Below are 57,671 nucleotides of genomic sequence, written 5' to 3' on the forward strand. Positions count from 1 at the left end.
ACAGCGATTGGCCCATAAGGACCATTGATAATTTCTATTTTTGTTTCAAAAATATCTGTCAAAATTTTTGGGTCCATAACCTCTTCTACTGTTCCAAAAGCAGCAATTTGTCCATCTTTCATAGCACAAATTTTGTCAGAGTATTTAGCAGCAAAATTTATGTCATGCATAACAGTCAAAATTGTTCTTCCGAATTCATTAGCTGCACGTCTCAAATGCTCCATCATTTGAACAGAACGAGCAACATCAAGGTTGTTCAGAGGCTCGTCCAAAAGTACATATTCAGTCTCTTGGCACAATACCATCGCTACATATGCTCTTTGCCTTTGACCACCAGAAAGCTCATCTAAATATCTATTCTCTAAATTAGTTAAATCCAAGAAATCGATATATTTAGAAATAATAGATTCATCCTCTTTAGTTAACCTTCCCTTTGAATAAGGAAAGCGCCCAAATCCAACTAGTTGTCTAACAGTAAGCCTCGTTACAAAATGATTTTCTTGTCGCAATATAGTCAAAACTTTTGCTAAGTCTTTTGATTTGGATTCAGAAACATCCATATTCGCTACCTGAATTTGACCTTCATCCATATCTAAGAGTCTTCCAATCATCAAAAGTGTCGTTGACTTTCCAGCTCCATTTGGTCCAATTAAAGAAGTAAAGCCCGCTTTTGGTATTTCAATATCTAAAGGTCCTATTTTTACCTTATCAGTATAGAACTTTTTAACGTTATCAATTTTTATCATAAAGCCCTCTTCCTTAAAACTATAGTTAAGAATATTATTCCACCAAATAATTCGATAATAACTGAAACTACACCTTGAGCATGGAATACATGATACATTAAAAAGTATGCACTCGTCATTATCAAAAATCCTATAGCAAAAGCCATTGGAAAAATATATCTATGATCATAAGTTGACGCCGCCTGATAACTCAAAGTTGCTACTAAAAAGCCGTAGAAAGTAAGTGGCCCAATTAGAGCTGTTGAGATGGACATTAAAATAGCTACTAATACAAGCGTATAAATTACACTAGGTTGATATTTAACCCCAAAAGAAGTAGCAACATCCTTTCCTAGTGACAAAACATTCAAATTCTTAGAATGAGCCAAAATTAATACTGCTACAATTATGACCATAGGAATTACAATAGGAAAATATGCAGGATCTGCATGATTAACAGAACCAAATAACCTTGCTTGTAAAATATCAAACTCTGAAGGCGCAAGTAGTTTTCTCATGAAAGTTGACACAGAATTTAGCCCGGTACCAATAATAATTCCAACTAAAAGCATAAGTTGTAAATTCCCGTATTTACCGGAAAGTAACCATCCATAAAGTATCAAACTCATGAAGACCATAACAACAACTTGAAATAAAAATGATCCAATTCCACTAAAATTTATCAATGCACTAGCACCAAAGAAGAATATTGTACTCGTTTGAATTGCTGAATAAAGTGATTCGAAACCTAAAAGCGAAGGAGTAATAATTTTATTATTCGTAATAGATTGGAAAGCAACTGTCGACAAACTATGACAAACTGCAGCAATAATCATAGCAACAATAGCTACTATCCTTCTCTTAACAACTGGGATAAAAGAAGGTGAATCTATCGGAACTGGATTGTTATAAACTAAAAGTCCATATGAAGAAAGGAGGCCTAAAGCAATCAATGTTATCAGTAAAATCCAATAACGTCTTGCTTCCTTCTTAGAACGAAAAGCACTAGCTGATCTACTTTCATTATGAAGGCTAGAATCGATTTCGACATTTTCTTTATTTCTATATTCTAATGTGATCATCGTAGCCTCCTTGGTTTTCTTTGTCTCAATAAAATAGTAATAAACACGACTGCTCCCACTGTTGCAAGTATTAAAGAAACAGGTACTTCAAACGGCTTTATAATTGTTCGAGAAATGATGTCACAGGCAGTTATTGTCCCCATTCCGATCACACATACCCAAGGTAAATTACTCCTAAGATCATCACCTCTAAACATTGAAACAATATTTGGCACAATTAATCCCAAGAAAGGTAAGTTTCCAATAACAGCTGCAACAATTCCAACAGCAACAGAGATAAGACCAGTCCCAAAAAGAACAATTCTATTGTAATTAACTCCAAGGCTTGTTGCGACATCTTCTCCTAGTCCAGCTAAAGTCAATCTATTAGCATACATAAAAATAAGCAAAGTAATGATAACAATCAGCCATAAATATTCATATCTTCCCACCTGAATGTTAGCAAATGAACCTACAAACCAAGTTTCAATACTTTGCGTCATTTGAAAAAGGAGTCCCAAAAAAGTAGACACTGCAGAAATAACTGCTCCAAGCATCAATCCGATAATCGGGACAATTAAAGACGAACGAAGTTTAACTCTTCTTAAAAATAGAAAGAAAATCATAGTTCCTATAAAAGAAAAAATGATTGCACCAGTCATTCTTTGAACTAAAGTCGGGGCAGGAAATAATAAATATACAAAAAGCAGGCCTAAGCCTGACCATTCAATAGTCCCCGTTGTAGTAGGTTCAACAAAGCGATTCTGTGTAATGAGTTGCATTACGAGCCCTGCCATCGCCATTGCAGCTCCAGTAAGCATTAATGCTACTGTTCTCGGAACACGAGTTATGAAAAACATCTCCATTCCGTCCTCTTGTCCACGTATATCATAAACTCCAGTAAACAGTGATATAATCCCCAAAATTATAACAATCATAATCGCTATTATAAAAGGTTTTGTCCATATTTTATTGTGATTATAAAACTGGGGTTGAGAAATATTCTCAACCCTAGAAATCATATTTTTTGACACTGTTTCGTACTCCTTTACACTACTTAGCTAAAATTTTCGCAATATTTCCAAACAACTCTATATAAGTCTCAATTGATTCATTTGTGTAAGTATCTGCTGGTGCATAAACAATTTGTTTTTTAGAAACAGCAGTTGTGTTTTGAAGAGCAGGTGATTTAGAAATAACATCCTGAGCAGGAGCTGAAGTAGCAGCATCAGATGTTGCAGCATCACGATCTAATACGAAAAGCCAATCAGGATTTGTTTGTGCAATAGCTTCAACAGAAACGTCATCACCTTTATGACCTGCAGTAGAATTAGACACTTCTAGTGCTGGAGTCCAACCGAAAATCTCATACATTGGTCCCCAAACGCGACCAGAGTGAGGAGCAGCAAAACCAATATTCCCACCAGTAACGATAACACTCATAACTTTATCTTTTCCATTATAAGCAGATTTTACATTTTCAATAGATTTATCAAAATCAGCTACTAATTTTTTAGCTTCTTTATCTTTATCAAAGATTTTTCCTAAAGAAATTGTAGAATCTTTAAGTCCTTTTACTAAGTTTTCTCCAGGCTTAGTAGCTTTCTCAGAAACATCAACATTAAGATCAATAACAGCTGCATTTGGCACTAATTTTTTGATCTCTTCGTAATGGCCAGCAAATCTTTGACCAACGATTACAAGTTCAGGGTTTGCTGCTGCAATAATTTCAAGATTTGGTTCGCGGTGATTTCCAATATTTTGAACTTTACTATCCTTTACATATGCTGAATCTGCAGGCATTACATCCTTTGGAGCAGCCGCTAATTTAATTCCCCAATCAGCTAAAGTTTCAAAAGTTCTATTATCCAAAGCAACTACATTTTTTGGATTTACAGGGACTTTAACAGTTCCATGTGCATCAGTGATTTCAACTGTTTTTGGCTTATCACTACTATCACCTTTATTAGCTTTCGAAGTTTCCTTACTTGAATCTGAGCAAGCTACTAACATTAAAGTGAAAATTGCTAAAATACTTACTAATTTTAAAAGCATAGTTTTTTTCATACGTATACTCCTTATAATGTAATTTAGTTCGAAAATGATAACGTCCATAGATTAAATTAGATAGTAACCTTTATGCATCTAAATTGCTATTGATAATCATTTTCATTTGAATATCCTGTTAATAAGTATAGTCATTAATTATGTGAAAATCTTGTGAATGGTGTGAGTTAATAAAACTAAACATAAATTAGATACAGTCTCATCTAATGCGCACCAGAGTCATCCCCCACACGTACTAATCAATAGATTGGGCACCTTATAAACCATGATTTCTACTGCAAAAAAATGCCCATTAATAGCTAATTTTTCATAATCCATTGCCTGGTAGCAATCTTCTTTTTATAGTTTCCGTCTTTTAATATTTCACAGAAACTATTTGATTATCAGGTTTAATAGAAAAAACGAGTAAAACTGTATGAAATAGTTTTACTCGTTTTTTCTATTATGACAAACTGTACTTTACCTATTATCTTATTTTTATCATTCAACCATTGAATAGCCTCTGCCATGTATCGTTTGAATATATCTCTCTTTCTTCTCGCACTTTAACTTTTTTCTTACATACCCAATATATAAGTCTACTACATTTGGATTGACTACTACGTTATATCCCCAAACCTGATTCAAAAGCATTTCACGGCTCAATATTGTATTTTTATTCTTAATTAAAAATACAAGTAAATCGTACTCGCGCTTCGTAAGCGAGAGATTTTTACCACCTTTTTTCACAATATGGCTAGATGCATCAACAAAGAGATCTTTAAACTGAAAAAAGTTTGTCTCATTTTGCTGGATACAGTCACTTCTCCTTAAAATAGCTTGAACCCTGGCTACTAATTCTTCTTTCGCAAATGGTTTTCTTATATAATCATCTGCTCCTGCTTGTAACCCTGCTACGCAATCCTTGCTAGAAATATTGTCGGTCACAATAATTATCGGTGTCGTTTTAACTAATCGTATTTGTCTACAAATTTCTGGTCCCGATATACTTAATGAATCCCAATCCAATACGATAATATCCCAATCTTGTTCATATATTATATTTAAACCTTGGTTTTCATTGTGAAGTTTTAAAATGAAATAGCCTTCTTGCGTTAGACCGCTTACGATTTTCTTTGCTAAAGACCGTTCATTCTTAATTACCAACACCTGCTTCACCGATGGTTCACCTCTACTTCAATATAACTTAGTTAGATAAAAATTATTCCGAAAAAATAATTTAAGATTTATAAATTTTAAATTCCTAAAAAATCCACTATAACAGCTTATTAGGAGAACTCTATATAATCTTACAATAGATATGGATGAAAACACAAAACATATGAAGATTTAAATAAAGCGAAATATTCATATAAGCTCCCCGCCGGGCTTTGACGGGATAAAATTGTAACCATTAAGGGAGAACACACACAAGATGCATTGAGGATGGAATTGAAAGAATCGAAGAATTAGATACATTCTATTTTTAGAAGCGTAACTTTGCCGTAAACAAAAAGAACCATAACCCTGCCAATCCGGTAAAATTACGGTTCATATCATACAAAATGTGACTTTACCCATAAAGTTGCCGCTAAAGGAAGCATATCCTTGCCGGAAATTACATGTTTTTGAGGAGATTTAGTTGATTGTTCGAGGGAAAAGGAAGCATATCTTTGCCGTGGATAAATTATTAACCCATAAGCTTGCCGTGAATGCTGTTGGTTTGTAATAAAGTTTGATCAAAAGCATGCTACAAAAATTGATTTTTCAACAGAAGAAACCCAAACATTTTGAAAAAAGTTTGATCAAAATGCTTGGGTTATTTGTTGCTAGTGAATAATTTTTTATAAAAAGTTTAATCATTTTTCTACCTGTGTTTACTCCACAATCGCGCCCGATTGTGGAAGATCTTAATTTATTAAATTCAACATAAAATAGCTCATTATTTCATTTGTGAATACTACTTTCTTTCTAATAAAGATACCTTTTTGGTAATAATTAGCCATAATACGAATAAATAATAAATGATAATTGTTGCTATTCCAATATAATAAAACATCGAAATTGAAGTTGGTCCCCATACTCTAATATACTCCCAATACATATTGAGTATTTTAGGAGCCACCATCACAAGTATTAAAATCACAGCTACAAACAGTGAATGGAACACAAATAGAAAAATTCTCTTCCCTTTCAACAATGCCCAAGCTCGTTGTTTTCTTTTAAACTTCCATAAGTTTCTTAGCAATAAAATACTAAAAATTATCCCTAGACAGCCAATAATAATACAGAGAATCGTTAAGACTTTATCCCCCTTTTGATATCCGTCAGTATGATTCAAGTTAACATTATTTCCTTCCCATAAATCCATCACGCTTTTACCTATTGCTGTTGTAAAGGTTGTATCCATATTGGATAAAATGGCTACCCCTATTTGTTCATCAGGTTGCATGATGAAATAAGAAGAAAACGTTGGATTTGCCCCATCGTGCCATATGTATCGTTTGTCATTCTTTTCCTCAACTCTCCACCCACTTGCATAATAGGTGTCTTGAAGGATAGGCTCTACGGATTGATCAGGGATGTGCGATTGTTCGATCGTTTGTTTACTGATCGTATCGTTTTGGATGGCTCCTAACTGTATGTTTAACCATTTTGCGATATCGTTTGTATTGCTGACAATATAACCAGCAGGTATATTTCCTCGATAAATAGGCGGTGTATATTCTTGCTCTCTCATGAATCCTATTTTATAACCAGTTGCCAACTCATCAGACTGAACTTGATGTAAGCCAACATAGGAATCCTTCATTCCGATTTGTTCTAATAATTGTTCTTTTATATTCAAGTCATATGGCTGCTTTGAAACATTCTCAATGACTAGCCCCAAAACGTCATAATTGATGGTAGCGTATTCAAATGAGCTACCTGGTTTACGATTCAAAGGCTGATCAAGCAGGGTTCTTACTGTTAATTCAAGTGCGTTCTCGGCGTTACTTTCAGGAATATGTACAATGGTGTTCGAAGCAATCCCGCTGGTTTGATGAAGCAATTGATTTATTGTAATGGTCTGTGGTTCTCCTTCATATTCTAACTCCAGCCATGGGATGTATTTTCGTACATCATCAGTTCGTTTTAATAATCCTTCTTTTTCTAATTGTAAAATGGCTAGACCTGTAAATGCTTTTGATGTTGATGCTAGTTCAAATAATGTTTGGGAAGTAACAGGGATTTTCTCCTTTACATCTGCGTACCCGAAACCTTTTTGATAAACTGTTTTTCCCTTCTCTACAATAACTACCGATATCCCAGGAATTTGACTAATTTCCATTTGTTCTTCAACAAATTGTTCAATCTTATGAATTTTATCATTTGAGTCTGCATGAGCTATTGGAATCAAAGTATTTAGTCCTAGAATTATAGCGACCATTAGAATTATTTTTCCCATCTTTTTCTCCACTCCTTTCTATAGGTGAAATTGATCGAGATATTCCCACAATAAACCTATAATAACATAATTATCCTACGCTGGAATTAATATCTCGTTAAGATTGTTAAAATGCCCAATGGGATAAAGACCGCTCTTTTACAATTCAATTAAACTGGCCGTTTAAGTGCAAAACTTTACAATCACTTCTGTATTTATAAGATAAATATCCAATTTTCTTATATATGATGTTCAACAATCTGGCCCTTTAGTGGAGTAACTTTATTGCCGCCCAACAGTTCCTTAATCCGCCTTTCAGTTCAGATTTTCTTTTCACTATAAAAACATCCCTTTAGATAAACAGATCCAAAGGGACAAAACATCGCATCTTTTTTATAAGCACCGTGACTTTATTTAAAAGCGACATTAAAAATATTCTTCAAATCCTGGAAGCATAAGTTTGCCGCAAACAAAAAGAACCATAAGCTTGCCGGAGCGGCAAACTTATGGTTCATATCACACAAAATAAAAAAACCACCAAATATGTATTGGTGGAGACGGTGGGAGTCGAACCCACGTCCAAAAATATCGGCACTTAAGCTTCTACGAGTGTAGTCGATATATTAGCATTTCGCGAACTCTTCGGCCTATCGACAGGCTTCCAAGTTGCTAGTCTGATTGTTCTCTTCCTTCGCCCTCAGACGGCGAACTCCGGCGTAGTCCACTTAGTTTGAGTCCCTTACCCTACCACATGGACGATGGAGGGAGGAACCTTTAGTGCAATTAAGCAGCTAAAGAAAGATTGTTTTGTTTGCCAATTATAGGCTTTGACGTTTTAACGAGGCCGATCCCCTCGACTCGCAACCTAAGCTCGAACTATCCCTGTCGAATCCGTAACGTCCCCATGATAAAAATGGAGCATACGAAGAAATATCGTGATAGCTACTAAGAGCTGTTTTTCAATGTGCAACAATCTTACATAAGTTATTATAACATACGCGTGCCGTTTTACAAATGTAAATATCTGTATTACATCTTTTGACGATCACGGAACACGCGTGCAATTTCACGTTTAGCTTCTTTCTCTTTTAAATCGTGACGTTTATCATATTGCTTCTTACCTTTTGCTAAACCAAGTGCCATTTTTGCAAATCCATTTTTCAAATAGATTCTAAGTGGAACTAATGCGTAACCCGTTTCTTTTGCATAACCTGCTAGCTTATCAATTTCTTTTTTATGAAGAAGTAATTTTCTCGTACGAAGCGGATCATGGTTAAAACGATTCCCTTGCTCGTACGTATTAATATGCATATTATGAACCCATACTTCACCGTTATGTATACGTGCAAACGCATCTTTCAAGTTCACGCGACCAGCGCGAATCGACTTAATTTCCGTTCCTTGAAGGACAAGCCCTGCTTCGTATGTTTCTTCGATGAAATAATCATGAAATGCTTTTTTATTTTGCGCAATAACCTTACCTGTACCTTTTGGCATATAACGTCCCTCCTCTATTTTTACCATTGTAACAAATGTTATTAAAAAGCGAAAGTGGCTCGCTCAGAATGTGAGGTGGATGGAGCCTCTGACCTTGAGGCGCTCTTTGCCTCCTGGGAAGAAGCGAAGCCGCCAAACATTCTAGCCACTGTAGCTGGATTCAACAAAAAGCGAAAGTGGCTCGCTCAGAATGTAAGGCGAAGCCACTCTTTTCTTACTTGCGCTTTTTCTTTTTCTTCTTGAATCCTGGTACATTTTCAAAGAATCCTTTTTTCTTCTTACCATTACTATTACTATTACTATTACCATCTTTTTTCCCTGGCTGACTAGCGGATGTGGATGCAGATGCTTTTCCTTTTCCTTGTCCACCACGATCAAACTTTCTTCCTGTGCCGCGTTCACCACCGCGCTCATTACTACGTTCGCTACGTCCACCGCGTTTCTTTCTGCCTGTTCTTGGCTGTTCAATCACAACTGGACGATCTTTGAACTTACGACGAGGTGTGCCTTTCATGCCAACGATTTCAAAGTCGATTGCGCGCTCGTCTTTATTTACGTTAATAACACGAATTGTAATTTCGTCACCGATGCGGAATACGTTACCTGTACGTTCTCCAATCATCGCAAAATGTTTTTCGTCATAACGGTAGTAATCATCTGTTAAATAGCTAACGTGTACAAGACCTTCAATTGTATTTGGAAGCTCTACGAATAAACCGAAGTTTGTTACAGAGCTAATCATACCGTCATACTCTTCACCGATCTTATCAACCATATACTCTGCTTTTTTCATTTCGTCTGTTTCACGCTCTGCTTCAACAGCGCGGCGTTCCATATTAGAAGAGTGCTCTGCAATCTCAGGTAAGTTTTCACGCCATTTCGCTTGCGTTTCGTTGTCTACTTTACCATTAATGATGTATTCACGAATCAATCTATGAACAATCGTATCTGGGTAACGACGAATTGGCGATGTGAAATGCGTGTAGAACTCAGTTGATAAACCAAAATGTCCTAAGCTGTTCGAATCGTAACGTGCTTGCTTCATAGAACGAAGCATAACTGTTGAAATGACTATTTCTTCCGGCTGACCTTGAACCATTTCAAGAATTTGTTGCAATGCACGAGGGTGTATTTCATTCGCACGTCCCTTTACTGCATATCCGAAGTTTGTTACAAACTCGAAGAAACGCTCAAGCTTATCTTCTTTCGGATCTTCATGGACACGGTACATAAACGGTACGTTCATCCAGTGGAAATGCTCCGCTACTGTTTCGTTCGCAACAAGCATAAACTCTTCAATTAACTTCTCTGATACAGAACGATCACGCATTACAACATCAGTCGGTTTTCCTTCTTCATCTACTAGTACTTTCGCTTCTTTAAAGTCAAAGTCAATCGCACCACGGCGCATACGTTTTTCACGTAAAATTTGTGCTAACTGCCCCATTTCTTTAAACATTGGCACTAGCGGCTCGTAGCGTTCAATTAGCGCTTCGTCTTCATCTTCTAAAATGCTTCTTACGTCAGCATACGTCATACGCTCTGTCGTTTTAATTACACTTTGGAAAATCTCGTGTTTTACAACATCACCTAGATTGTTGATTTCCATTTCACAAGATAGTGTCAGACGGTCTACTTTCGGATTTAATGAACAAATACCGTTTGATAAACGATGCGGAATCATCGGAATTACACGGTCTACAAGATATACACTCGTTGCTCTCTCTGCTGCTTCAACATCAATTGGAGAACCTTCTTGAACGTAATGACTTACATCCGCAATATGAACGCCAAGCTTATAGTTACCGTTCTCAAGCTTCGTTACTGTAACAGCGTCATCTAAGTCTTTCGCATCCGCACCATCAATTGTAACAATCATTTGATCACGTAAATCACGGCGATCTTTTATATCTTCTTCTGAAATCGTTTCTGGTACACTGTTTGCATGCTCCATCACTTCTTCAGGGAATGCTAAAGGTAAATGATGTTTATGAATGACAGATAAAATATCTACTCCTGGGTCATTTTTATGACCTAGAATTTGAATAACTTCACCTTCTGCGCTTAAACGGTTCTCTGGGTAGCCCGTAATTTTCACAACTACTTTATGGCCTTCTACAGCGCCCATAGATGCACTTTTCAAGATAAAAATGTCACTTGTCCAGCGTTTATTATCAGGTATAACAAATCCAAAGTTCTTTGACTCTGTATATGTACCAACTAGTTCCTTCGTTCCACGCTCTAAAATACGAACAATCGCGCCTTCTTGGCGTGATCCACTTGATTGTGCGCTAACACGTGCTAATACTGTATCACCATGAAGTGCACCATTTAATTCTGTCGGCGGGATGAAAAGATCATCATCTCCTGTTTTCTTCTCTTCTGGAACGACGAACGCAAAACCACGTGCGTGCCCAATTAATTTACCGCGTACTAAATTCATTTTTTCTGGAAGACCGTAGCGGTTACTACGTGTGCGGATAACAAGCCCCTTCTCTTCCATCATTACAAGTGCCTTTACGAAATCTTTAAAGCCCTCAGAGCCTTCGATTCCAAATGCCGATTCTAATTCTTGTATCGTTAACGGTTTATACGCTTCTTCCCTCATAAATAATAACAACTTATCAATATGTTCTTGCATGATTTCTTCCAAGCAGAAATACCTCCTTTAAACCCTTATATTATTTAGTGTATCCGAAAGATGGGGGATGTATAAAGTGAAACTTTAATCATCTCCCAATGATTTTTTACAGCTTTCATAAAGTGTAACTTTAACCAGTGGTTTTTTGTCCGTTCCCACTGATTATTAGCCCACAAATAGCGGGATAAAAATTCCCTTATGAAAAAAAGAGGCAACTAGACCTTACCAATCTAGTTGCTCCAAGAAGTTATATACATCCTCATGTAGCACATCACGTTCTTTATCAAGTGTAATGACATGCGTAGAGTCTTCATACCATTTAATGTCTTTTAACGTAGATTCTACACCGTTATAAATAATGTTAGCACTATCTGTATTAATCATCTCATCATGACGTGCTTGTACAACGAATGTTGGAGCATAAATCATATCAACATTATTGCGTACGTCACGAATCAACTCCTGTAATGCTTTTAATGTATTCATTGGTGTCTGTTTAAATTCAAACATTTCCTGCTCAATTCGTTCTGGTGATTTTTGCTCACGCTTTTTATATTCGCGGGCATATGCCAATATACCTTGGTACATAATTTCTTCACTTTTAATGTACATCGGTGCACACATTGGTACAACACCTAAAATCGGTAATGTATAAGCAAGTTTTAATGAGAATACTCCGCCTAATGATAATCCAACCGCAGCTATTTTCTCGTAACCTTGATCTTTTAAATGCTGGTAGGCATTCATTACATCTTTCCACCAGTCTTCAGGGCCTGTATGAACAAGCTCTTCTGGTGGTACGCCGTGTCCTTTATAAATTGGTGCATGACAAGTATAGCCTTTCTTCTCTAAGAAACGCCCTAGCATGCGTACGTCAGCTGAGTTCCCTGTGAATCCATGTAATAATAAAACAGCGCGGTCTCCACCTTCAAATGTAAATGGTTTCGGAGATGCTAATTTCATCATGTACTTCTCCTCTTTCTCTTCTGTAATCTAGTCGTATTCTTTCTATTCTTAGTGTACCATATTTATAATTCTATAATCTAATTAGAAACTTTTTTTGAATAACAAATTAAAAAAGAAGAACCATTAGCACAAATCAGCTAACGCTTCTTCTTTTTAACTCTATAAATTTAAGTACGTAACACCAATTGTTAGTACGAAGAATAATACAGCTAAAACAACTGTAATACGGTTTAATACCGCTTCAATTCCACGTGCCTTTTGCTTACCAAACAATTGCTCTGCACCACCTGAAATAGCGCCTGAAAGGCCTGAGCTATTACTAGACTGCATAAGTACCATAACAATCATTAAAATCGATACAATAATAAGTAAAACTGATAATAACGTATGCACTTGGCGTACCTCCTACAAAGATTCAGTTAGTTTAAATGTTAGCATAAATCCTATAGAAAAGCGAGAGCCTATAGTGTCGCTCTCGCTTTTCTTCTATTACATAAACACCATTGCGAATAACGGTCCGAGCAAACATGTCAAAATTGCTGTTAATGTCATTGTTACCGATCCAATAACACCTTCATGCTCATTATTTTTCATCGCTCTCATAACACCCATAATATGAGAAGCACATCCAAAGCCAATACCTTTACCAACTGAGTTTGTAACACGGCTCCATTTTAATAAAATTGGTCCTGTAATTGTTCCAGTAATACCTGCGATAACGACGAAGGCTGCTGTTAAGGACGGGACACCACCAACTTGTTCAGATACACTCATCGCAACTGGCATTGTCACTGATTTTGGTAAAGAAGATAAAATTAAGCTTTTATCTGTTCCCATAAGTGAGGCAATAGCGAAATCACTTGCAATAGCAACCGTTGTACCTACTAATACACCACCAGCAATTGGTACAACATATTTTTGCAGGACATGACGTTGTTTATAAAGCGGGATTGCAAATGCTACAACACCTGGTCCGAGTAGCTTCGCAATCCAGCCACCACCACTTTCCATATAATTTTGATATGGTATATCAAGCATTATAAATAAGAAAGCCATTAATCCTGTTGCAACAAGCATTGGAATGGTAAATGGTGTTGGAAATAATTTGTAGATTTTTTTAGATAATTGATATAATAGCACCGTAAAAAGAACCCAACCGATTCCGATTAATATTTGGCTCATTGTGTCTCTTTTTCCTTTCTATTCGCAAGATATTGTCCTGTATGTCCTGCGACAATAATAATTAAAAACGTACTCGCTACAACTGTAATGAAAAGGGAAATTCCTTTACTCATAAAAAAAGCACCGTAATTCATTAAGCCAAGCGTTGGCGGAATTAATAAAAACGGCATAATAGCAACGAGTGTTTCTGCTCCTAAATCAAACCATTTCACTGGAAGTACTTTTAGGCTAAGCAAAACAAGTAGGAGGAACATCCCAATCAAACTTCCTGGAATCGGAAGATTCAACATTTCTTGCACCCAATTTCCAACCATATAAAATACATAAAGAGCAGCAATTTGGACAAGAATCTTTGTAAGTTTCATGTTCATCATCCCTCATGTTTATACGATCTTCTGTTAATATCCTTATCATAGTATAAATTGTAAAAACCTGCAATTTATCAAATCGACAACGAAAACCCACTATATTATACGCTTACACCCTTGATATGACTGCGTTTCCCAATGTAATTTATGTCAAAAACCTTGACCTAATATATAAAGTTTATATTTTCTGAATTTTGATGGTTATTATTTTAATAAAACAAAATCCTTCACTCCATTTTTATTCTGCCTTCTCTCTAGCACACATATATATATAAAGGTAGGTGGTGAACGTATGTCTAAAAAAATTCTCATTTTTTGTGATCCTGGAATCGACGATGCGATAGCCCTCCTCCTCGCATTCTTTATCGATGAAATTGAAATTGTTGGGATTGTCGCTGATTACGGCAATGTTCCAAAAGAAATGGCCGTACAAAATGCTCATTTTCTTAAACAAAAATCAAGAAATAGAGATATGAAAATATTTGGTGGTTCAGACCGTCCTCTCAATGGAGGTCCACCCGCTTTTTTTACTAATATTCACGGTAAAGAAGGGTTAGGGCCAATCATCCAAAATGAAAAGTTACAAAACGGAGAAATGGAGAATTTTTTTGAAGTTATCCCTCTTATCGAGCAGTATAAAGACGAACTAATCATTGTAAGTTTAGGGCGACTCACTTCCCTAGCTGCTTTATTTATTTTATGTAAAAACTTAATGCAGCAAATTAAATCTTATTATGTAATGGGTGGTTCCTTTCTGCACCCAGGTAATGTAACTCCCGTATCAGAAGCGAATTTTTATGGCGATCCAATCGCGGCTAACATTGTATTACAATCTGCATCCAACATGTACATATACCCGTTAAATGTAACTCAGTATTCCATCGTTACACCTGATATGGCTGAATATATTGAGGCGAAAGGAAAGGCTTCTCTCGTCAAACCTCTATTCGATCATTACTACTATGGATATTACGAAAAAATTTTACCACAATTAAAAGGCTGCCCTTTTCATGACACGATACCGATATTAGCTTTACTTGATAATTCTATGTTTACCTACTACAAATCACCAATTACCGTCATGACCGAATCTTACGCTCAAGGAGCAAGCATCGGTGATTTCCGCTCTTTAGTAGGATCAAGCCCATTCACCAATCGGCCCTCGCAGCAAATTGCTATCGATTTTGATTATAATCTCTTCTTTAAATACTTCATGTCACTTATGACAGACGAACAATTTTAGCAAAAAAAAACAGACCGTGATTTCTCACGGTCTGTCGTTATTTTCTACAATTATCGTTTGATATTGTAGAAAGATTGTAAACCAGCGTAAACAGCGATTTCGCCTAGCTCGTCTTCGATACGTAATAATTGGTTGTACTTAGCAATACGGTCAGTACGGCTCATAGAACCAGTTTTGATTTGGCCAGCGTTAGTTGCAACTGCGATGTCAGCGATTGTAGCATCTTCAGTTTCACCAGAACGGTGAGATACAACTGCTGTGTAACCAGCACGTTTAGCCATTTCGATTGCTTCGAAAGTCTCAGTTAAAGTACCGATTTGGTTAACTTTAATTAAGATTGAGTTAGAGATACCTTTTTCGATACCTTCAGCAAGCTTTTGAGTGTTAGTTACGAATAAATCGTCACCAACTAATTGTACTTTATCACCGATACGCTCAGTTAATAATTTGTGACCATCCCAGTCGTTTTCGTCTAAACCATCTTCAATAGAGATGATTGGGAAGTCTTTGCAAAGCTCTTCGTAGAAATCAACCATTTCTGCAGAAGTTAAGCCAGTACGGCCTTCGCCTGCAAGGTCATATTTACCAGTTTCTTTGTTGTAGAACTCAGAAGAAGCAACGTCCATTCCTAAGAATACGTTCTCGCCAGCTTTGTAACCAGCTTTTTCGATAGCTTCGATGATTACTTCTAATGCTTCACGGTTAGAACCAAGGTTTGGAGCGAATCCACCTTCGTCACCTACTGCAGTGTTAAGACCTTTGTCATGTAATACAGCTTTAAGTGCATGGAATACTTCAGCACCCATACGGATTGATTCTTTGAATGTTGGAGCACCAACTGGTAAGATCATGAACTCTTGGAAGTCAACGTTGTTATCAGCGTGAGAACCACCGTTGATGATGTTCATCATTGGAGTTGGTAATTGTTTTGCATTGAATCCACCAAGGTAACGGTATAATGGAAGACCTACAAAGTCAGCTGCTGCGTGAGCTACTGCCATAGATACACCAAGGATAGCGTTAGCGCCTAGTTTACCTTTGTTTGGAGTGCCATCTAATTCGATCATAGCACGGTCGATACCAGCTTGGTCAGTTACGTCGAAACCAACGATTTCTGGAGCGATTGCTTCGTTAACGTTGTTTACTGCGTTAAGAACACCTTTACCAAGGTAACGAGATTTGTCACCGTCACGTAATTCTACTGCTTCGTGCTCACCAGTAGATGCACCACTTGGTACGATAGCGCGTCCGAATGCGCCGCTTTCTGTGTAAACTTCTACTTCTACAGTTGGGTTACCACGAGAGTCAAGGACTTCGCGAGCATAAACATCAATAATTGTTGACATAATAAATTCTCTCCTTTTTATATAAGCAAATTATTTAATAATTGTTTTACCTGTCATTTCTTTCGGTTGTTCCACATTTAAAAGTGTAAGCATTGTTGGGGCGATATCTCCTAAAATACCACCTTCACGAAGCTCTACATCATTTTTTGTAACGATGAAAGGAACCGGGTTAGTTGTATGAGCTGTCATAGGACCGCCTTCAGCAGTTAACTCCTGATCGGCATTACCATGGTCAGCAGTAATAAGTGCTACACCATCTTTTGCAAGAATCGCTTCTACAACTTTTCCTAAACATTCGTCAGTTGCTTCTACTGCTTTAATTGTTGGTTCCATCATCCCAGAATGGCCAACCATATCACAGTTTGCAAAGTTAAGAATGATAACATCATGTTTATCATTTTCGATGTCATTTACTAAAGCGTCCGTTACTTCATAAATGCTCATTTCAGGTTTCAAGTCATACGTTGCAACCTTCGGTGAGTTAATTAAAATACGCTCTTCTCCTGGGAATTCAGCCTCACGACCACCGCTAAAGAAGAATGTAACGTGCGGATACTTTTCAGTTTCCGCGATGCGAAGTTGCTTTAATCCCGCTTGCGCAACAACTTCACCTAATGTGTTATCAAGGTTCATTGGCTTGAATGCCACGTAACCATCTACAGTTTCACTGAAATGTGTCATACAAACGAACTCAGGAATGTGAGGTACTTTTTCACCACGATCGAACTCACGGAAGTCTTCGTTTGTAAATACACGAGCAATTTGAATTGCACGGTCTGGACGGAAGTTATAGAAGATAACTGCATCATCATTATTGATTGTTGCAACTGGCGTGTCATCTTCGTTAACAATTACAGACGGCAATACGAATTCATCATGAATACCATTTGCATAAGAGTCTTCTACACACTCTTCTGCTGATTTATAAGTAGGGCCTTCACCATTCACCATAGCACGGTAACATTTTTCTACGCGATCCCAGCGCTTGTCACGGTCCATGGAGTAATAACGACCAGAGATAGTCGCGAATTGTCCTACTCCTGTTTCTTTAATCACTTCATTTGTTGCATCGATATAACCTTTTGCTGTTTGTGGTCCAACATCGCGGCCATCTAAGAATGCATGGATATATACTTTCTCCACGCCTTCTTTTGCTGCTAAGCGAAGAAGAGCAAACATATGGTTCATGTGACTGTGCACACCACCATCAGAAAGTAAACCGAATAAATGAAGAGCAGTACCTTTTTCTTTCACGCTTTTAATTGCATTTTGGAAAGTTTCGTTCTGATCGAACTCACCTTCACGAATTGCAACGTTTACGCGTGTTAAGCTTTGATATACGATGCGGCCAGCACCGATATTTAAGTGACCAACCTCTGAGTTACCCATTTGACCTGCTGGAAGACCTACTTCCTCACCAGAAGCTGTAAGCGTTGTGTGAGGGAATTTGTTCCAGTAACCATCAAAATTAGGTTTCTTAGCTTGTGCTACAGCATTCCCGTAAGTTTCTTCACGTAGTCCGAAACCATCAAGAATGATTAAAGCTGTTGGCTTTCTCATTTTACCGCCCCCAGAAGACCTAAGAACGAAGCAGGCTCTAAGCTAGCACCGCCAACTAAAGCGCCGTCGATGTCAGATTGTGCCATATACTCTTTAATGTTTTCTGGTTTTACGCTACCGCCGTATTGAATACGAACAGCTTCTGCAGCTTCTGGAGAAACAGCTTCTGCAACAACTTTACGGATGTGCGCACATACTTCATTTGCATCTGCAGAAGAAGAAGATTTACCTGTACCGATAGCCCAGATTGGCTCATAAGCGATAACAGTTACTTTAACTTGCTCTTCTGTTAAACCTGCAAGTGCTTTTGTTACTTGACCTGCTACTAGATCAAATGTTTTTCCGCTTTCGCGCTCTTCTAAAGTCTCACCACAACAAACGATTGGTGTTAAACCATGTTCAAATGCTGCAAGAGTCTTTTTATTTACTGACTCGTCTGTTTCAGCAAACATTTCACGACGCTCAGAGTGGCCAAGTACTACGTAGCCTACTTTTAAGTCGCTAAGTGCTACTGGGCTAATTTCGCCAGTGAATGCACCATTTTTTTCGAAGTGCATGTTTTGTGCACCTACTTGTAAGTCAGTTCCTTCAGCCTTTGCTACTAAGCGCTCTAAGAATAGAGCTGGCGAACAAACTACTGCATCAACAGCTGAAGCTGCTGGGATTTGACCTTTAACTTCCTCTACGAAGCTAACTGCTTCAGATAGAGTTTTATTCATTTTCCAGTTACCTGCGATAATTGGTTTACGCATGCTTTGCACCGTCCTTTTTCTTTGGCTGCTACTTATTTGTCGTTAAGACAAACTACACCTGGAAGTTCTTTACCTTCCATGAATTCTAATGACGCACCGCCGCCAGTAGAAATGTGGCTCATTTTATCAGCCATACCGAATTTTTCAACAGCTGCTGCAGAGTCACCACCGCCGATAACAGAGTATGTATCTTCTGCATCTGCTAATGCTTGCCCTACTGCTTTTGTACCTTCTGCGAATGGAGTCATTTCGAATACACCCATTGGTCCATTCCATACAACAAGCTTAGAGTTTTTAATTACATCTGCATAAATTTCACGTGTTTTAGGACCGATGTCCACGCCTTCCCAAGTAGAAGGAATAGAGTCGATACCAACGATTTGAGTTGTTGCAGTTTCAGAGAATTCCTCAGTGATTACAACATCAACTGGCATGTAGAAGTTTACGCCTTTTTCTTTTGCAAGTTGCATAAATTCTTTAGCTAGTTCAATTTTGTCGTTTTCACATAGAGATAGACCAATTTCATGACCTAAAGCTTTAACGAATGTATAAGCAAGTCCGCCACCGATGATTAAGTTATCTACTTTGTCTAATAGATGACGAATTACACCGATTTTATCTTTTACTTTCGCACCACCGATGATAGCTGTGAATGGACGTTCTGGGTTAGAAAGTGCTTTACCTAATACATCTAACTCTTTTTCCATTAATAAACCAGATACTGCTGGTAGGTAGTCTGCGATTCCTGCTGTAGAAGCGTGAGCACGGTGAGCTGCACCGAATGCATCGTTTACGAAGATATCAGCAAGAGCTGCAAATTCTTTCGCAAGTTCTGCATCGTTCTTTTCTTCGCCCGCATAGAAACGTACGTTTTCAAGAACTAATACGTCGCCTTCGTTCATTGCTGCAACCATTTCTTGTGCAACTGGTCCGAATGCTTCGTCCGCTTTTTTAACATCTTTACCAAGAAGCTCGCCTAAACGTGCTGCTACTGGAGTAAGACGTAATTCTTCTACTGCTTGACCTTTTGGACGGCCTAAATGACTTGCTAAAATTACTTTCGCACCTTGCTCTATTAAATATTGAATTGTAGGAAGAGCTGCACGGATACGAGTTTCATCTGTAATTTTGCCTTCTTTCATAGGTACGTTGAAATCAACGCGGCAAAATACACGCTTACCTTTTAAATCTACGTCACGAATTGATTTTTTGTTCATTGGATTTCCCTCCGACTACTAGTTAGGATTGACAAAACCCATTCAAAAGCTTAACACATTTGCTTCTAAAACGAAAGAAGAGAGAGAGGGAACAAACCCTCTCCCTCGTTTTGTCATTGATTGCTTATATACTTAAGAATTAAAGACCTTTAGAAGTCATGTATGCAGCTAGGTCTACTACGCGGTTAGAGTAACCAGTTTCGTTATCGTACCAAGAAAGTACTTTAACCATGTTACCTTCCATTACCATTGTAGATAATGCATCGATTGTAGAAGAAGCTGTACATCCGTTATAGTCGATAGATACTAATGGCTCTTCGCTGTATCCAAGGATACCTTTTAATTCGCCTTCAGAAGCTGCTTTGAATGCTGCGTTTACATCTTCAACTGTTACTTCTTTGTCAAGTTCAACAACTAAGTCAACAAGAGAAACGTTAGCAGTTGGAACACGTACAGCGCCGCCGTTTAATTTACCTTTAAGTTCTGGTAATACTAATGCTACAGCTTTAGCAGCACCAGTAGATGTTGGGATCATGTTTTCAGCTGCTGCACGAGCACGACGTAAATCTTTATGTGGTAAGTCTAAGATTTGTTGGTCGTTAGTGTAAGAGTGAATTGTTGTCATCATTCCGCGTTTTACGCCGAATTTTTCGTTTAATACTTTAGCGAATGGAGCTAGACAGTTTGTAGTACAAGAAGCATTAGATACTACGTTGTGGTTAGCTGCATCGTATTGTTCGTGGTTAACACCCATAACTACAGTGATATCTTCGTCAGAAGCTGGAGCTGAGATGATAACTTTCTTAACTGATCCACCTAAGTGTTTCTCAGCGTCTGATTTTTTAGTGAAACGGCCAGTAGATTCTACTACTACTTCTACTCCGTAGTCGCTCCATGGTAATTGAGCTGGGTCACGCTCAGCGATAACTTTAATTTCTTTACCGTTAACAACGATGCTGTTTTCGTTAGCAGATACTTCTGCATTTAAAGTTCCGTGAACTGTATCATATTTTAAAAGGTGAGCTAATGTTTTAGCATCTGTTAAGTCGTTGATTGCTACTACTTCTACCTCAGAGTTGTTAAGAGCTGCGCGGAATACGTTACGTCCGATACGTCCAAATCCATTAATACCAATTTTAGTCATTTAAATTTCCTCCTTGGGGGATTATATTAAAGGGTAATACCCTTTGTTAATTGTTTTGCTGCACCTTCATCTGTAATTAGAATTGAAGTGTGCCCTTGCTTTATTACAGCCTGTATTGCCTTTGCCTTTGAAGAACCTCCAGCGACTGCAACAACGTGAGATACATGTTGTAAATCTTCAAGTTGCATACCAACTGTTCTTACTTTATGAACAACATTTCCTTGTTCATTAAAGTAGTAACCGAAAGCTTCGCCAACTGCTTCGCTTGCCTGAATCTTTAACCAATCTGCTTCTGAAGTATTTCTGCGACGTGCCATTGTTAACGCATCACCAATTCCATGAATGACGATATTGGAAGATCGAATCAACTCAAGAACTTCTTTCACGGAGGGCTCTGTTACAATAGACGCATATGCTTCGCTACTAACGTGATCTGGAACATACAATAAGCGATAATTACTCATCGTATTTTGTGCCATTTTGGCGCAAATGGTATTGGCTTCTAACTCGACACCTTCTCCAATTCCACCACGTGCTGGGACAAATAGCATATGTAAATCTTTGCAATCAAGTTGCATCATGTCCGCAGCAGCAGCTAGCGTAGTTCCTCCAGCCACAGCAACGATATTATTCACTGTCAGACGGTCTTTTATACAAGTCACACAAGCACGGCCCATCTCCAGTTTGACCCAAGGTGATTCATCACTATCACCAGGGACAACGAAAACTTCATCCAAGTCTAATGTTTCCTTAAGTTGTTTTTCTAAAACCTTTAACCCGGAAATTTCTTTCATAAAGTCTTCCAAAGCAAGAACTAAAGCTGTTCCTTCTTCTGTCAAAGTCATTCCAGAAGAAGCGACGTGAACTAAGTTTTGTTCTTTCAAAACTTGAACTTCACTTCGCAATACTCGTTCTGTCATACCGAGACTTGCAGATAAGTTTCTTCTTCCAATCGGCTGCATAAGCCTAATGTACTGAAGCACTTGCATTCTCGTTTGCATAACAGGTAGCAGATCAGGTAATAATTTTTTTGTGTTCTGAATCCATGAGCGCATATCTTTTCTCCTCACTGCATCGGTTCATTTCCCTTCATGGTCACTTTATGTCCCGTAGTGACATTTTCCGTCCCACTTAGGTTAAAAAAATAATCCCTGCTACGTGTATTATTGTAACAGGAGACAGAAACTTATTCAACTCTTAACTGCATTGTTTATATAGTTTATTATGACACCTTTGTGAATGTTACCATATTCTACTTGTCTTCCGCCTATTTCTACAACAGGAATCATTAGATGGTATTTCTCTAAAAGGTCATTATCTTCATATATATCTATTTCCTCAATTTGAAAAGAATATTCACATTGTACTTCCTTTAAAATTTGTTTGGCCTTCACGCAAAGACCACAATCTTTTTTTGTATATAGTACAACCTTCATCTTCTTCACCTATCCAATTGTTTTTCTTAGAGACGAAGCAGGAATATGCATTTGTTCTCTATATTTCGCAACCGTTCTGCGAGAAATAACGATTTCATGCTCTTCTTCTAATAATTTTGAAATCTTTTGATCCGAAAGTGGCTTTTTCTTATTTTCTGCTCCAACAAGCGTTTGAATGAATTGTTTCACACGCTTTGTAGAAACCGCCTCATCTTCCGTCGTAGAAATAGAATTACTAAAGAACGATTTCATCTCAAATAAACCGTGCGGCGTTTGTACATATTTATTACGCGTTGCACGACTAATTGTAGACTCATGCACACCTAACTCTTCCGCCACCTCTTTTAAAGCAAGTGGTTTTAAATACTCTGGACCTCCCCAGAAGAAATCATGCTGTTTTTCCATAATAATATTCATCACTTGTAAGAGTGTTTGTTTTCTCTGTTTCAAACTGCGCATAATCCATTGCACATGCTGATACTTCTCCGATACGTAAGAAGCCACTTCACTTTCACTATTATTTAGTAACGCACTATACTCAGAGTGAATTTCAATTCTTGGCATATTTCTCTCATTCATCTGTAAAACGAGATGATCGCCATCTTTTTTTACCGCCATATCAGGCACGATATAAAGTGGTTTATCAGAAGAAAATGCAAGACCTGGTTTCGGCTGCAATGATGTAATACAGTTCACCGCATCCTGTAATTCCTCGTTGGTACACTTCAACACTTGAACGAGCTTTCGCCAATCTTTCTTAACGAAATAATTAAAATGATCATCTATAATTTCTTCCGCTAACCCATTTCTTCTTTGTAAGCGCTTCAATTGGATTGATAGACATTCCTGAATATTACGCGCACCTACCCCTGCTGGCTCTAACGATTGAACAAGCTCCACGGAACAGTCCACTACATCAATTGGCGCAGAAAGAAGCTCTGATAACTCTTCATTAGTTTCTTGTAAATAGCCATTCCCATCCATGTTCATAATAATGAAAGAAGCTGCTTTTCGCTCTTCTTCATCTATTTTATAATACTGTAGTTGATTTAATAAATGTTGCTGAATCGTTGTAGAATCCACACTGTAGATTTCCATTTGATTCTCGACTTGTTTGCCGGTACTTTTACTTGTGTTAGAGCTCTTTTTCTTCTCCCTCTCGAAACCACCTAACTCAATAAGGGGATTCTCTAACGATTGCTCATATAAAAACTCCGATAATTCTTGTACATTATACTGGAGCATTGTAATCGCTTGCCTTAACTCTTGTGTCATTGCCAAACGTAAGCTTTGTTCTTGTAAAAGACTTGCCTTCAAACTAATCTCCCCCTTGTTTCTATTGTACAATAAGTTTGGTAAAAGGAGAATCCTCACGCAGACACCCATTCCAAAATATTATTAATTTATATGTATTAATGAGATTTACAACTTACAACCGAAATTTGAATAATATTGAAAGAAAATAATAACACGTAAAAGTTATTACCACATACTAATAGTAAATCTTATAACTAGATATAACAAGAGGGAAATAAAAAAGTCCTAACCTACAAAACGTAAGTTAGGACTTTTTGACGCGCCCAGAGGGATTCGAACCCCCGGCAGACGTGGTACCGGAAACCACCGCTCTATCCGACTGAGCTATGGGCGCATGATTATTACGATAATATCAACGGTTTGCCTCCGTCTTCTTCCGATTTGTTCTTACCGAAAGTTAAACGTAGGATACGAACACCAACACGTAGACGTTCGCTTCTTTACATATGGATATTATATCCTGACGCTAACCTAATGCGCAAGCATAAAAATCTCGTCTACACTAGCTCTAGCACGCAGTTTTCCTTCTTTCGTTCCCCCTCTTAATCTAATTAAATCGCAATAGAACGCATATAGGCGCATACCTGTTCATCACATTAAATTTAATCGACTGGAATTGCACCTCTCGGTATCGCACTTTCCGCATATAGTCTACAAAAAGAAAGACAGGCGAAGTGATTCCCGCCCATTTCCGCACTATTTTATATATTTTGATCGCAGTCTTAATATATCTTCCTCTTCACTAATGCCTGCTGATCCCTTCCTCACATTTTTTACGACAGTCCAATTTGGGTTAGTTTCATCACCGATGTTCTGTATTGTAAAGTTGCCGTCACCATATTTTCGTTGACCTTCTGCCAATTTCTCCGTTAAATCACTCTCTTTTGCTTTCGCCATCTTTGCGCCATCTCCCTTTTTTATACAACCTTCTTAAACTGTCCAACCAATCACACGTCCAGTCAATTGGAGATCCTCGCTTTCCGCTTCGATTAATTGTAACACACTGTCGAGGATAGGTTCCGATAACGGCTGCCCAATCGCATTAGAAACATTATTTTCTTTGAATGTGAATGATCCGACGCCAGTTACGCTAAATGATGCGATTCCATTCGTTACCAATCTATATCGTTTACGCATAAAAAAAGCGACTAGAGCCGAAGCCCTAGCCGATCATTTTCGATTATTTCGTTTTAGCTAACGCCTTAACGACTTCTTCTTCCTTGACAGTTTCGTCGCCTAAGATATATAGAGTGCCGTCATTCTCGGTATCGCACTTTTCGCATATATCCTACAAAAAGAAAGACAGGCGAGAAATTCCCGCCAATCTCCGCCAAACCTATCTCCCCCTTGATCGCTCTAGACTTCGCTGCCACTTCGCCATTATCCTACGATGTTTCGTGCCATCGCCCTGCCGTGGATTACGATCGGCGCCGCCTTCTTCATTTCCGCATTTCCCGTGGGCTGACTATGCCTAGACATTACCATGCCCGATCGTGACTGCGTTGTCTCTTTTGTCGCTGCTGCCCTTTCCTTCGCGCTGATCTTCGCCATCTTATCGCATCTTTTTCGTTATAGTAGCGATCATTTGACCGCTCAAAAGAGTTTCGCCGACCTATAGCCAACGATCAAATATATCTTCCTCCTTTATTCCTGCCGATCCCTTTGCCACCAGTTGGTGTACGATCTTCCAATTCGGATCATCTTCGCTGCCTTCGTTAACTAAAATAAAGTTGTTTCCGTACTTGCTGCGAGCCTCGCCGATCAGCTCCGATAAATTACGAGCAAGTTGCCCTCTCGTCCTAGATGCGTCAATCTCGCACATTCTCCTAGTAACGACGTTCGGATTTTCCTGTTTAATTTTCGTCTCGTTATCGTACCCGCTTTCTTTTCTCCATGATGTGGTATGTGCCATTTCTTCGCCATCTCCTTTTTGTCATTTTATAACGAGGCGTAGCGAAGCCCGTAGACCTCGCCGCCCTGATCTCTCGTGCTACTCAGTAATAAGTGCGCCCGTCATGTCCGCATGTTCCGTCTGTACTTGTAGAATGCGATCGCGATGCACGTTCTTATATGTTTCCGTGTCGTTCGCGTATTCGACTAGATTCTTTGAGAACTCACCAAACGCCGCCTCAAACTTCGCAGTATTTACGAATGCACCATTTTCGATAGATTCGATCATTTGTAATACTTCGAATGCTTCGCCCGCTCCTTCGACCTGAGTAGCACGAACTAATTTATTATGCGTATTTCCTAGCGCTTGGCGAACCTTGTGTGACGCTTCTACGCTGCCGCCTGCGCTTTGTAATACCGCTTGTCCTAAAGTAAAGAACTCGTCTTGAATGGATCGCGCTAACGTCGGATGATCCGCAGCTTGTACCATTTGTTCTAAGAATTCTGCCGCTCGTGTCGGATTGGCTGCGAATAATACGCGACCTTTTAACTCTTTCAGTTTTGCATTAAAGATCGTTTCTTTATTCTTATCGACCTTCGACGGCTCTTTGTATAGATCTCTTTCCGCTGCTCCTTCTCTAAGTCCACGCGGCGCATAAAACTTAACATCTCTTCCTTCACCCGAAGCGTAATAACCAGTAAGTTTATAGTCTCCAGCTACCTCTCCAACTGTGGATAGTCGGCCAGACTCTTTCGCTTTTACATATACAAAGTCTTCTTTCACAATCGGATTATATCTATCAGTCACCTCATTATGAGAAAAGCTTGCTACACCAATAACTAATATAAAAGTTCCAATTAAACCTAATAATAATTTCTTCATTTTTCTCTCCTTAACATATCCTTTTAACTTGCTTTGCGTTCTTTATTCTAGGAGAAAAAGGTTTTTTCCACTATCGCTTATTCTTATATATTCATTACAAAATTGTAACCTACACATGTAGCACACCTTAATTTTCCAATCATAAATTCACCCCAACTCACAAATTATAATCTTTGAATTGATATTCCAAAGGGGGCTTCATTCAATGACTGTAATTACAAAATTAAAGCAAACTGTTTCTGGATTAAAAAGTGCACAAGCTAGCTTAGAGGGATTCGCTCTTGATACGGATAACCAACAAGCAAAGCAACTTTTCCAAACAGCTGCGCAGCAAACACAAACAATTATCGATTCTTTAAACCCGCGTGTTGAAGAAGTCCAGCAAGAAGAACCACAATACACACAGCAATAACCGAAAGTACCATTTCATCTAATGGTACACAATTTGAGAAAAAGGATGATATGCAATCATCCTTTTTCTCTCACATTACATACTGCAATAGAAATGGAATGATTATAATGCGAAAACTTGGAATCATAACCGCGTTATTTATGCTCCTATTCGGTTCACTTACCGGATGTGATAATAGCCCGTTAGATAAAAAAGTAAAGAAAGAAGAAGCTAAGCGAACAGATGAGAAAAAGGGCCCTAAGTTAACAAAAATGAGTACAGAATCCTTTAATCAATCTATATCGCAAGACGCTAAGAAAAAAGCCCTTGCTATGGAGGGAATTATAGAAGCTACCGCAGTTAATACAAATTTAGATCTTTACATAGCCATCAAACCTGAACATCACGAAAGATTTGGTTTAAAACCTTTACGAAGTAAATTAAAAAAGAAGCTAAGTGATGAAAACCCTACTTTCGATATTCGTGTAAGTACAGACAAAAAGATCTTTATGCTCATAGAAGAACTTGAAAACAAAATTAAGAAAAAGAAAGTGAGTAAGGATGGCATTAAAGAACAGTTAAAACTCATTCAATCAGAAATGGGATCTAATATTTAAGCTTTCTAAAAGAGAAGGAAGGATTCAAATGTCTAGTAAAGATAAAAATTTAACACCTGTACAACAAGAATATAAAAAATTCGAACAACAGCGCGAACCGAAGCGCCCCGTTTTAAAAAATTGTATAAAAGCTTTTTTCGTCGGGGGATTAATTTGTCTAATAGGCCAACTGATTTCCACCTTTTATATTACCTATTTTGATTTCACTGAACGCTCTGCCGGGAACCCTACTGTTGCAACTCTTATTTTTATCTCCATGCTACTGACGGGATTTGGCGTCTACGATCGCCTCGGACAATTTGCTGGTGCTGGTACCGCAGTTCCCGTTACTGGATTTGGTAACTCTGTTATTGCCGCGTGTATTGAACACCGTACAGAAGGGTTCGTTCTCGGCGTTGGTGGTAACATGTTTAAACTAGCAGGATCGGTCATCTTATTTGGCGTATTTTCCGCTTTCGTCATCGCACTTATTAAAACGATTCTCTTTCAATGGGGAGGGCTGTAAATGTTACAAGGACACCGAACATGGGTATTCGAAAACAAACCAGTTATCATCTCAACAGGTGTAGTCGGTGGCCCATTTGAGGCAAATGGAAAAATCCCTGAAGACTTCGATACCCTGCATGAAGATTTATGGCTCGGACAAGATTCTTACGAAAAGGCGCATAAAATTTTATTTGAAGAAGCTTGTAGCCGCGCTACCGAAAAGGCAAAGCTCCGTAAAGACGATATTCAATTCGTACTCGCAGGGGATTTAATTAACCAAATAACTCCAACGAGCTTTGCATGCCGCACACTCGGAACACCTTATCTCGGTTTATTCGGCGCTTGTTCTACCTCTATGGAAGGCTTAGCACTCGGCGCAAGTATCGTAAATGCAAAAGGCGCAAAGTATTTATTAACTGGGGCATCAAGTCATAACGCTGCGGTAGAAAAACAATTCCGCTATCCAACTGAGTATGGCGGTCAAAAACCTCCTACGGCTCAGTGGACAGTGACCGGTGCAGGCGCGGCTATTTTAAGCGACACTGGATATGGTCCACAAGTAACATCGGCCACCATTGGACGAGTTATTGATATGGGACTAACAGATCCTTTTAATATGGGTGGTGCGATGGCCCCAGCTGCTGTCGATACGATTGAAGCTCATTTACGCGAACGACAAATTGACGCCTCTTATTACGACTTAATCGTAACAGGTGACCTTGGACATGTCGGTCGCGAAATTGCTTACGACCTACTACATAAACATGGAACAAAGGTAAAGAGCGAGCAATTTCAAGATTGCGGAATCATCATTTATAGAGAAGGTCAACCTGTCATAGCTGGTGGAAGTGGTCCAGGCTGTTCAGCAACAGTCGTATACGGACATTTATTAAACCGAATGAAAAGAGGAGAATTCAAAAAAATACTTGTCGTTGCGACAGGCGCTTTACTATCTCCACTTACATTCCAACAAGAAGAAACGATTCCGTGTATCGCTCACGCTGTTTCGATTGAATTTGGAGGTGCAACGCGATGATTTTTTTCTGGGCTTTCGTCATTGGTGGACTCATATGCGTAATCGGACAGCTTATGTTTGATGTCGGCAAACTAACCCCCGCTCATACGATGGCAACACTCGTTGTTGCTGGAGCTATATTAGATGGATTCAATCTGTATGAACCATTAATAGACTTTGCAGGCGCTGGCGCAACTGTACCTATTACAAGTTTCGGTAATGCCCTCGTTCATGGCGCGATGGAGGAAGCAGCCAAACATGGCATCGTCGGCGTTATTACCGGCATGTTTAAAGTAACGAGTGCTGGTGTATCAGCTGCCATTATTTTCGGCTTCATTGGAGCATTGCTATTCAAACCGAAAGGATAAGGTGTTCGTATGACAGTTATCGCTAGCGTTAAAACCTGCCTTGCCAGTGTAAGGGGCGCTCAAGCAAGTTTAAGCTCCCTTTCATTAAATTCACAAGACGAAGAATCAAAACGCGTATTTCATGAATGTATGTTAGAAATGGACAGCGTCATCGCTGATTTAAAGGATAGAATTTCAGTATTAGAACGTGAAGAACCTCAATATAAAGGGTTTTAAGTAGACTGGAGGAAATGACTATGTCTCACCTGCCCGAATGGACACTCGTTATTCTTCGCTCTGTATTCATATTAATCATTTTATTCGCTATTACGAAATGGTTAGGGAAAAGACAAATCTCTCAGCTCTCCTTTTTTGAATACATAGCCGGAATGACAATCGGTGACATCGCTGCCCAAGTATCTACAGGGCTCGATTCAAAATTTTTCCACGGCGTCTTTGCGATACTCATTTTCGCTGTGGTACCTTTTTTCACAGGAATCCTCTCCTTAAAGAACAAAACAGCTCGGGACTTCTTTGAAGGGAAATCTACCGTATTAATAAAAGATGGAAAAATACTCGAAGATAACTTAAAGAAAGAAAAATATACAAGTGACGAATTACTTGAACTACTCCGAGGAAAAGATGCGTTCAGCGTAGCTGATGTTGAATTTGCAGTACTAGAACCGAGCGGTGAATTAAATGTATTATTAAAGAAAGATCGCCAACCACTTACAGCAAAAGACGTAGGCTTAAAAGTACCAAACGAGAAGGAACCACAAACTGTTATTATGGATGGAAATGTACTAGATGAACCTCTGTCATCAAGCGGGCATAACCGAGCTTGGCTACATTCAGAATTAGAAAAACTCGGCGTTGTCATTGAAAATGTCTTTCTCGGTCAAGTTGACTCATACGGACAACTTACTATCGACATTTATAATGACAAACTCCAAATGCCTTCTCCTCAAAACAAACCTTTATTATTAGCATCCTTAAAGAAATGCAATGCTGATCTTGAATTATTCTCTTTAGAAACGAAATCAAAATCAGCGAGTGATATGTATAGTAAAAACGCAAAACAAATCGAGAAAATCTTAAATAAAGTAACCTATCTGTTAAAAGAATAAAAAATGAAAGAACGCTTCTATACAAAAGGCGTTCTTTTGCCTTTTCCACACCATTAATCACGTTTAAATTTATGTAATTCGGTTATGATGTTGAAGATACATAAGCAGGGAATTTTAAAAACATAGCGAATAAATCATGATACAACTACATATTTTTTGATTTAAAGTGGTTTCGTTTGACCTTCATTGACCATAATTGTATTATAAGACTAAGAAAGCTTTTAAAGGAGGAAATAACAGATGAATTTAATTCCTACAGTAATTGAACAAACAAATCGTGGAGAACGCGCTTACGATATTTACTCTCGACTATTAAAGGATCGCATCATTATGCTTGGTAGCGCAATTGATGACAACGTAGCAAACTCAATCGTTTCCCAGCTTTTATTCTTGGAATCTCAAGATCCAGAAAAAGATATTCACATTTACATCAACAGCCCTGGTGGTTCTATCACAGCTGGTATGGCAATTTACGATACAATGCAGTTTATTAAACCACAAGTATCAACAATCTGTATCGGTATGGCTGCATCTATGGGTGCATTCTTACTTGCAGCAGGTGAAAAAGGAAAACGTTACGCACTTCCAAACAGTGAAGTTATGATTCACCAACCACTTGGCGGAGCACAAGGTCAAGCGACTGAAATCGAAATCGCTGCAAAACGTATCCTATTCTTACGTGAAAAATTAAACCAAATTCTTGCTGACCGCACAGGTCAACCACTTGAAGTTCTACAACGCGACACAGACCGCGACAACTTCATGACAGCAGAAAGAGCTCTAGAATACGGCTTAATCGATAAGATCTTTACAAATCGTTAATAACTAAAAGCGGAAGCGGCTCGTTCAGAATCGCAGGGCGATGGAGCCCCTGATTCCGAGGCGCTTTTTGCCTCGAATGAAGGGGCGAAACGACCGGAGATTCTAGCCGCCGGAGCTAGATATAACTAAAAGCGGAAGCGCCCTATACACAGGGCGCTTTTTTATTATGCACTTTCGTCTACATCCCCCACCAATCGAACTCCACGCACCCCACAAACAGAAAAATAAAAAAAGCTATCGCACATTCGCGATAACCCTTTATTGTACATATGCAGCTAATGCTTCCAAAGCCTCTTCTGCATCTGAACCTTCTGTTGTGATTGTAATCATGCTACCAGTTCCGATTGCTAAGCTCATAATCCCCATTATGCTCTTTGCATTCACTGTCTTTCCATCTTTCTCAATGAAGATATCCGCATGAAAGCGATTTGCCTCTTGTACAAACAACGCAGCCGGACGTGCTTGTAAGCCGTTTTTTAATGCCACTTTAACCAGTTTTTGAACCACAGCTCCATTTCCCCTTTAACCTTTTATTTTTTTGCTACTGTTTCCCCCGCGCGTAATTTCTCTGCAATTTCATCGATTTTACGCAAACGATGGTTAATACCCGATTTACTAATTTTCCCCCCGGATACCATCTCACCTAACTCTTTCAATGTTACATCTTGATAATCTCTTCGTAACTGTGCAATTTCTCTTAATTTATCTGGCAAAATATCAAGCCCAACCGTCTCATCAATATAGCGGATGTTCTCAATTTGCCTTAGCGCTGCACCAATTGTTTTATTTAAATTAGCTGTTTCGCAGTTAACTAAACGATTTACTGAATTACGCATATCGCGAACAATTCGAATATCTTCAAATCTTAAAAGTGCATTATGAGCACCTATAATATTTAAAAACTCTGTAATTTTTTCAGCTTCTTTCAAATACGTAATGTACCCTTTTCTTCTTTCCAACGTCTTACTATTTAAATCAAATCCGTTCATCAGTTCACATATAGAATCATTATGTTCCTTATATAACGAAAAGATCTCTAAATGATAAGATGATGTTTCTGGGTTATTTACTGAACCACCTGCTAAAAATGCACCGCGTAAATACGATCGTTTACAACATTTCTTCTCGATTAATTCCTGCGATATATTTCGAATAAACGAAAAGTCATCTCGAACAATGTGAAGATCTGCTAATATTTCGCGAGACTTCTCAACAAGCCGTACGATATATACATTATTTTTCTTCAATCGCATTTTTTTACGAACAAGTAATTCTACCGTCACATCATATCCTTTTTTCAAAAGCGTATAAATCCTTCTTGCAATTGCTGCATTTTCCGTTTGAATATCGATAGATAGGCGACGGTTTGAAAAAGAAAGCGATCCGTTCATTCGAAGCAACGCCGATAATTCTGATTTCTCGCAGCATTCCTTCATTTCAAGGTTGGTCAACTCTTTCTTTGTTTCTGATGCAAATGACACAGTCAACACCTCCTTATACTATTACTTTGGAACAAAAATCTTGTCCTATATGAATGAGGAGCGTTACCTCAAATGAGGCAACGCACATTTATAACAATGAATATAAAATAGAAGCTAACTTTAATGTATCATGTCTTACAACACGATCATCATATTTCGCTAATCGATCTTGGATGATTTCGATATTATGTTCAGCAAAACGATTTGTATCCAGTGCCACTGGTTCCGACATCTCTTCCTCATATAACTTACGTAATTCACGAGGAATATCACGATTATTTACAATCGCAGTGTCGATAAATGGTTTACCTAAATGATCATGTAACGCCTGCACATGATCAAACGCAGTATAACCCTTCGTTTCGCCCGCTTGCGTCATAACATTACATACATATACCTTCTTCGCTTTTGCAGCAAGAACAGCGTCTCCAATTTTGTTAACAACTAAATTCGGTAATATACTTGTGTACAGACTTCCTGGACCGAAAACAAGCAAATCAGCTCGTTTAATTTCCGTCAACGTTTCACATAACGGTTCTACATCTTCTGGAGTTAAAAAGACACGATTAATCTTCTTCCCGAAATGAGGAATCTTTGATTCACCTGTTACAATTTCTCCATCTTCTAATTCTGCATGAAGTACCGCACTCTGATTCGCTGCTGGTAATACACGTCCTCTGACATTTAATACTTTACTCGTTTCCGTAATCGCGTGGTAAAAGTCTCCTGTAATCGAAGTCATACCTGCCAATAGTAAATTTCCTAACGCATGCCCTTTCAGTCCGTCTCCAGTTGTAAAACGGTGCTGAAATAAAGCCTCCACTAATGGTTCTACATCCGATAACGCAACAAGTACGTTACGAATATCACCTGGAGGTGGAATTTCTAGCTCATCACGTAGTCTACCTGAACTGCCTCCATCGTCGGCTACTGTTACAACTGCTGTAATATCAACAGGATATTGTTTTAATCCCCTTAATAAAACAGAAAGTCCAGTTCCACCTCCCATGATGACAATTTTAGGTTTTCTCTCTTTTTTCATCCCTTAATGGCCCTTTCTCTTCTCCACATCACGATGAGATACATGAACGCTATACTCTGGTTTCAAATGTTTCCCAAGGTACTCTGTAAGCGTAACAGAACGATGTTGCCCACCTGTACATCCAATCGCAATTACAAGTTGACTCTTACCTTCTCTTTTATAATGAGGCAGCATGAAAGTGATAAGATCCGTCAATTTCTCTAAAAACTTATGCGTTTCATTAAATTTCAACACATACGACGAAACTTCTTCATCCAGTCCTGTTAATGGCTTCATATGTGGAATATAATATGGATTTGGTAAAAAACGAACATCAAATACTAAATCAGCATCAATTGGAATTCCGTACTTAAATCCAAATGACATAACATTTACACGAAATGCTTGCTCAGTTTCTGTTGAGAATAAGTGAACAATTTTTTCTCGTAATTCTTTCGGTTTCAAATCAGATGTATCAAGCACAATATTCGCTCGTGCCTTCATATCAGTTAAGAGACCACGCTCAGCTTCAATTCCCTTTAACGGCAAGCCAGTTGGCGCAAGTGGATGCGAACGTCTCGTTTCTTTATAACGAGTTACAAGTGTGCTATCTTTCGCATCTAAAAATAAAATATGAGGAATAATCCATGTACGTTCTGATAAATCATCAAGCGCTCCCCATAAATATTCAAAAAACTCTCGGCCACGTAAATCAATACCGAGTGCCACTTTATTCATTTTACCTTTTGAATCTGCCATAAGTTCAATAAACTTCGGCAATAACATCGGTGGTAAATTATCTACACAAAAATATCCTAAATCTTCGAAACTTTGTAACGCTACCGTCTTTCCAGCTCCAGACATCCCTGTAATAATTACCATTTTTATATCATTATTCTCTGTCATCGTATCCTCTCCTTGCAGGTTTAACTCGGATCTAATCGATATGAAAGCAACTCAAAATCTGGGGTATATACAAATGTACCGTAGATTATACCATTCCCTTTAATTAAATAATCAATAATGTGATAATCTCCTGGTGCCATTGCTAAATCATCAATTTTATCAAATGTATGCCAACCAATGATGCCTTCTTCGCTCTCTAATTTGTTTTCTCCTGCAAAATCTGTTGCTAAAAAGGAGAACATCATCCATTCAGAAACAACTTTATCACCTTCTTGGATGACAAAAGTGAAGACCCCTTTTAATGCTGGATTCTTTAAATAAATACCTGTTTCTTCACGATACTCGCGAACAACGGAATCTCTTACTGTCTCACCACGCTCCATTTTCCCGCCCGGTGCAACCCACCAATTCCGGCGAGGTTTTTGGAGTAAGAGTACTTCATTATCTCTAATTAACACACAGTTTGTCACTCTTTGCATGTTTCTTCACCTCAGCTACTTGCAGCAAAATTTCTCACTGCATACTCATTTCATTATACTATCAAAAACAGTTTGCTACAACGAAGGTGCCAGTCCCCTTTCGCTAAGTAATTGTAAAAATTCTTTCTATAACAAGCAATCAAAATACCTTACTTCCCATGAACAGTACATAAAAATCCCCTTAACGATTTTTATCGTTAAGGGGATTAAAACACTTATTTCTTACCGAAATAAGTAACAACCGCAAATCCTAAAATAAAAGTAATAATTGAACTTACAATTGAAATTCCACCAGTCGGAATACCAGGGAACACAATGACAATCGACCCGATAACGAGCCCAATAATTGCCGCAAATGTCATACTTTTATAACGATCTAACAAATAACTAATTCCTTTACTACTTACAACAAATCCGGCCATCACGCCGGCACCAATAACCAGGATTAACGGTAAATTGAGTGTAGTTAAAGCGTTAATTGCTGTTGGATACACACCAATAATTAATAAAATAAACGATCCACTAATTCCAGGAAGAAGCATAGCCATACTAGCCATCCATCCTGCGAAAAACAAACCAATTGCATTTAAAATTGTTAACGTCGTAATCGGATCAGCTGCCTTATCTGGTTTAAAGAATGCTGTTATTGCAACAAGAATTGCTGCAATTATTAATAAGGCAATATGACTACCTTTAAACGTTGCCTTTGCATCAGCTTCTCTCATTAACATCGGTAATATACTAATAATTAAACCGAGGAAGAAAAATTGAGTCGGTTCATAATGATTTGCTAATAAATATTTAATAACGTGACTTAACGTTAGAAAAGCTGCCGCTACACCAGCTGCAAGTGGGATTAAAAACGCTAAATGTTTTTTCCATTCACGGCTAAAGAATCCGCTAATTGCTGCGAGCAATTGTTCATAAATCCCTAACACAACAGCGATTGTTCCGCCGCTCACACCAGGAATTAAATCACTAACGCCCATACAAAATCCACGATATATATTACGCCATTCCATACTGAATAAATTCCTCATTTCTTATAGTGATTTTTTCCGTAAATTCCAGTATATCAATAAGAAATCTTATAATCCTAATTGTTTTTGACAAAACTTTGACATTTCCACAAAAAAAAGAAAGCTCCTATCGGTAGCTTTCTTCTCAAAAGGTATATTACCCCTTATTTTTCTGTTACAGTTTTTAATTCTTCTACTAACTCTTCTATATAATGCTGTGCACTTTGTGCTGCAATACTACCATCACCTGTTGCAGTTACAATTTGACGAAGCATTTTTTCACGAACATCACCAGCTGCGAAAATACCAGGAACTTTCGTTTCCATACGCTCGTTCGTTTCAACATAACCATTTTCGTTTGTAATACCTAACTCAACAAACGGTTTTGATAGTGGTAGCATACCGATGTATATGAAAACGCCGTCAGTTTTAACTTCTTGTTCTTCTCCGCTGTTTACATCTACAAGTGTTACGCTTCCTACTTTACCATTTGCATCGTTAATTTCTTTTATAGTGTGATTCCAAATGAAATCTACTTTCTCATTTTGGAAAGCACGATCTTGTAAAATTTTCTGTGCACGAAGAGTGTCACGACGGTGAACGATTGTTACTTTTGATGCGAAGCGTGTTAAGAACACACCCTCTTCAACAGCAGAATCTCCGCCGCCAATAACAACAAGTTCTTTCCCTTTAAAGAATGCACCATCACATACTGCACAATACGATACACCGCGGCCGCCAAGTTCTGTTTCACCTGGCACACCAATTTTTTTATACTCTGCACCGCTTGCAACGATAATTGCACGTGCTTTATATTCTTTTTTGCCAGCAATAATTGTTTTGTACTCTTTAGCATCGATGATTGCTTTCACATCACCGTATGCATATTCAGCACCAAATTTCTTCGCATGCTCAAACATTTTATTTGATAAGTCTGGTCCTAAAATAGACTCATAACCTGGATAGTTCTCTACATCTTCTGTATTTGCCATTTGTCCACCTGGAATACCACGTTCAAGCATCAGTGTGCTTAAATTCGCACGAGATGTATATACCGCAGCTGTCATACCAGCTGGTCCTGCACCAATAATAATGACATCATAAATTTTTTCTTCTGACACACTATTCACTCCCATTCATTCATACACATTAAGTTACCCTCATTATACTGTTAGCATCATTTTTTTCCCAATGATTTGCCTACCCTACGTGTGCGTGCGCTTAACAGCTTGCACATACTTTCGTACAGTCGCTACAGATACATTATATACATCACCAAGCTCTGCCTGTGTCATCTTATTTCTTTGTTCGCCGCGCACAATATATTCAATTGCCGCTGACCAACCGTACACATTTGTAAAAGTCGCTCCAGATGTATATAAACGTATGAACGTACAAAACCAAAAATTTAAACACTCTTCGATTAATTCATCGTCTTTTTTCGTATAATTGTATAATGCATCCGCGATTCGTACGCACTGTTCAAATTGCTGTAAATCAGCTGGGATGCTTTTATGACTATTAAGTAAAAAGAAATATTTTGCAAGTTGCGATACGATTGGAACACCATTTTTCGCTTGCGTTACATCAAAGAAGAACCCAACCTTCTCTGGTGTTGACAATTCATTCATTAAATATAAAGCTAGCATTTTCTCTTCTAGCGTCGTACTTTTCTGAAATGATTTTCGTAACTCTTCAAATAAAAGATTTTGTCCTTCATCTGCTAAATTCAGTGCATTCCACGGTTCTTTTCCTTTTTTATCAGGATGCAATTCTACAACATGTTGCCACATTTTTTCAGCTACTTGCTGTTCCTTCACCATATACGCAGAGTATGCAAACCAGTAATAAAAACTAACGTCTCCTTCGTATCCTTGACGCTTTAATACTTTGAACCATTTATATGCAGGTTCAAAATGACCAATTGTTGCAAGCGTTGTTCCAAGTTTCAAACGATGCTCAAATGAAATTGGATATACCGAAACTAACTGCCCTGCTAATGACTCTACTTGCTTATGCTCTCCAATTGAATATAGAAAAATAAGCGTATTACAAAGCGCATGCATATTACCAGGACTTTTCTCTAAGATCATTTCTGTTAACTTAAGCGCTTGATCTACATTACCTGATTGAAAATGTGCAATCGCTAAATTATTATGGCCCGACCAAAATTCTGGATATTCTTTCGTAACAACTTCTAGTGTAGCAATCGCCTCTTCTAATTGTCCGTTACGAATGTAGCGGTTCGCTTCTTCCTGCATAACAATTAGCTCATCTTCATCCTCGATCTCTTCCGCACCCATTGCTTCTTCTTCCATAATCTCAAGCAATTCTAATGTATCTTCTACGAATTCCTTCTCTTCCGCAACTTCTAAATATCGCTCTGCATACTTCTTCGCCTGTTGAAACAAGCCCATATATGCATAATTATTTGAAATAAAATAATAGCATTGCTCAAGTTCAGGATTGGATCTAACAAGCTTTAGAAATATCTGATTCGACTCTTGATATTCACCAGATTCAGATAATGCTATTGCTAGTTGGCATAAAATAAATGGCTCCTTCTCGCTTTGTGACGCTCTTCGAAAATATTTAATTGCATCTTGCAATTTTTGCCCTTTATAAGCCCTCATCCCTTTTTTATAAAAGAAGTCCGCTAATTGATTAAAAGAGATAACTTGTCCGCTCTCCTTATATATTCTTTGATTTTTCCCCATATATCCTCCAGTTTTTTGTTTTCTTCGCTCACACATTCTTCTATCTATAAGTATAAACGATTCCGTAAAAAACAAAACAGTATATTATAATCAAATATTTCCTTTTTATTCATAAAAAGAGAAGAGAAATGTTACATTTTTAACATCAACCTTCTCTAGTAGGCATTTCCTCTTTCGTATAAATAATACGCATCGGATTTCCGCCTACGAAAGCGCCGCCTGGTACATCTTTATGGACAAGTGTGCCAGCAGAAACGATAGCACCATCTCCAATCGTCACACCTGGTAAAACTGTCGTATTCGCTCCGATCATAACTTCATTCCCTATGACGATTTCTCCGAGTCGATACTCACGAATTAAATATTCATGCGCTAAAAGCGTTGTATTATAGCCGATAATTGAATTGTCTCCCACAGTAATCTTTTCTGGAAACATAATATCTGGCATTACCATAAGTGCAAACGACGTTTTCTTTCCTACTTCCATCCGTAAAAACGTGCGATATAACCAATTCTTCACGGATAAAAATGGCGTGTAACGTGCGATTTGGATGATAATAAAGTTTTTCATTACCTTCCAAAAAGAAACTGTTTTATACACATTCCACAATGAATTTTCTCCTGAAACAGGATAGCGCGTTGTCCGTCGCACTGAACTCTCTCCTCTACTTATATAAAGTGACACTTTAACCGGTAGGAATCTTACTACCCGTTAATGCGGGACAAAATCGGTAGTAAATCACTCATTTTATCTAGCACATAATCTGGTTTATACGCTTCTAAATACGCTCTACCTTTCAATGTCCATGAAACCGCTACTGTTTTCGTACCTGCATTTTGTCCACCGACGATATCATGATGATTATCACCAACCATCAATGTTTCTTCTGGCTTTGCATCTAATAATTCGAGTGCTTTTTGAAGTGGTTCTGGATGTGGTTTCACATGTTCCACATCATCAATCGTCACGACAACATCAAAAAACTGATCAAGTTTTGAAAGCTTTAATCCCATTTCAACCGTCTGTCTCGCTTTCGTTGTAACGATGCCGATTTTATAACCTTGCTTCTTCAATTCTTGAACCGTTTCATATACAGTTTCATATTCTTCCACTAATTCATCATGATGCTCATGATTAAATTGGCGATAACATGTAATCATCTCTTCAACCTTGCTTGCATCAATCTTACTAAAAGTGTCATGCAAAGATGGACCGATAAATGGCAATACATCTTCACGCTTATACTGATTAGAATAATAGTGATTTAACGTATGTAAAAAAGAAGAGATAATAAGTTCATTTGTATTAATTAACGTTCCATCTAAATCAAATAACACTGTATTTATTTTCATCGTCCTTAATCCTTTCATTACCTGAATATGAAAGAAGCAGCATCTTATATAAGATGCTACTTTTCTCTAATTTTCTAAATATCTTTTATCAGCTTGCCCCATTTTTCGTCTCACAATAATGAAAATGATAGAAATAACAACAATTCCAATAGACATTACTTGTGCAATACGAAGTGGTCCTAACATTAAACTATCTGTGCGCAAACCTTCTACGAAGAAGCGTCCGACTGAATACCAAATTAAATATGTGAAGAATAATTCACCACGGCGTAAGTTCACTTTTCGTAACGCGAGTAGTAAAATAACACCTGCAAAGTTCCATAATGATTCATATAAAAACGTTGGGTGATAATACACACCATCAATGTACATTTGATTAATAATGAAATCCGGTAAATGAAGACCTTCTAAAAACTGTCTCGTCACTTCATCACCATGCGCCTCTTGGTTCATGAAGTTTCCCCATCGGCCAATTGCTTGTCCTAATAAAATACTCGGCGCAGCAATATCCGCTAACTTCCAGAATGAAAGCCCGCGTCGTTTCGCAAAAAGGATTCCTGTAATAACAGCCCCGATTAAACCACCATGAATCGCCAAACCACCTTGACGAATATTAATAATTTGACTCGGATTTTGCGAATAATATTCCCATTCAAAAATGACATAATACATTCTCGCAAAAAGAATCGCAATTGGTACTGCGATTAATACAAGATCGATAAATGTATCTTTGTGAATACCAAGCCTTTCTCCCTCGCGAGTTGCTAGCCAAAGACCTAATAGCACACCTGTACCGATAATAACCCCATACCAATAAACAGGGAACGGTCCGAGTTGGACTGCTACACGGTCAAGCTGTGGTACAGAACCTAACAGCATATGTATGACCTCCCTCTCCAGAGTCTACTCTTGATTTCCTAACTCAATCGCACTCATTAATCGTTCAGAGAACTGCTGTGCCGCATTGACTCCCATACGTTTCAATCTGAAGTTCATCGCTGCTACTTCAATAATAACAGCCAAGTTTCGACCAGGACGAACTGGAAGTGTAATCTTCGTAAGTTCTGTATCAATAATCTTCATCTTCTCTTCATCAAGACCTAAGCGATCATAATTTTTCTTTTGATCCCAAATTTCAAGATTAATAACAAGCGTAATACGTTTATAATTTCTTACTGCCCCTGCACCAAATAACGTCATTACGTTAATGATACCTAGACCACGAATTTCTAATAAGTGCTCAATTAAATCAGGTGAGCTTCCTACTAATGTGTCTTCATCTTCTTGACGAATTTCTACGCTATCATCCGCAACAAGGCGGTGACCACGCTTTACAAGTTCAAGTGCTGTCTCACTTTTCCCGACACCACTTTGACCTGTAATTAAAACACCAACGCCATAAATATCTACTAACACACCATGAACAGCTGTTGTTGGCGCTAACTTACCTTCTAAGTAGTTTGTTAAACGACTTGATAATCTCGTCGTCGTTTGAGCAGAACGTAATAAAGGCACGCCTGATTCACGTGATGCTTGTAATAACTCATCCGGTACATCTTGATTACGAGTTACAATAATACAAGGCGTCTCTTCAGTACAAAGCGCTTTCATTCTCTCTTGCTTTTGCTCTGTCGTTAACGTATCAAAGAACGTAAGCTCCGTTTTTCCAAGAAGCTGCACGCGATCAGCTGGATAATATGTAAAAAATCCTGCCATTTCAATTCCAGGTCGTGATAAATCACTCGTATCAATCGGACGATGAATCCCTTCTTCACCACTTACTAACTCCAATTGAAATTGTTCAATTAAATCTTTTGTCCTTACTTTCGGCATATGTATAAACCTCCACTCCGCTGCGGGTTCAGTCTCATTTGATGTAAAATTCCATTCTATCGGATATTGTACCATTTTTTTCTGGAAACAAGAAACTCGGTTTCTAATAAATAGAAAAAAACATTTCATATGAATCATGAAATGTTTTTCTTTTTGTCATTTTCTCTTTTTTTCATGTAATGGTTCAACAATTACTTTTTCAATTATCATATTAAAAATCGAAATACAAATTGCCGCAACAATCGCTACACCAAATCCAGATATATTAAAGGCGTCCCCTAATAATGAATCCGTCATCTTTAACGTAATCGCATTAATAACAATTAAGAAGAAACCGAAAGTTACAAGAGTAATTGGTAGCGTAATTAAAATTAAAAGCGGCTTTACAAATACGTTTAAAATCGCCAATATAATACTCGCAATAATTGCAGTTTGTATATTTGCTATGTAAAATGCGTCTGGTGCAACCCCTTTTAAAAGTCCGGATACAGCGATTAACACAACGCTATTTACAAGAAGTGATACAATCCATCTCATTTCCTTACACATCCTTTTAACATATATATTTCATCATACGCTAATAGACAATAAACGCAAGTATCATACGAGCGCTTATATCAACTTATTCTCCCCTTTATGCTTGTATACCTACTAACACTTCCTTGCGAAATAGGGACCACACCATCCATGTTCATGCTTTTTCACAAAGGTCCAAGTAAAGTCTTTGTCTACAATATAGATATCACCTTTATACGCATCGTCTGTCTCCCGTAATATATCCTCCATATGTAATAAACTTGCATCCTTTATTTAGCAGTACATCATCACAATGTTGATAAAGTGAAACTTTAATCAGCGGGGTTTTGTTCATCCCCCACTGATTACTAGTTGAACCAATCGGGCTTTTACGGACAGTTGATCTCCCACCTTACTTCTTTGCATCAGCCAAGTTTTGAGGTGGGAATCTTACTGTCCGTTAATGCGGGTTAGAATATGTAACAATCCTTTTTCACTTCATTATGAAACGCTCTCTCTGCTGCTTCACCTTCTAAACATTTCTTCTTTTCATAACTAAATATGTGCCACAAATAACCACAGCTATATTTATCCCCGTACAAATGAATCTCTTCTTTCTCTTCATAACTCAAATGATTCGCAAAGTTATCCTCCCAGCGTTTTCTAAAGTATATTCCCCACTTTTGAAACTCTCTCACCTTCATATTTTTCTTTCTCAAAACATCTAAAAACTCCATTTTATCCCCCTATGAAATAAAAACCGAGTGTACTTCCCACTCGGTTTTCATAAATAAACTTATTGCGATAACTCTACTTCTTTTATTTTCTCTTTCATTCTTGCTTTATCACGATCTAAAATCTCTTTTAAATACTTACCTGTATACGAGCGTTCTTCTTTCACTACTTGTTCTGGCGTTCCGGAAGCAACGATTTGTCCGCCTTTGTCTCCGCCTTCTGGTCCAAGGTCAATAATATAATCAGCTGTTTTAATAACATCTAAATTATGCTCAATTACAAGTACCGTCTCACCACTCTCAACAAGACGTTGCAACACTTCTAGAAGACGTGCAATATCATGTGCATGTAGGCCAGTCGTTGGCTCATCTAAAATGTATAACGTACGCCCTGTAGAACGACGATGTAATTCAGAAGCTAATTTCACACGCTGCGCCTCACCACCTGATAACGTCGTAGCTGGTTGTCCTAATTTCATATAACCAAGCCCTACATCTACAAGCGTTTGAAGTTTACGCTTAATTTTCGGGATATTAGCAAAGAACTCTACCCCATCTTCAATTGTCATCCCTAACACTTCAGAAATATTCTTATCTTTATATTTCACTTCTAACGTTTCACGATTATAACGTTTACCGTGACAAACTTCACACGGAACATACACGTCTGGTAAGAAATGCATTTCAATTTTAATAATTCCATCACCGCGGCACGCTTCACAACGGCCACCCTTTACGTTAAAGCTGAAACGTCCTTTTTGATATCCACGTACTTTCGCTTCATTCGTTTGCGCAAATACATCACGAATATCATCAAATACACCCGTATATGTTGCTGGATTGGAACGCGGTGTACGCCCGATTGGTGATTGATCAATATCAATAACTTTATCTAACTGCTCAAGACCTTTAATTTCTTTATGAGCCCCTGGCTTCGCTTTCGCCTTATATAGCTTTTGAGCTAACGATTTGTATAGCACTTCATTAATTATCGTACTTTTTCCAGAGCCAGATACGCCTGTTACTGCTACAAATGTTCCTAGAGGAAATGACATTTTCGCATTCTTTAAGTTATTTTCTTTCGCACCGACAATCTCCACTTTACGTCCGTCACCTTTACGTCTTTCAAGTGGTACCGGAATAAACTCTTTACCGCTTAAATATTTCCCAGTTAATGAATTCTCGTCTTGCATAACTTCAGCTGGTGTACCTGCTGATACAACTTGACCACCATGAATACCTGCACCAGGTCCGATATCAAGTAAATAATCAGCAGCCATCATCGTATCTTCATCATGCTCAACAACAATTAACGTATTTCCTAAATCACGCATTTCCTGCAATGTACGAATAAGACGATCATTATCACGCTGATGCAAACCAATAGAAGGCTCATCAAGAATGTAAAGTACGCCAGTAAGGCGAGAACCAATTTGTGTCGCTAAACGAATACGCTGCGCCTCACCACCTGATAAAGTTCCTGCGGCACGACTTAACGTTAAATAATCTAAACCGACGTTCACTAAGAACCCAACACGTTCCTGAATTTCTCTTAAAATTAAATGAGCAATTTTTTGTTGTTTCTCCGTTAACTCAACAGTTGAGAAGAACTCCTGTACTTCTTGAACAGAATATTTCGTTACATCGGCAATCGTTTTATCACCAACGAAAACAGCTAAACTCTCAGGCTTTAAGCGTCCACCTTTACACTTCGGACAAGCTTGCTCTGCCATATATTTCTCCATTTGCTCACGAATATAATCAGAACTCGTCTCACGATAACGACGCTCAATATTCGGAATAACACCTTCAAATAAAATCTCATTTTCCTTTACTTGACCAAATTCATTCACATAGCGGAAATAAAGCTTCTCTTCCCCGCTTCCGTACAGCACTTTATCAAATAAATCCTTCGGTATATCTTTCACCGGCATATCCATATCGATGCCGTAATGATTACACACAGATTTTAATAATTGCGGGTAATATTGTGAACTTGTCGGTTCCCAAGGAGCAATCGCATGTTCATTTAATGATACATCCCAGTTCGGAATAACAAGTTCTAAATCTACCTCTAACTTCGATCCAAGTCCATCACAAGAAGGACACGCGCCGAACGGACTATTAAACGAGAACATACGCGGCTCTAATTCTCCGATTGAAAAACCACAATGTGGACAAGCATGATGTTCACTAAATAGAAGTTCTTCCTCTCCCATTACATCGATTAAAACTCGGCCCCCGCCAAGCTTTAAAGCACTTTCTAGTGAATCTGCAAGTCGGCTTGCAATTCCTTCTTTCACAACAATACGGTCAATAACAACTTCAATTGAATGCTTCTTATTTTTTTCTAAAGTAATCTCTTCCGATACATCCAGCATCTCTCCATCAACGCGCACACGAACATAACCTTGCTTCTTAATATCTTCTAATACTTTCGCATGCGCACCTTTACGCCCTGACACGATAGGCGCTAGCACTTGCAACTTCGTACGTTCAGGATATTCAAGAACACGGTCTACCATCTGTTCCACTGTTTGTGATGTAATTTCAATTCCATGATTCGGACAAATCGGCGTACCAATTCGTGCGAATAATAAACGTAAATAATCATAAATCTCCGTTACCGTTCCAACCGTTGAACGAGGATTACGACTCGTCGTTTTTTGATCAATTGAAATCGCTGGAGATAAACCTTCAATCATATCAACATCCGGCTTATCCATTTGCCCTAAAAACTGGCGCGCATACGCAGATAAAGATTCCACGTATCTACGCTGTCCTTCTGCATAAATCGTATCGAATGCTAACGATGATTTCCCCGAACCAGACAATCCCGTCACAACAACAAGCTGATTTCTCGGAATGGTTACGTCAATATTTTTTAAATTATGCGCTCTAGCACCTTTTACAACAATAAAATCTTTACTCACTCTTTTCACCCTTCCGCTTTTAATTCTAATAGTAAATCTCTTAATTCAGCTGCACGCTCGAAATCTAATGCCTTTGCTGCTTCTTTCATCTCTGCTTCCATCTTCGCAATTGTATTTTCACGTTCTTTTTTCGTCATCTTCTTAGCTGGTGTTGCTTCATATATTTCCGTATCCTCAGCTGCTGTTGTCGCACGAATAACGTCACGTACTCCTTTTTGAATCGTTTTCGGCGTAATACCATGCTTTTCATTGTAAGCTTCTTGTATACTACGACGACGCTGTGTTTCTTCAATTGCAATTCCCATTGATCTCGTTATGCGATCTGCGTACATAATAACGCGGCCGTTTGCATTACGCGCCGCACGACCAATTGTTTGAATTAATGAACGCTCTGAACGTAGGAACCCTTCCTTATCAGCATCTAAAATAGCTACAAGTGATACTTCTGGAATATCTAATCCTTCTCGTAATAAGTTAATACCGACAAGTACATCAAACTTACCAAGGCGAAGATCACGGATAATTTCAATACGCTCTAATGTTTTAATTTCAGAGTGAAGATAATTCACTTTAATTCCTACATCTTTTAAATAGTCCGTTAAATCCTCTGACATTTTCTTCGTTAAAGTCGTAATTAATACACGTTCATTTTTCGCAATCCGGTCATGGATTTCTCCTAATAAATCATCTATTTGTCCTTCAATTGGTCGTATATCAATTGGTGGATCTAAAAGCCCTGTTGGACGAATAATTTGTTCTATTGCTTTCGGTGACTGCTCTAACTCGTACGGTCCTGGCGTTGCCGAAACGTAAATAACTTGATTCGTTTTCTCTTCAAACTCATCAAACGTGAGCGGTCTATTATCTAAAGCTGATGGCAGACGGAATCCATGATCAACAAGCACTTGCTTACGTGCTTGGTCCCCGTTATACATCGCTCTTACTTGCGGAACCGATACGTGCGACTCATCCATAACGATTAAGAAATCCTCTGGAAAATAATCTAAAAGCGTATACGGCGTTGAACCTGCTGGACGAAGTGTTAAATGACGGGAATAGTTTTCAATCCCTGAACAAAAGCCCATCTCGCGCATCATTTCTAAATCATAACGCGTTCGCTGTTCTATGCGCTGCGCCTCTAACAACTTACCGTTATCGTTTAATTCTTTTAAACGCTCTTCTAATTCTTTTTCGATATTTTCAATAGCGACCTTCAGCTTTTCTTCACGTGTAACGAAGTGAGATGCCGGGAAGATTGCTACATGATCACGTTCTGCTAATACTTCACCCGTTAATGCATTTACTTCTCGAATACGATCTATTTCATCCCCAAAAAATTCAATTCGAATACAATGCTCATCAAGTGATGCGGGGAAGATTTCAACTACATCTCCGCGCACACGGAATGTACCACGCTTAAAATCAATATCATTACGTCCATACTGTACATCAACAAGTTCACGAAGCAATTGATTGCGGTCCTTTTCCATACCAACTCGAAGCGAAACAACTAACTCGCGGTATTCTTCCGGAGAACCTAAACCGTATATGCACGAAACACTCGCAACGATAATAACATCATCTCTTTCAAATAAAGAAGACGTTGCCGAGTGGCGTAATTTATCAATTTCATCGTTAATTTGCGCATCTTTTTCAATAAACGTATCCGTATGTGGTACGTACGCTTCCGGCTGATAATAATCGTAATAACTAACAAAATACTCCACAGAATTGTTAGGGAAGAAATCTTTCAGCTCACTATATAACTGTCCTGCTAACGTTTTATTATGAGCCATTACAAGTGTTGGCTTCTGCACTTCTTTAATGACATTTGAAATCGTAAATGTCTTACCCGTTCCTGTCGCTCCAAGCAACACTTGCTTTTTCTTTCCACTATTAATTCCCTCTACAAGCTTCTCTATCGCTCCCGGCTGATCACCTTGCGGGGAATACTCTGAGATAATTTCAAATGGATGTTCCAACTAAAAACCGACCTCCTCATAAAAATCTGTATTATTATTTTACCACGAATGCCCATAAAAAACCTAAAAAAACGAACAGATATTCGGTAAAACTTTCGACAATATATACATAAAAAAGGAAGGAATAAATACTTCCTTCCTCTACTAACTCTATTTTTTAAGTACATATAATAAGTCATATCCATTGCGCCCATTTTCATTCGTACAATCTATTAACCTATATGCCGTTTCTGATTCACGTTGCTCTTTAACAATCCTTTTACAACTATCTTTATGTAACCTTTTATGGTCACCAGCAAATTGATCTTGTCTATTATCTAACACATAAAGTATATCTTTCTCACTATGCTCTAACGTTTGAAAAATCGGGTCACCTTCATGTGTATACTGTACAATTCTTATTTTATCAACTTCCCCTTGTTCCACATTCCAAACGAACTTCTCGAATTTATCTAGATTAGAAATTTCTGCCCCCTTTGCAACGACATCATTCTTCTTATCAATTGCACTGTTAGGTTGTGAACATGCTACTAAACTAAAGAGAAATAAGCATATAAAACCTGTTCTTTTTCCTATTGTTATCCTCTCCTATACAAACTATTGGTATACTAGAAAAAAGCTACTTTCCTCTATGAAAGTAGCTTCTTGTTTCCTTTCTCCTTCTTCGGAAAAATAACATATGAAAATGAAATCGCAGTATCCGCTAAAAGAATAATAGCCCATACTTGGCTTACACGGCTTGCTGCTTTATTTAAAACGATTCCTGACTCTAACCAATTCCCCCACTGTTCTACTGGAATAAGCCCATACATGAAGAAAAAGAATATATGAACAGCAACAAACAAAATAAGATGTAAAACCCAATTTTTCATTTCCTGCTTCGCATGCGCCATCCCTGCCACTTCAATTGGTTCTTCGATAATAGGCGCCGGTTCATTCCGCCACTTCGCAACTAATTTTTGTACATATATATCTAATTTCTTCAAATCCTTTTTCCCATAAAAAACTGCATATAATAAAATGATTACCGTAATGATTTGAAAATTAGAGAACTTCCCTGTTTGATAATAGTCCACTACCCCTAAAGTTAAAATAAACACTTCATTTATGAGCAGCACAATCCCCATAATAAAGCTCGCCTTTTTCAAGCGAAATCCATACCTTAGTAAAAAGAATCCGACAGCTGATAGCCAAAATACAATCTCCGCACCAATTAAAAAGTACCATCGATATTCTGCGAGTATACTCATTTATCCCTCTCCCTTTCATCATATATACGAAAAGCCTCATCCATATATACTAGAAGCTCTTCTTCAATTGGATACATACTCATTTTCTGTGAATCTTCTTTTGACTTTCTTACTTCCCACAATTTATCTAAAAATGCTTCATCACCATTTGCCATCTCTAAACACTTCTGCATTAATTTCTTTGTTGCGCCTTGTACCTCATCACATGATGCTTCCTTACCGTCTTTCATAAAGTTACGTAGTTGCTTTAATAAATCTACCCACTCTAATACATTCGGATCTTCTTCACTCATATTTGGTAAATTACGAAGTAAATCTTGCTCTTCCTTTGAAAATAATTCATTTTGGAATATTTCACGTATACGAGGAGACTGTTTCGAAAGCTGAATGAGTTCAAACATAACTTTCCAATCCAGTTCTCCCTCCACATCTACTGAATAAACAACTGCCTGTAAAATACGTTCCATTCGATTAAATTTCTTTTGTTCTTCCTGTACAAATCTAAGTTGTTTTTCAAGCGAGTCTTTTGAATTAAGTTCACCTTTTACTAACATATTCGTAATCTCTTTTAATGAAAAACCCATTTCTTTTAAAAATAAAATTTGCTGCAAACGAACAACGTCTCTCTCGCTATATAACCGATGTCCCCCATCAGTTTTCCCACTTGGCTTTAATAAATCGATTTGATCATAATATCGTAGCGTCCTTACTGTAACCCCTGTTTCCCTCGTTAGTTCTTGAATTAAAATCAACTCCATCACCTCTTCTCCTTCATTATAAAAGGTGACGTAACGTAACTTTCAAGTAGTTTGTAAAAAAAATACAAAAAGCTGTTTATACCTTTTGTATAAACAGCTTTTATGGAAATAACCCCTTTTGTATAGTACGCCCACAAAATAAAATAATTGCCCCTACAACAACACTTGTTGCTGTTTTATGGTAATCCGCTAACATTAATAAATAGTATGATAAACCTACAGCACCAATCATAATACATACACTTGGCACTGGATTGCGAGAGAAGTTTTGCATCCCCCACAAAAGTGCAAATATAGCCGTCGCAACACATAATACCGCTAATCCCATCCCGTTTCCCCTTTATATATCTATTTACTGGTCTTTGTCGCTAATACACTTGTTGATGCCATGCTAATTAAAAATCCAAAAATAACTACATATAATAATTCATTTACATCCAAGGTTTGTCTATCTAAGTACTTATTTACAGAAAGATACGCGATAAAAAACAAAAAGAAACCTACCATACAAGCCGTAAAGTATTGCTGCATTTTTTTCATGATTCTCTCATCTAATGCAGGTACGCCTTCTTCTTTCCATCTCTTTCGCTCCTTATACTCAGACACAGCGTATAAACTAATAAGGGCTACATTTGAAATCAATATTACTCCCCACGAAATATTTAAAATGACTAAACTTGTATTTAAAATAAGCCCCGCTAAAGATAAGCTTCCTATAAACCTCATAACCTCTTGCTTACTCATACATGATCAGCTTCTTTTTGATTTCTATATTTCCATTTCGGCCAATAGTTCACAAAGAAATAAACAAACTGTCCTAATACCAATAAAACAAACGGTATGCCCGCATTTCCATAAACAATTAAATTATACAAACTCCATACCGCTAAACTCATTGTTAAAAACAACCCTAAATATTTAAACGCTTTATCCGACTGAAATCTCTCAAACTCATCTTGCATTTTCATTCCTCCTATCGTTATGCTCGTTTTCCCGCCATTACTCCTATGATGAGACTACCAGCAAATAAGAAACTACATACAATGAATATTTCTGGAATCGGTATAACAACCCTTCCTATTCCTTTGCTCGCAACAATATAAACTATGAGCAGAATAAACGCGAATACAAATGAGACATTTACATACTTTTTTATATTTTCATTTACCCGCTCATCTATATCTGGAAGTTCTTCTTTTTTGTACTTACGTTTTTTATAATACGTATACACCGTTAAAAGTAGAATTGCTAAGATGTTACTAACTATTAGCGATAACATCGGTATAGATGGGTCCATAATACGAACTAAAACGTCTCCTCCACATAATCCTAAGACAGTAGTAATATACAACTTTTTAGTGTCGTTCATTTTCTCTCCCCTTACTCCAGCGTAAATATTTCCTCTACCTTCATCTCAAAATATTTGGCGATTTTTAGGGATAATTCTAGACTCGGGTTATAGTGATGGTTCTCAATCGCCACTATTGTCTGCCGCGTCACTTGCATCGCCTTTGCCATTTCAATTTGCGTTATATGATGTTGTTTTCGCAATTCTTTAATTTTATTTTTCACACCCATAGGCTCCACCTTCGAAAGTAAAGATATCTTTACTTTAATTATAAATATTTTCCAAATACAAGTAAAGATATCTTTACAAAAAAAGGTAAAAAAAAAGACATCTATAAGATGCCTCCTTCTTCGCTATTACATAAATCCTAATGCATATACAAGAACGTACCCAAGAACAGATAAGCAAACCGAGCCAATCAACCCTGCCACGAATGCCCTACTTCCTAATTTGCGGAACGTTTTAAACTCTACATTTAAACCTAGCCCTGCCATTGCCATTGCAATAAGCATGTACGCAATTACTACAATATATCCGGCAACAACTTCTGGGATAATCCCAATCGAATGCACCGCACTCATTGCTAAAAATCCGAAGATGAACCAAGGAATCGGAAGGTCGCGCCACGATCTTTTTTCCTTGCTTTCCTCGCTCTTACCAAACCATAATCCAATTAAAATCGCTACTGGCACAAGCATCGCTACGCGCGTTAACTTCACAATAACCGCGATGTCTACAGCCGTGCTACCTCCTGGCGCTGCAGCCGCGATAACGTGAGCAATTTCGTGCAGCGTCGCACCTGAGAACACCCCGTAACCGTAGGGTGAGAAGCCAAGCACTGGGTATAATAGCGTATAAACAAGTGTAAATATTGTACCTAAAATTGCAATAATCGCTGCCCCGACTGCTGTTTCTTCATCTTTCGCTTTCACTTGCGGTGCAATTGCCACGACCGCTGCAGCTCCGCAAATTGCCGTCCCACATGCTGTTAAAATTCCAAGTTTCTGTTCTACTTTAAATACTTTCGTTAGTCCATATACAACGAAAATTGTAAATGTAATAACAACCGCTGCGATGACCAATACTTTCGGCCCCGCCTTCGCAATATCTACAAGATTTAACCGCATTCCAAGTAAAATGATCCCAAAGCGAAGCAACTTCTTACTCGCAAAGTTCGTTCCCACTATCGCTTCTTGAGGAATCCCGATTGCAGCGCGCCAAACCATCCCGATTAGAATAGCGATTACTAATTGTCCCATAATATTTAAAAATGGAAGCTCTGCTAAATATTTCGCGGCGATTGCGATTAATAACGTAATCCCAATACCTTGCGAAAATCCAAAGCCCTTCTTCTTTTGTATAACAAGTGTTTGTTCCACTTTGTACCACCCCAATAATCGTATTGGAACATGCATGTTCTTTCTAGTTACATTATAAGAGAGTTTTAATAATAAGTTTAATATCAATATTGAATCCCTATCATCAGAAATACTTATGATAAAATAAAAGCAAAAATAAAGGGGCCTAACAAATGAACGTCGACATTTTAAAGATCTTTGTTACTGTCGTTGAGCAAAAGCATTTCTCTCGTGCTGCGGAACTATTAAATCTTTCACAACCTGGCGTTAGTATGCACATTCGCAACCTGGAAAATGAATTTGGGACTACACTTATTCAGCGGTCCCCAAAACACGTCCAAGTTACGGAAGCTGGAAACATATTATACATACACGCAAAGCAAATGCTTTCACTTTATGAAGATGCAAAACAGGAAATTAACGAGCTGCATAACGTTGTAACAGGAACACTTCGCATCGGCGCTAGCTTTACAATTGGCGAATACTTACTTCCAAAAATACTTGCGCGCTTTGCCAATGAAAATCCACACGTCGAAGTTCATACATTTATCTCAAATACGGAAGAAGTTTTACAAAGCCTCCGCTCTAATCAAATTGATATCGGCTTAGTGGAAGGCCAAGTCGTATACGCTGACGTAGATGTTGAAACTTTTATGCAAGATGAAATGAAACTCGTCGTCCCGCCAAACCACCCATTGCTCCATATCAAGGGGATTAACGAAAATACATTGCAAGACCAAGTCTGGGTATTAAGGGAGAGCGGCTCTGGCACACGTGCCTATAGCGATCGCTTTATACACCAACATCATTTAAAAATGAAACGCTTCTTTACATTTAGCAGTATTCAAAGCGTGAAGGAAGCCGTTGCAGCCGGTCTTGGCATCGCTATCCTTTCAGATTGGACTGTTCGAAAAGAACTATTAGCAAAAGAAATATTCCACATCCCTGTTCCGAACGAAGAGCTAATCCGTCCATTCTCCATCGTGCGCGGCAAATATTTCATTCCGTCTAAAGCCATTCAAGTGTTTTTAAATCATGTGAATTCTTTTGCGAAAAAACAAAGTTGACCTTCACATTAGTGTGAAGGTTTACAATACATGTAAAAGGAGTGAAACGCATTGCGAATTGGAGAGTTATCAAAAGAAACTGGGGTTAGCGAAAGGGCACTAAGACATTATGAAGAAAAGGGATTACTCCCTTCGAAACGCCTAGCAAATGGCTACCGTGATTTTGATGAAAGTGCAATCGAAAAAGTAGAGCTGATTCAAATGTACTTGCAAATCGGCTTAAATTTAGAAGAAACAGAACGAATGCTACGTTGCCTCGAAATCGAGCCACATCTTTACGAAAATCCGTGTAGTAGTATCCTTGCACTTTACGAAGACAAACTTGATGAGGTAACGAAGCAAATCACATTACTTTCCAACATTCAAACGAATTTGCAAAAACACGTTTCACTCCTAAAACAAGCAAAAGAAAAGGGATGATTACATGTTTGTTATACATGGCAGTTCAAGACAAAACGGAAATACGGAAGCTTTAACACATATGGTGATTGATGGGATTGAAACAGAACAAATTTACTTGCGTGATCATATCGTCCACCCAATCATAGATCAGCGCCATGATGTAGAAGGATTTCAACCTGTAAATGATGACTACGAGCAGTTAACCAAACGCATGCTAGAGCACGACACAATTATCTTCGCTACACCGCTATACTGGTACGGAATGAGCGGCCACATGAAGAACTTCGTTGATCGCTGGTCACAAAGCTTGCGTAATAAGTCTCTTCATTTCAAAGAAAAAATGAAAGGCAAAAAAATGTACGTTGTCATCGTTGGCGGAGACAGTCCAAAACTGAAAGCATTGCCGCTTATCGCCCAGTTTCAATATATCTTTGATTTTGTTGGTTCATCATTTGAAGGGTATATTATTGGGGATGCGAATGGACTAGATGAAATCAAGAACGATGCTGAGGCGCTGGCAAAAGCACAATTGTATAATAATAAATTCAAAAATAGCACACAGAAATAAGTTTGACAAATCCATTTGTATGCGCATACAATAAAAATAATATTATGAAAGGAAGGTACTTTGACCAATGAAGTTCTAATTCTCTTATTTATTTCATCCATCACAAATAGTGAACAAAAATGATGAAAACTAGCAGAGGATTAGTCTGTCCATTTGTCGATACTTTCTTTCGATACGATCATGTAAAAAATCGTTTATTTATGTACGATTTTTACATTGAAGGGCGACATTTATCCTCTCTAGTGAAACTAGGGAGGTTTTTTTATGACTATTTTAATCGCACGTAATATCGAAAAGAGCTTTGGTGATCGCACCATATTTACGTTACCATCACTAGAAATTCAAGCAAACGATCGTATAGGGATTGTCGGAGTCAACGGAGCTGGAAAATCTACGTTATTACAAATATTAAGTAAAGAAATAGAAGCTGACAAAGGCACAGTAACTCATCATAGTTCTATCGCCATCATTCCACAGCTTAGCGAGGGGATACCGGAAACCGCTTCTTCCCTCGCTAAAGGCAAATGGAATATTTCAAACGTCGCAAATTCAATGAGTGGCGGTGAACGAATGCGCCTAAAGATCGCCCATGCCCTCGAACAAGATGCAGGCATTCTATTTGCTGATGAGCCAACAAGTCACTTAGACATGTTCGGTACAGAGCAATTAGAAAAGGCACTTTTATCTTATAAAGGTGCACTTGTTTTAATATCGCATGATCGTGATCTTTTAGATGCCATATGTACAAAAATCATCGAAGTTGAAGACGGTACTATTCAAGAATATAAAGGTAATTATTCAAACTATCGAAAGCAAAAAGAACGTGAGCGAATACAAAAGCAAGCAGAATATGATCAATATATACAAGAAAAAAATCGGTTAGAACAGTCAATTTCACAAAGAAAGCAACGTGCTTCTAGCATGACAAAAATCCCAGCACGGTTCAGTTCATCTGAATCTAAACTTTATAAGTGCAGCGGGTCTCATGGGCAAGAAAATGTTAGCAAAGTAGCGAAAGCACTAGAAACACGCCTTGAAAAGTTGGAACAGAAAGAAAAACCGAAGGACTTTTCTCAAGCTCAGTTTGACGTACAATACCACACACCAATTCATAGTAAAGCAGTTGTTCAGTTTAATAAAACAACGAAGAAAATAGGGGATCGCACACTATTTAAAAATATGAATGGAACAATTGTCCCTGGGGCAAAGCTTGCTATTTTAGGGGAAAACGGAAGCGGAAAAACAACTTTGTTCAAAATGCTTCTCGCGAACGAGCGTGGCATTCAGCTTTCGAAAAGTTGTAAAATTGGATACTTTGAACAAACATTATCTATTTTAAAAACAGATAAAACAATTTTAGAAAACGTTCTAGAAGAAACAAACTATACAGAATCGTTCGTTCGAACAATACTTGCAAGGCTCCTATTCCGCCGTGAAGATGTTCATAAACCTGTGCACATCTTAAGTGGTGGAGAACGCATGAAGGTTGCACTCGCAAAAGTATTTTTAGGAAACTATAATATGCTTCTGCTCGACGAACCGACAAACTATTTAGACTTGGCAACGCAAGAAGAATTAGAAAGTATGTTACAGGAGTATCCTGGCACAATACTTTTCATTAGCCATGACCGTGCCTTTATTCGTTCTGTTGCAAACCATATTCTACAAGTAGATGAGAGCGAACCAAGAATATTCCACGGCAATTACGAGCAATACACAAAAAGAACCACCCAAGCTTCTGTAAACGTTACTGAACAAGAATTATTACGGTTACAAACAAAATTAACAGAAATCATCAGCAGGATTTCTATCCCAAATCAGCATGATGACATCACATTTCTCGAACAAGAATACGAAAAATTATTAGTTCGAATTCGGCAGTGTAAAGAAGCGCTCTAATGTCTTCCCCATATATCGACGGGACCTTCCACATTTCCCAAGAAATATCGAGGCTTCGACATAGAATATCACCCTACCTATCATGTTAGACACAATAACAACAAAAAGCCGTGCACCAGCACGGCTTTTCACTTTATATACGGACAGCAGTCCCACTCACCGCAACCATTAGCATTCCTTCGCGAACTACTTCGTAGTCCACGTCGATACCAACAATGGCGTTCGCATTTTTTTGTCTTGCGAGAGTTTTCATCTCTTCCATTGCAATGTCGCGCGCTTCTTTTAATTTACTTTCGTAGGCGCCTGCGCGACCACCGACAACGTCACGGACAGAAGCGAAAAGGTCACGAACGATATTCGCACCCATGATTGCTTCGCCATTAACGATATCGATATACTCAATAATTTCTTTCCCTTGAATTGTAGAAGTTGTTGTTACAATCATGCTTTATAGCCTCCCATGTAAGATTTCCACTTACTTATGGTGCACTAATTCAGCAGAAATTATATTTACGAACTAAACTGCGCCTCATACAATCGG

The 57,671-nt window shown here is 38.1% G+C and carries 63 protein-coding genes, 1 tRNA gene, 1 other RNA gene and 2 pseudogenes (2 of these 67 cut by a window edge); 13 read left to right on the forward strand and 54 right to left on the reverse strand.

Features of this window, described 5'->3' with window-relative positions:
* The 13 genes from JFT89_RS16660 to JFT89_RS16720 form a co-directional block, all read right to left on the reverse strand.
* Positions 1-746 carry the 5' portion of an iron ABC transporter ATP-binding protein gene (locus JFT89_RS16660; RefSeq protein ID WP_002144935.1) on the reverse strand. The gene continues 7 nt to the left of window position 1, outside the view, so only the first 746 of its 753 coding nucleotides appear in the window; the start codon lies at positions 744-746; its stop codon lies beyond the left edge, outside the window.
* Positions 743-1,807, reverse strand: a complete 1,065-nt coding sequence (locus tag JFT89_RS16665) for an iron chelate uptake ABC transporter family permease subunit (RefSeq protein ID WP_002144933.1) — start codon at positions 1,805-1,807, stop codon at positions 743-745. The genes JFT89_RS16660 and JFT89_RS16665 overlap by 4 nt, the downstream gene beginning before the upstream one ends.
* Positions 1,804-2,820, reverse strand: a complete 1,017-nt coding sequence (locus JFT89_RS16670) for an ABC transporter permease (protein ID WP_002159921.1) — start codon at positions 2,818-2,820, stop codon at positions 1,804-1,806. The genes JFT89_RS16665 and JFT89_RS16670 overlap by 4 nt, the downstream gene beginning before the upstream one ends.
* A gap of 19 nt (positions 2,821-2,839) precedes the next feature.
* Entirely contained in the window at positions 2,840-3,853 is a 1,014-nt protein-coding gene (locus tag JFT89_RS16675) for a siderophore ABC transporter substrate-binding protein (RefSeq protein WP_016096559.1), read from the reverse strand.
* A 480-nt stretch (positions 3,854-4,333) separates the two neighbouring features.
* Complete coding sequence (locus tag JFT89_RS16680; RefSeq protein WP_002068199.1) at positions 4,334-5,011, reverse strand: response regulator transcription factor; 678 nt, start codon at positions 5,009-5,011, stop codon at positions 4,334-4,336.
* Between the two features lie 781 nt (positions 5,012-5,792).
* Positions 5,793-7,280, reverse strand: a complete 1,488-nt coding sequence (locus JFT89_RS16685; RefSeq protein ID WP_201040378.1) for a serine hydrolase domain-containing protein — start codon at positions 7,278-7,280, stop codon at positions 5,793-5,795.
* 528 nt (positions 7,281-7,808) lie between these two features.
* Positions 7,809-8,163: a transfer-messenger RNA gene (gene ssrA, locus JFT89_RS16690) on the reverse strand.
* Positions 8,164-8,288: 125 nt separating this feature from the next.
* On the reverse strand, positions 8,289-8,756 hold the full coding sequence (gene smpB, locus JFT89_RS16695; protein WP_016096557.1) for an SsrA-binding protein: 468 nt from the start codon (positions 8,754-8,756) through the stop codon (positions 8,289-8,291).
* A 214-nt stretch (positions 8,757-8,970) separates the two neighbouring features.
* Positions 8,971-11,397 (reverse strand): ribonuclease R, encoded by a 2,427-nt coding sequence (gene rnr / locus JFT89_RS16700; RefSeq protein WP_374191879.1) that lies wholly within the window; start codon positions 11,395-11,397, stop codon positions 8,971-8,973.
* Positions 11,398-11,619: 222 nt separating this feature from the next.
* Positions 11,620-12,360: an alpha/beta hydrolase gene (locus JFT89_RS16705; protein WP_162836430.1), complete on the reverse strand. Its 741-nt coding sequence runs from the start codon at positions 12,358-12,360 to the stop codon at positions 11,620-11,622.
* Positions 12,361-12,522: 162 nt separating this feature from the next.
* Positions 12,523-12,756, reverse strand: coding sequence for a preprotein translocase subunit SecG (gene secG, locus JFT89_RS16710; RefSeq protein WP_002144925.1), 234 nt, complete (start codon positions 12,754-12,756; stop codon positions 12,523-12,525).
* A gap of 96 nt (positions 12,757-12,852) precedes the next feature.
* On the reverse strand, positions 12,853-13,545 hold the full coding sequence (locus JFT89_RS16715) for an LrgB family protein (protein WP_016096556.1): 693 nt from the start codon (positions 13,543-13,545) through the stop codon (positions 12,853-12,855).
* A complete protein-coding gene (locus JFT89_RS16720) occupies positions 13,542-13,919 on the reverse strand; it encodes a CidA/LrgA family holin-like protein (RefSeq protein ID WP_002016064.1) in 378 nt (125 codons plus the stop codon). Before JFT89_RS16720 ends, JFT89_RS16715 begins: the two co-directional genes overlap by 4 nt.
* Before the next feature lie 286 nt (positions 13,920-14,205).
* Between JFT89_RS16720 and JFT89_RS16725 the strand changes: the two genes are divergently transcribed.
* The gene (locus JFT89_RS16725) at positions 14,206-15,156 is read left to right on the forward strand and encodes a nucleoside hydrolase (RefSeq protein ID WP_002068185.1); all 951 of its coding nucleotides are present in this window, start codon (positions 14,206-14,208) and stop codon (positions 15,154-15,156) included.
* 50 nt (positions 15,157-15,206) lie between these two features.
* On the opposite strand, the gene eno is transcribed toward JFT89_RS16725, so the two are convergent.
* From eno to JFT89_RS16790, 13 genes are all read right to left on the reverse strand, one after another.
* Positions 15,207-16,502 (reverse strand): phosphopyruvate hydratase, encoded by a 1,296-nt coding sequence (gene eno / locus JFT89_RS16730; protein ID WP_002034740.1) that lies wholly within the window; start codon positions 16,500-16,502, stop codon positions 15,207-15,209.
* 30 nt (positions 16,503-16,532) lie between these two features.
* A complete protein-coding gene (gpmI, locus tag JFT89_RS16735; protein WP_002129880.1) occupies positions 16,533-18,062 on the reverse strand; it encodes a 2,3-bisphosphoglycerate-independent phosphoglycerate mutase in 1,530 nt (509 codons plus the stop codon).
* Entirely contained in the window at positions 18,059-18,814 is a 756-nt protein-coding gene (tpiA, locus tag JFT89_RS16740; RefSeq protein ID WP_002016069.1) for a triose-phosphate isomerase, read from the reverse strand. Before tpiA ends, gpmI begins: the two co-directional genes overlap by 4 nt.
* A 32-nt stretch (positions 18,815-18,846) precedes the next feature.
* Positions 18,847-20,031, reverse strand: coding sequence for a phosphoglycerate kinase (locus tag JFT89_RS16745; RefSeq protein ID WP_002016070.1), 1,185 nt, complete (start codon positions 20,029-20,031; stop codon positions 18,847-18,849).
* A 139-nt stretch (positions 20,032-20,170) separates the two neighbouring features.
* On the reverse strand, positions 20,171-21,175 hold the full coding sequence (gene gap / locus JFT89_RS16750) for a type I glyceraldehyde-3-phosphate dehydrogenase (protein ID WP_002016071.1): 1,005 nt from the start codon (positions 21,173-21,175) through the stop codon (positions 20,171-20,173).
* A gap of 26 nt (positions 21,176-21,201) precedes the next feature.
* Positions 21,202-22,230, reverse strand: coding sequence for a gapA transcriptional regulator CggR (gene cggR, locus JFT89_RS16755; RefSeq protein ID WP_002089545.1), 1,029 nt, complete (start codon positions 22,228-22,230; stop codon positions 21,202-21,204).
* 135 nt (positions 22,231-22,365) lie between these two features.
* Entirely contained in the window at positions 22,366-22,611 is a 246-nt protein-coding gene (locus tag JFT89_RS16760; protein ID WP_002144911.1) for a glutaredoxin family protein, read from the reverse strand.
* A 9-nt stretch (positions 22,612-22,620) separates the two neighbouring features.
* Positions 22,621-23,928: an RNA polymerase factor sigma-54 gene (rpoN, locus tag JFT89_RS16765; protein WP_002068173.1), complete on the reverse strand. Its 1,308-nt coding sequence runs from the start codon at positions 23,926-23,928 to the stop codon at positions 22,621-22,623.
* A 258-nt stretch (positions 23,929-24,186) separates the two neighbouring features.
* Positions 24,187-24,262, reverse strand: a tRNA-Arg gene (locus tag JFT89_RS16770).
* 362 nt (positions 24,263-24,624) lie between these two features.
* The gene (locus JFT89_RS16775) at positions 24,625-24,825 is read right to left on the reverse strand and encodes a hypothetical protein (protein WP_002068171.1); all 201 of its coding nucleotides are present in this window, start codon (positions 24,823-24,825) and stop codon (positions 24,625-24,627) included.
* A gap of 33 nt (positions 24,826-24,858) precedes the next feature.
* Complete coding sequence (locus tag JFT89_RS16780) at positions 24,859-25,065, reverse strand: hypothetical protein (protein ID WP_080001784.1); 207 nt, start codon at positions 25,063-25,065, stop codon at positions 24,859-24,861.
* 475 nt (positions 25,066-25,540) lie between these two features.
* Positions 25,541-25,840, reverse strand: a complete 300-nt coding sequence (locus JFT89_RS16785; RefSeq protein WP_016096555.1) for a hypothetical protein — start codon at positions 25,838-25,840, stop codon at positions 25,541-25,543.
* Between the two features lie 78 nt (positions 25,841-25,918).
* On the reverse strand, positions 25,919-26,701 hold the full coding sequence (locus JFT89_RS16790) for a YxeA family protein (protein WP_002068166.1): 783 nt from the start codon (positions 26,699-26,701) through the stop codon (positions 25,919-25,921).
* A gap of 205 nt (positions 26,702-26,906) precedes the next feature.
* On the opposite strand from JFT89_RS16790, the gene JFT89_RS16795 reads away from it, so the two are divergent.
* The 8 genes from JFT89_RS16795 to clpP all read left to right on the forward strand — a co-directional run bounded on the left by JFT89_RS16795 (position 26,907) and on the right by clpP (position 31,506).
* Entirely contained in the window at positions 26,907-27,113 is a 207-nt protein-coding gene (locus JFT89_RS16795) for a DUF1657 domain-containing protein (RefSeq protein WP_000216167.1), read from the forward strand.
* 107 nt (positions 27,114-27,220) lie between these two features.
* Entirely contained in the window at positions 27,221-27,709 is a 489-nt protein-coding gene (locus JFT89_RS16800; protein ID WP_002139164.1) for a YhcN/YlaJ family sporulation lipoprotein, read from the forward strand.
* A gap of 28 nt (positions 27,710-27,737) precedes the next feature.
* Positions 27,738-28,214 (forward strand): stage V sporulation protein AC, encoded by a 477-nt coding sequence (gene spoVAC / locus JFT89_RS16805; protein WP_002034730.1) that lies wholly within the window; start codon positions 27,738-27,740, stop codon positions 28,212-28,214.
* The gene (gene spoVAD / locus JFT89_RS16810; protein WP_002068161.1) at positions 28,215-29,231 is read left to right on the forward strand and encodes a stage V sporulation protein AD; all 1,017 of its coding nucleotides are present in this window, start codon (positions 28,215-28,217) and stop codon (positions 29,229-29,231) included. It begins immediately after the preceding gene.
* Positions 29,228-29,578 (forward strand): stage V sporulation protein AE, encoded by a 351-nt coding sequence (spoVAE, locus tag JFT89_RS16815; protein WP_000575919.1) that lies wholly within the window; start codon positions 29,228-29,230, stop codon positions 29,576-29,578. Before spoVAD ends, spoVAE begins: the two co-directional genes overlap by 4 nt.
* A 9-nt stretch (positions 29,579-29,587) precedes the next feature.
* Positions 29,588-29,794, forward strand: a complete 207-nt coding sequence (locus tag JFT89_RS16820) for a DUF1657 domain-containing protein (protein ID WP_000215909.1) — start codon at positions 29,588-29,590, stop codon at positions 29,792-29,794.
* Positions 29,795-29,814: 20 nt separating this feature from the next.
* A complete protein-coding gene (locus JFT89_RS16825) occupies positions 29,815-30,684 on the forward strand; it encodes a DUF421 domain-containing protein (RefSeq protein ID WP_016096554.1) in 870 nt (289 codons plus the stop codon).
* A 240-nt stretch (positions 30,685-30,924) separates the two neighbouring features.
* Entirely contained in the window at positions 30,925-31,506 is a 582-nt protein-coding gene (gene clpP / locus JFT89_RS16830) for an ATP-dependent Clp endopeptidase proteolytic subunit ClpP (protein ID WP_001049163.1), read from the forward strand.
* Between the two features lie 258 nt (positions 31,507-31,764).
* Here the strand turns inward: clpP and JFT89_RS16835 are convergent, their stop codons facing one another.
* From JFT89_RS16835 to JFT89_RS16960, 26 genes and pseudogenes are all read right to left on the reverse strand, one after another.
* Positions 31,765-32,013: an HPr family phosphocarrier protein gene (locus tag JFT89_RS16835; protein WP_002068337.1), complete on the reverse strand. Its 249-nt coding sequence runs from the start codon at positions 32,011-32,013 to the stop codon at positions 31,765-31,767.
* Positions 32,014-32,036: 23 nt separating this feature from the next.
* Positions 32,037-32,987, reverse strand: coding sequence for a DNA-binding protein WhiA (gene whiA / locus JFT89_RS16840; RefSeq protein WP_002016082.1), 951 nt, complete (start codon positions 32,985-32,987; stop codon positions 32,037-32,039).
* Positions 32,988-33,075: 88 nt separating this feature from the next.
* Positions 33,076-34,029, reverse strand: a complete 954-nt coding sequence (locus JFT89_RS16845; protein WP_002016083.1) for a gluconeogenesis factor YvcK family protein — start codon at positions 34,027-34,029, stop codon at positions 33,076-33,078.
* A gap of 3 nt (positions 34,030-34,032) precedes the next feature.
* Positions 34,033-34,914 carry an RNase adapter RapZ gene (gene rapZ, locus JFT89_RS16850; protein ID WP_002016084.1) on the reverse strand — a complete coding sequence of 294 codons (882 nt, stop codon included), beginning with the start codon at positions 34,912-34,914 and terminating at the stop codon, positions 34,033-34,035.
* 20 nt (positions 34,915-34,934) lie between these two features.
* On the reverse strand, positions 34,935-35,393 hold the full coding sequence (locus JFT89_RS16855; protein WP_001190080.1) for an NUDIX hydrolase: 459 nt from the start codon (positions 35,391-35,393) through the stop codon (positions 34,935-34,937).
* 215 nt (positions 35,394-35,608) lie between these two features.
* On the reverse strand, positions 35,609-36,415 hold the full coding sequence (locus JFT89_RS16860) for a DUF368 domain-containing protein (RefSeq protein ID WP_002068336.1): 807 nt from the start codon (positions 36,413-36,415) through the stop codon (positions 35,609-35,611).
* Positions 36,416-36,576: 161 nt separating this feature from the next.
* Positions 36,577-37,533, reverse strand: coding sequence for a thioredoxin-disulfide reductase (trxB, locus tag JFT89_RS16865; protein ID WP_016096552.1), 957 nt, complete (start codon positions 37,531-37,533; stop codon positions 36,577-36,579).
* An 84-nt stretch (positions 37,534-37,617) separates the two neighbouring features.
* Positions 37,618-39,129: a tetratricopeptide repeat protein gene (locus tag JFT89_RS16870; RefSeq protein WP_002159901.1), complete on the reverse strand. Its 1,512-nt coding sequence runs from the start codon at positions 39,127-39,129 to the stop codon at positions 37,618-37,620.
* Between the two features lie 145 nt (positions 39,130-39,274).
* Positions 39,275-39,781, reverse strand: coding sequence for an acyltransferase (locus JFT89_RS16875; protein ID WP_002159900.1), 507 nt, complete (start codon positions 39,779-39,781; stop codon positions 39,275-39,277).
* A gap of 53 nt (positions 39,782-39,834) precedes the next feature.
* On the reverse strand, positions 39,835-40,482 hold the full coding sequence (gene ppaX, locus JFT89_RS16880; RefSeq protein ID WP_002112826.1) for a pyrophosphatase PpaX: 648 nt from the start codon (positions 40,480-40,482) through the stop codon (positions 39,835-39,837).
* A gap of 66 nt (positions 40,483-40,548) precedes the next feature.
* Complete coding sequence (lgt, locus tag JFT89_RS16885; protein WP_002144893.1) at positions 40,549-41,361, reverse strand: prolipoprotein diacylglyceryl transferase; 813 nt, start codon at positions 41,359-41,361, stop codon at positions 40,549-40,551.
* A 24-nt stretch (positions 41,362-41,385) separates the two neighbouring features.
* Entirely contained in the window at positions 41,386-42,315 is a 930-nt protein-coding gene (hprK, locus tag JFT89_RS16890) for an HPr(Ser) kinase/phosphatase (protein WP_002016091.1), read from the reverse strand.
* Positions 42,316-42,471: 156 nt separating this feature from the next.
* Positions 42,472-42,852, reverse strand: coding sequence for a phage holin family protein (locus JFT89_RS16895; protein WP_002089574.1), 381 nt, complete (start codon positions 42,850-42,852; stop codon positions 42,472-42,474).
* A gap of 114 nt (positions 42,853-42,966) precedes the next feature.
* A pseudogene (locus JFT89_RS16900) lies at positions 42,967-43,153 on the reverse strand (DUF4275 family protein); the annotation flags it as partial.
* 151 nt (positions 43,154-43,304) lie between these two features.
* Positions 43,305-43,568: pseudogene (locus JFT89_RS16905) on the reverse strand (DUF4275 family protein); the annotation flags it as partial.
* A gap of 59 nt (positions 43,569-43,627) precedes the next feature.
* On the reverse strand, positions 43,628-46,498 hold the full coding sequence (uvrA, locus tag JFT89_RS16910; protein ID WP_201040380.1) for an excinuclease ABC subunit UvrA: 2,871 nt from the start codon (positions 46,496-46,498) through the stop codon (positions 43,628-43,630).
* Positions 46,499-46,503: 5 nt separating this feature from the next.
* Positions 46,504-48,480: an excinuclease ABC subunit B gene (gene uvrB, locus JFT89_RS16915; protein ID WP_002016097.1), complete on the reverse strand. Its 1,977-nt coding sequence runs from the start codon at positions 48,478-48,480 to the stop codon at positions 46,504-46,506.
* Between the two features lie 150 nt (positions 48,481-48,630).
* Positions 48,631-49,062, reverse strand: coding sequence for a DUF4362 domain-containing protein (locus JFT89_RS16920; protein ID WP_078184819.1), 432 nt, complete (start codon positions 49,060-49,062; stop codon positions 48,631-48,633).
* A 47-nt stretch (positions 49,063-49,109) separates the two neighbouring features.
* On the reverse strand, positions 49,110-49,730 hold the full coding sequence (locus JFT89_RS16925; RefSeq protein WP_002139151.1) for a hypothetical protein: 621 nt from the start codon (positions 49,728-49,730) through the stop codon (positions 49,110-49,112).
* Entirely contained in the window at positions 49,727-50,488 is a 762-nt protein-coding gene (locus JFT89_RS16930; protein WP_002068320.1) for a MerR family transcriptional regulator, read from the reverse strand. Before JFT89_RS16930 ends, JFT89_RS16925 begins: the two co-directional genes overlap by 4 nt.
* A 100-nt stretch (positions 50,489-50,588) precedes the next feature.
* Entirely contained in the window at positions 50,589-50,816 is a 228-nt protein-coding gene (locus tag JFT89_RS16935; RefSeq protein ID WP_016096549.1) for a hypothetical protein, read from the reverse strand.
* 20 nt (positions 50,817-50,836) lie between these two features.
* Complete coding sequence (locus JFT89_RS16940) at positions 50,837-51,232, reverse strand: hypothetical protein (RefSeq protein WP_002139149.1); 396 nt, start codon at positions 51,230-51,232, stop codon at positions 50,837-50,839.
* Complete coding sequence (locus tag JFT89_RS16945; RefSeq protein WP_016096548.1) at positions 51,229-51,450, reverse strand: hypothetical protein; 222 nt, start codon at positions 51,448-51,450, stop codon at positions 51,229-51,231. The genes JFT89_RS16940 and JFT89_RS16945 overlap by 4 nt, the downstream gene beginning before the upstream one ends.
* 17 nt (positions 51,451-51,467) lie before the next feature.
* Entirely contained in the window at positions 51,468-51,857 is a 390-nt protein-coding gene (locus JFT89_RS16950) for a hypothetical protein (RefSeq protein ID WP_016096547.1), read from the reverse strand.
* A gap of 11 nt (positions 51,858-51,868) precedes the next feature.
* On the reverse strand, positions 51,869-52,066 hold the full coding sequence (locus JFT89_RS16955) for a helix-turn-helix transcriptional regulator (protein WP_002068313.1): 198 nt from the start codon (positions 52,064-52,066) through the stop codon (positions 51,869-51,871).
* Positions 52,067-52,192: 126 nt separating this feature from the next.
* Positions 52,193-53,215, reverse strand: coding sequence for a YeiH family protein (locus tag JFT89_RS16960; RefSeq protein ID WP_201040381.1), 1,023 nt, complete (start codon positions 53,213-53,215; stop codon positions 52,193-52,195).
* A gap of 152 nt (positions 53,216-53,367) precedes the next feature.
* On the opposite strand from JFT89_RS16960, the gene JFT89_RS16965 reads away from it, so the two are divergent.
* The 4 genes from JFT89_RS16965 to abc-f all read left to right on the forward strand — a co-directional run bounded on the left by JFT89_RS16965 (position 53,368) and on the right by abc-f (position 57,130).
* On the forward strand, positions 53,368-54,261 hold the full coding sequence (locus JFT89_RS16965; protein WP_002068310.1) for a LysR family transcriptional regulator: 894 nt from the start codon (positions 53,368-53,370) through the stop codon (positions 54,259-54,261).
* A 51-nt stretch (positions 54,262-54,312) separates the two neighbouring features.
* Complete coding sequence (locus JFT89_RS16970; RefSeq protein WP_002016114.1) at positions 54,313-54,681, forward strand: MerR family transcriptional regulator; 369 nt, start codon at positions 54,313-54,315, stop codon at positions 54,679-54,681.
* A gap of 4 nt (positions 54,682-54,685) precedes the next feature.
* The gene (locus tag JFT89_RS16975; protein ID WP_002016115.1) at positions 54,686-55,231 is read left to right on the forward strand and encodes a flavodoxin family protein; all 546 of its coding nucleotides are present in this window, start codon (positions 54,686-54,688) and stop codon (positions 55,229-55,231) included.
* Positions 55,232-55,495: 264 nt separating this feature from the next.
* Positions 55,496-57,130, forward strand: coding sequence for a ribosomal protection-like ABC-F family protein (gene abc-f / locus JFT89_RS16980; protein WP_201040382.1), 1,635 nt, complete (start codon positions 55,496-55,498; stop codon positions 57,128-57,130).
* Between the two features lie 133 nt (positions 57,131-57,263).
* Here abc-f and JFT89_RS16985 read toward each other — a convergent pair whose 3' ends face one another.
* Together JFT89_RS16985 and JFT89_RS16990 are read right to left on the reverse strand one after the other, a co-directional pair.
* Complete coding sequence (locus JFT89_RS16985) at positions 57,264-57,575, reverse strand: heavy metal-binding domain-containing protein (RefSeq protein ID WP_002068307.1); 312 nt, start codon at positions 57,573-57,575, stop codon at positions 57,264-57,266.
* 65 nt (positions 57,576-57,640) lie between these two features.
* Positions 57,641-57,671, reverse strand: partial view of an ABC transporter ATP-binding protein gene (locus tag JFT89_RS16990; protein ID WP_002068306.1) — the 3' portion only. Its footprint extends 1,685 nt past the window's final position; 31 of the gene's 1,716 nt are visible here — the last part of the coding sequence; its start codon lies beyond the right edge, outside the window; it ends in the stop codon at positions 57,641-57,643.

The sequence above is a fragment of the Bacillus sp. TH25 genome, assembly GCF_016650935.1.
In the GTDB taxonomy this organism is placed as follows: Bacteria; Bacillota; Bacilli; order Bacillales; family Bacillaceae_G; genus Bacillus_A; species Bacillus_A mycoides.

Excerpts from the sequence above, each read along its gene's own strand:
- JFT89_RS16665 (WP_002144933.1), bottom strand. The coding sequence starts at position 1,807 with ATGATCACATTAGAATATAGAAATAAAGAAAATGTCGAAATCGATTCT.
- JFT89_RS16675 (WP_016096559.1), bottom strand. The coding sequence starts at position 3,853 with ATGAAAAAAACTATGCTTTTAAAATTAGTAAGTATTTTAGCAATTTTC.
- JFT89_RS16685 (WP_201040378.1), bottom strand. The coding sequence starts at position 7,280 with ATGGGAAAAATAATTCTAATGGTCGCTATAATTCTAGGACTAAATACT.
- smpB (WP_016096557.1), bottom strand. The coding sequence starts at position 8,756 with ATGCCAAAAGGTACAGGTAAGGTTATTGCGCAAAATAAAAAAGCATTT.
- rnr (WP_374191879.1), bottom strand. The coding sequence starts at position 11,397 with ATGCAAGAACATATTGATAAGTTGTTATTATTTATGAGGGAAGAAGCG.
- JFT89_RS16705 (WP_162836430.1), bottom strand. The coding sequence starts at position 12,360 with ATGAAATTAGCATCTCCGAAACCATTTACATTTGAAGGTGGAGACCGC.
- JFT89_RS16715 (WP_016096556.1), bottom strand. The coding sequence starts at position 13,545 with ATGAGCCAAATATTAATCGGAATCGGTTGGGTTCTTTTTACGGTGCTA.
- JFT89_RS16720 (WP_002016064.1), bottom strand. The coding sequence starts at position 13,919 with ATGATGAACATGAAACTTACAAAGATTCTTGTCCAAATTGCTGCTCTT.
- JFT89_RS16725 (WP_002068185.1), top strand. The coding sequence starts at position 14,206 with ATGTCTAAAAAAATTCTCATTTTTTGTGATCCTGGAATCGACGATGCG.
- eno (WP_002034740.1), bottom strand. The coding sequence starts at position 16,502 with ATGTCAACAATTATTGATGTTTATGCTCGCGAAGTCCTTGACTCTCGT.
- gpmI (WP_002129880.1), bottom strand. The coding sequence starts at position 18,062 with ATGAGAAAGCCAACAGCTTTAATCATTCTTGATGGTTTCGGACTACGT.
- tpiA (WP_002016069.1), bottom strand. The coding sequence starts at position 18,814 with ATGCGTAAACCAATTATCGCAGGTAACTGGAAAATGAATAAAACTCTA.
- JFT89_RS16745 (WP_002016070.1), bottom strand. The coding sequence starts at position 20,031 with ATGAACAAAAAATCAATTCGTGACGTAGATTTAAAAGGTAAGCGTGTA.
- gap (WP_002016071.1), bottom strand. The coding sequence starts at position 21,175 with ATGACTAAAATTGGTATTAATGGATTTGGACGTATCGGACGTAACGTA.
- cggR (WP_002089545.1), bottom strand. The coding sequence starts at position 22,230 with ATGCGCTCATGGATTCAGAACACAAAAAAATTATTACCTGATCTGCTA.
- JFT89_RS16760 (WP_002144911.1), bottom strand. The coding sequence starts at position 22,611 with ATGAAGGTTGTACTATATACAAAAAAAGATTGTGGTCTTTGCGTGAAG.
- JFT89_RS16775 (WP_002068171.1), bottom strand. The coding sequence starts at position 24,825 with ATGGCGAAAGCAAAAGAGAGTGATTTAACGGAGAAATTGGCAGAAGGT.
- JFT89_RS16780 (WP_080001784.1), bottom strand. The coding sequence starts at position 25,065 with ATGCGTAAACGATATAGATTGGTAACGAATGGAATCGCATCATTTAGC.
- JFT89_RS16785 (WP_016096555.1), bottom strand. The coding sequence starts at position 25,840 with ATGGCACATACCACATCATGGAGAAAAGAAAGCGGGTACGATAACGAG.
- JFT89_RS16790 (WP_002068166.1), bottom strand. The coding sequence starts at position 26,701 with ATGAAGAAATTATTATTAGGTTTAATTGGAACTTTTATATTAGTTATT.
- JFT89_RS16795 (WP_000216167.1), top strand. The coding sequence starts at position 26,907 with ATGACTGTAATTACAAAATTAAAGCAAACTGTTTCTGGATTAAAAAGT.
- JFT89_RS16800 (WP_002139164.1), top strand. The coding sequence starts at position 27,221 with ATGCGAAAACTTGGAATCATAACCGCGTTATTTATGCTCCTATTCGGT.
- spoVAC (WP_002034730.1), top strand. The coding sequence starts at position 27,738 with ATGTCTAGTAAAGATAAAAATTTAACACCTGTACAACAAGAATATAAA.
- spoVAD (WP_002068161.1), top strand. The coding sequence starts at position 28,215 with ATGTTACAAGGACACCGAACATGGGTATTCGAAAACAAACCAGTTATC.
- spoVAE (WP_000575919.1), top strand. The coding sequence starts at position 29,228 with ATGATTTTTTTCTGGGCTTTCGTCATTGGTGGACTCATATGCGTAATC.
- JFT89_RS16820 (WP_000215909.1), top strand. The coding sequence starts at position 29,588 with ATGACAGTTATCGCTAGCGTTAAAACCTGCCTTGCCAGTGTAAGGGGC.
- JFT89_RS16825 (WP_016096554.1), top strand. The coding sequence starts at position 29,815 with ATGTCTCACCTGCCCGAATGGACACTCGTTATTCTTCGCTCTGTATTC.
- clpP (WP_001049163.1), top strand. The coding sequence starts at position 30,925 with ATGAATTTAATTCCTACAGTAATTGAACAAACAAATCGTGGAGAACGC.
- JFT89_RS16845 (WP_002016083.1), bottom strand. The coding sequence starts at position 34,029 with ATGAAAAAAGAGAGAAAACCTAAAATTGTCATCATGGGAGGTGGAACT.
- rapZ (WP_002016084.1), bottom strand. The coding sequence starts at position 34,914 with ATGACAGAGAATAATGATATAAAAATGGTAATTATTACAGGGATGTCT.
- JFT89_RS16855 (WP_001190080.1), bottom strand. The coding sequence starts at position 35,393 with ATGCAAAGAGTGACAAACTGTGTGTTAATTAGAGATAATGAAGTACTC.
- JFT89_RS16860 (WP_002068336.1), bottom strand. The coding sequence starts at position 36,415 with ATGGAATGGCGTAATATATATCGTGGATTTTGTATGGGCGTTAGTGAT.
- JFT89_RS16870 (WP_002159901.1), bottom strand. The coding sequence starts at position 39,129 with ATGGGGAAAAATCAAAGAATATATAAGGAGAGCGGACAAGTTATCTCT.
- ppaX (WP_002112826.1), bottom strand. The coding sequence starts at position 40,482 with ATGAAAATAAATACAGTGTTATTTGATTTAGATGGAACGTTAATTAAT.
- lgt (WP_002144893.1), bottom strand. The coding sequence starts at position 41,361 with ATGCTGTTAGGTTCTGTACCACAGCTTGACCGTGTAGCAGTCCAACTC.
- hprK (WP_002016091.1), bottom strand. The coding sequence starts at position 42,315 with ATGCCGAAAGTAAGGACAAAAGATTTAATTGAACAATTTCAATTGGAG.
- JFT89_RS16895 (WP_002089574.1), bottom strand. The coding sequence starts at position 42,852 with ATGAGATGGATTGTATCACTTCTTGTAAATAGCGTTGTGTTAATCGCT.
- JFT89_RS16925 (WP_002139151.1), bottom strand. The coding sequence starts at position 49,730 with ATGAGTATACTCGCAGAATATCGATGGTACTTTTTAATTGGTGCGGAG.
- JFT89_RS16930 (WP_002068320.1), bottom strand. The coding sequence starts at position 50,488 with ATGGAGTTGATTTTAATTCAAGAACTAACGAGGGAAACAGGGGTTACA.
- JFT89_RS16935 (WP_016096549.1), bottom strand. The coding sequence starts at position 50,816 with ATGGGATTAGCGGTATTATGTGTTGCGACGGCTATATTTGCACTTTTG.
- JFT89_RS16940 (WP_002139149.1), bottom strand. The coding sequence starts at position 51,232 with ATGAGTAAGCAAGAGGTTATGAGGTTTATAGGAAGCTTATCTTTAGCG.
- JFT89_RS16945 (WP_016096548.1), bottom strand. The coding sequence starts at position 51,450 with ATGCAAGATGAGTTTGAGAGATTTCAGTCGGATAAAGCGTTTAAATAT.
- JFT89_RS16950 (WP_016096547.1), bottom strand. The coding sequence starts at position 51,857 with ATGAACGACACTAAAAAGTTGTATATTACTACTGTCTTAGGATTATGT.
- JFT89_RS16955 (WP_002068313.1), bottom strand. The coding sequence starts at position 52,066 with ATGGGTGTGAAAAATAAAATTAAAGAATTGCGAAAACAACATCATATA.
- JFT89_RS16965 (WP_002068310.1), top strand. The coding sequence starts at position 53,368 with ATGAACGTCGACATTTTAAAGATCTTTGTTACTGTCGTTGAGCAAAAG.
- JFT89_RS16975 (WP_002016115.1), top strand. The coding sequence starts at position 54,686 with ATGTTTGTTATACATGGCAGTTCAAGACAAAACGGAAATACGGAAGCT.
- abc-f (WP_201040382.1), top strand. The coding sequence starts at position 55,496 with ATGACTATTTTAATCGCACGTAATATCGAAAAGAGCTTTGGTGATCGC.
- JFT89_RS16985 (WP_002068307.1), bottom strand. The coding sequence starts at position 57,575 with ATGATTGTAACAACAACTTCTACAATTCAAGGGAAAGAAATTATTGAG.